Origin of the sequence: Flavobacterium sp. HJJ (assembly GCF_015351475.1) — a bacterium.
Taxonomy (GTDB): Bacteria; Bacteroidota; Bacteroidia; order Flavobacteriales; family Flavobacteriaceae; genus Flavobacterium; species Flavobacterium marginilacus.
The window spans coordinates 1-57,671 of record NZ_JADKPR010000022.1 but is presented as its reverse complement, the minus strand read 5'-3'; the positions used below and the strand labels follow the sequence as shown (position 1 = coordinate 57,671).

The following is a 57,671-nucleotide window of genomic DNA, read 5'->3' as shown; positions in this document are numbered from 1 at the left end:
TAGACATGTTTATCTCCAGACGCTCGTCATTTCTAATCCGCTCCAGATCCAGATAGTTTTGAATGCAGAGTATTTCGTTTGCTAATGTTTGTCTCTTCGTTTTTGTTTCATACAGCATATAACGCATTAATTCCGCAAGTTTAAGAACAATTTTTGGAGTTTTATTCGACTTTTCAACGGATAAAGAATAAATATTGTTAAGGGTATTGAAAAAAAAGTGCGGTGAAATTTGAGATTTTAAAAAAAGTAATTCAGTTTCTAATTGCGTTTTTTGAAGATCAGTGGCTCTTTTTTGTTCTTTTAATAAATCAAAAGTAATCTTAATAGCTGTAACAAATGTGATTACATATAATTCCCCCATCATCATGTCAATAGTATAATTGAGCGTTAGTTTATCTATTGTTTCAGGTCCTTCGGGCCAGACTTCATGAGTTATAAAAAGATAGGTCATATTAAACTTTACAATTACCATAATAAATATGGCAGATAAAATAGATATAACATACAAAGCATATTTTTTCTGATAAACCAAATAAGGCATAAGTATCAAAATATTCAGATAACATAATGTCATGTGAATGGGGAAGCCTAATAAATTTGTTTTTAAAGAATAAACATAATCATTGAAATAACTTCCCCAGCGAAAGGTGTTAAAGATGAAATAAGTTAACCAAAATATAATATGGTAGCGCAATGGTATTCTATATAATTTGCCTGTATTTAAAATCATGATATATATAGTGTTTTGTGACTTTTTTTGATGTTTATCTAAGTTTATGTGTTGTCCGTCTAAATTTGTTTTAATAAAAAGTAAATTTATTTAAATTTAAAATTAAATTAAGAATATTTATATGAGGAATTTTACTTTGTTTGTTTTATGTATAATTTTTGCTACAAGTTGCAAGATAAAATTAGAAAAAAATAACCGTAATAAAGCTTTTCTTGTCGATAATGTAAATCCTTTTATTGGTACTGGTGGTCACGGACATACCTACCCAGGGGCAACAGTTCCTTTTGGGATGCTTCAGATAAGTCCAGATAACGGAGTGTCAAACTGGGATTGGTGTTCAGGATATCATTATTCAGATTCTATTATTTCAGGGTTCAGTCATTTGCATTTAAGCGGCACCGGAATTGGTGATTTGGCAGATATACTAATTATGCCAATTAATAAAAAAGTAGATCTAACAACTAAAGGAACAACCAGAGATTTACTTCCTTATAAATCAGTTTACAGCCATCTTAACGAAAAATCAAAACCTGGCTATTATCAGGTTTATTTGAAAGATCCTAAAATTAACGTGGAGTTAACTGCGTCGCAACGCACCGCTTTTCATAAATATACTTACGCTGAAAGTGACAGGCAATCAGTAGTAATTGATCTTGGTTTTGCAATTAACTGGGACAAAGCCTTAAAAACTGCTATTACAATTGAAGATAAATACACGATAAGCGGTTATCGATATAGTACAGGCTGGGCAAAAAACCAGAAAGTTTTTTTTGTGGCTAAATTTTCAAAAGCAATTTCAGAATCAACGGTAACTGCTGATAAAAAAATAGTTTCAGGCAATAAGGCAGAAGGAGAAAATACGGCGGTACAATTGTTTTTTGATACAGAAAAAAGTGATGAACTTTACGTAAAAGTAGCATTATCATCTGTAAGTACAGAAAATGCAAAAGATAATCTGGATCCGGAAAGTTCTGATTTTGAAACAGCAAAATCTAAATCGGCTGCTGTTTGGAACGATGCTTTGAGTAAAATAACTGTCGAAACTCCCGTTGATTCTCTTAAAACAATATTTTATACTGCTTTGTATCATGCTCAATTAGCACCTGTTACGTACAATGATAAAAACGGACAGTTTCGAAAAGAGAATGACGAAATCAGTACTGCAAAAAACTACACTGCGTATTCCACTTTATCACTTTGGGATACTTTTAGAGCCGAAAATCCTTTATTGACATTATTGGCTCCAGGCAAAACTTCAGATATGGTAAACTCTATGTTAGCGTATTATGATACAAAAAAAATACTGCCAGTCTGGACACTATATGCCAACGAAACTAATACTATGACAGGTTATCATTCGATTCCTGTAATTGCAGATGCGTATCTAAAAGGCATTAAAGGTTTTGATGCTGAGAAGGCATTTCAAGCCATGAAAACCACGATGATGCAGGATGAACGCGGCTTGAATCTTTACAAGCAATTTGGCTACATTCCCTATAATTTATTGGATGAATCAGTTACTATTACTCTTGAGTATGCTTATGATGACTGGTGTGTGGCACAAATGGCAAAAGCATTAGGAAAAAATGAGGATTATCAATTTTTTATAAAACGTTCTAAAGCATATCAGTATCTATTTGATCCAGCAACCGGATTTATGAGAGGAAAATCGGAAGACGGGAAATCTTGGAATGAACCATTCGATCCTAAACATTCTAACCACAGAGAACATACTGATTATACTGAAGGAAATGCTTGGCAGCACAGCTGGTTTGTACCGCAAAATGTTGAAGATTTTATTTCGCTTCACGGTAGTAATGAAATTTTCACCAAACGTTTAGAGCAGTTATTTACGGAAAGTTCTGAGATTACTGGAAGTAATGTTTCTGCTGATATTTCGGGATTGATCGGCCAATATGCACATGGAAACGAGCCAAGTCATCATATTGCTTACATGTTCAATAAAGCCCATGAACCTTGGAGAACGCAATATTGGGTGCATCATATTTTAGATACACAATACAATACAACACCAAACGGATTGAGCGGTAATGAAGATTGTGGCCAGATGTCAGCTTGGTATGTTTTCAGCTCATTAGGGTTTTATCCAATGAATCCAGCTTCGGGCGAATATGAGATAGGAAGCCCAATATTCGAAAAAGCAGCACTTCATCTTCAAGGCGGAAAAAGTTTTATAATCGAAGCAGAAAATGTTTCCAATAAAAATTTTTACATCCAATCGGCAACCTTGAACGGTATTCCCTTCAATAAAACCTTTATCACACATCAGCAAATTTTACAAGGAGGTATTCTGCATTTTGTAATGGGAGCTGCCCCTAATAAAAACTGGGGATCAAAAGGGAAGAAGTAAGCAGTTTACAGTGGGCAGAAAGCAGTTTTCACTAAGCAGTAACAACTAGGGACTGAGGACTAATAACTAAGGACTAAACAAAAACTAACTAATAAAAACTAAAATTAATGGATATTATTGACGTATCAATCATCGTGATTTATATTCTGCTTTCGGTAGGAATAGGAATCTGGATTTCAAGAAAAGCATCAAAAGGGTTAGATGATTATTTCCTTGGCGGGAAAACAATCAAATGGTATTTCCTAGGTCTAAGTAACGGATCAGGAATGTTTGATGTTTCGGGAACTTCCTGGATGATTGGAGTACTGTTTTTGTATGGTGTAAAAAGTTTCATGTTTATGTGGCTTTGGCCCATTTGGAATCAGATTTTTGTGATGATGTTTCTGGCTGTCTGGATTAGAAGATCCAAAGTAATGACAGGCTCTGAATGGATTTTAACTCGTTTTGGGAGTGACAGAGCTGGGAAAGCATCCCATATTATAGTGGCTATTTTTGCCATCATTTCGACCATTGGTTTTATTGCTTACTTTTTTGAAGGAATCGGAAAATTTATAACCATAATTCTTCCTTGGGATTTATCGCTTCATTATGGCGATTTGCTGCTATTGACATCAGAACGTTCTTATGCTTTGATAATTATATTTTTAACTACAATTTATACGGTTAAAGGGGGGATGTTTTCAGTCGTTGCAACAGAAGTTGTGCAATATTTAATCATGATTATTGCTGGAGTTCTTATTGCCGGTTACGCTTTTATTAATTATTCGCAGCTTGAGATTAATTCGGTTATTACTGAGGAATGGAAAAATGTCTTTTTCGGATGGCAGTTCGAAACGCAGTGGAGTGATAAATTTCAAACCTTCAATCAGTTAATTGATTCTGAAGGCTACAAAATGTTTGGTGCTTTTATAGGGATGACTTTATTCAAAGGATTTTTTGCCAGTGTTGCGGGACCTACGCCAAGTTATGATTTACAGAGAATTCTTTCTACTAAATCGGTAAAAGAAGCGGCATATATGAGCGGGTTTACTAATTTAATATTGTTTATTCCCAGATATTTATTGATCACAGGAATTGTGGTAATTGCCTTGATGAATTTAGCACCAGAATTGAATGCCAATTCAGGTTTAACCGGCGCGGACTTAGAACTATTAATGCCAAAAGTAGTTAATTTATATATCCCAGTAGGAATCAAAGGAATTTTATTAGCAGGTTTATTAGCTGCATTTATGTCTGGATTCTCTGCTTTTGTAAATGCAGGCCCAGCCTATATTGTAAATGATATTTATAAAAAATACTTTAAACCTGCAGCAACAAATGCACATTATATCAAAGTAAGTCAGATCTCTTCTTTTATAGTTGTTGGTCTGGGTGTTTTTATGGGATTCTTTGCAGATTCTATCAACTCTTTAACGCTTTGGATTACGAGTGCATTATACGGAGGTTATGTGGCTGCCAATTTCTTAAAATGGATTTGGTGGCGTTTTAACGGATGGGGTTATTTTTGGGGAATGTTCGCCGGATTAATTGTGGCTTCCTTACAATTTGCTTTAGGTCAGGCCAAAGGAAGTTTACCTGAAGGATCTTTTTTATACGAATTAGCGCAAGTACAGGCAATTTATTTGTTTCCAATAATATTTGGTTTCTCTATTTTAGGTTGTCTTTTAGGAACTTTCTTTAGCAAACCAACAGATATTGAAGTCTTAAAATCTTTTTACACCAACGTGAGACCTTGGGGCTGGTGGAGTCCAGTATATAAAACATTAAAATTAGAAGATAATTCTTTTCAAAAAAATAATGATTTTTATAAAGATATGCTCAATTGTGTCATTGGAATTGTATGGCAGTCGAGTATGATCCTGCTTCCGATTTTCTTCATTATTAAAGATTATCCAAAAGCAATTGCTGCATTAATCGTGTTTTTGGCTACGACCGTTACTTTAAAATTTACTTGGTTGGACCGAGTCCGTAAAATAGAAGATTAAAAAATAAAAACATAAATTTAAAATAAAGTAAAATGAGTACTATTCCTTGGCAAGACAGACCCGAAAACAGTAATGATGTAATGTGGAGATATTCTGAAAATCCTATTATTGACAGATACGCAATTCCTTCATCAAACAGTATTTTTAATAGTGCTGTAGTACCTTTTGGAGATGGATTTGCAGGCGTTTTTAGATGTGATAACAAAGCAGTACAAATGAATATTTTTGCTGGTTTTAGTAAAAATGGTATCGATTGGGACATCAATCATGAGCCAATTGTAATGCAGTCTGGAAATACCGAAATGATTGAATCGGCTTATAAATACGATCCCCGTGTAGTATTTATTGAAGATCGTTATTGGATTACTTGGTGTAATGGGTACAACGGACCAACAATTGGTATTGGTTATACTTTTGACTTTAAAGAATTTTTTCAATGTGAAAATGCTTTTTTACCTTTCAACAGAAATGGAGTTTTATTTCCACAAAAAATAAACGGAAAATATGCCATGTTAAGCCGTCCTAGTGATAATGGACATACGCCTTTTGGAGATATCTGGATTAGTTACAGCCCGGACATGAAATATTGGGGAGAACACAGATTGGTAATGAAACCAAGCCCTTTTGAGCAAAGTGCCTGGCAGTGTACCAAAGTGGGTGCAGGACCAATTCCTATTTTAACGGAAGAAGGCTGGTTAATGATCTACCATGGTGTTATTAATACCTGCAACGGTTTCCGTTATGCAATGGGAGCAGCTTTATTAGAAACAGACGCACCAGATCAGGTAAAATACAGAACTCAGCCTTACTTATTAGGACCTGCAGAGACTTACGAAATGGTTGGGGATGTACCTAATGTAGTATTTCCTTGTGCTGCCTTGCACGATACAAAAGAAGATAAATTAGCCGTATATTACGGAGCTGCAGATACCGTCGTTGCAATGGCATTTGGTAAACTAAGCGAAGTAATACAATTTACAAAAGATAACAGTTTATAAAAACAGCATGCATTTAAAAATTCAATGGTTAGCAATTGCTTTAGGGCTTATTTCGATAATTGGTTATTCACAATCAAAGAACCGAATTACGCCTAAAACGTATACAGCATCTAAAACGGAGAATTCAATTGTAATTGATGGAGACGAGTCTGATGCGGCTTGGAACAAAGCGGCTTGGACAGCTCTTTTTACAGATATCGAGGGTGTTGAGAAACCCAAATATGGAACAAAAGTTAAAATGCTCTGGGATGATACCAATTTTTATGTACTAGCGAAACTTGATGAGCCTGATGTATGGGCAAATTTGAAACAACGGGATACAATTATCTTTTACAACAATGATTTTGAGGTTTTTATTGATCCGGACAGCGATACTTTTAACTATTATGAATTAGAAATAAATGCATTAAATACAGCTTGGGATCTTTTTTTATCAAAACCTTACCGTGAAAATGATAATGTTGTTTTGAATGACTGGAATATTCCAAGTCTAAAATCGGCAGTAAAAATCAATGGAACGCTTAATAACCCAAACGACAGAGATGAAGGCTGGGTATTAGAAATGGCGATTCCCTGGGCATCTTATAAAACTTCTTATTTTGACAAAAATGTACCTGTAGATAAATTCTGGAGAGTAAATTTTTCGAGAGTAAACTGGCAGCACACGGTAACAGACAAAGGTTACGAACGTAAGAAAGGTACTGATGGAAAATTTTTGCCGGAGTACAACTGGGTCTGGTCACCAATGGGAGTCATCAATATGCATGAACCCGAAAAATGGGGGTATGTTTATTTCTCTTCGAAAGAAGCTGATAATAGTTTTGTAATTCCACAGGATGAAAAAGTAAAATGGGAATTATACGCACTTTACAGATTGCAAAAAGAATATTATCAAAAGCATAAAGCATGGGCTAAGTCTATTGCAGATCTCACTAAAGAAGGGATTAGTATTGATAATAGAGTTTTAAAACCAATACTCGAAAATCATGCAGCAGGATATAATATTTCAGTAAAAAGTCCTTTTAGTAATACAAAGTACATTATTAAAGAAGATGGTAAAATTATAACGAATTAAAAAAAAGCAAAATGAAACTAACTAAACTATTCCTTTTTTTAGTAGCACTGAGTATTTTTTCATGTGCAGAAAAAGAAGAAAAAACCACTTTCAAATTTGGTGTATGGATTACAGCTGATGCGAAAAGAACCAATGAAGATTACGCAAAAGAATTTAAAAAATATAAAGATGGCGGTATTGATGAAGTTTTGATCAATACCAATACTGACCCAAAACTTTTAGAAAGATTAGTGCCAATTGCAAAAGAAAAAGGGTTAAAAGTACACGCTTGGATTATGGCTATGAACAGACCTGGAGATTCAGTAGCCTTACAGCATCCAGATTGGTATCAAGTAAGTAAAGAGGGAAAATCATGTTTTGATAATCGTCCATACGTAGATTATTACCAATGGCTGTGTCCTACAAAAAAAGAATCCAGAGATCACGTTTTAGGTTTGGTTGAAGGTCTGGCAAAAGTAGAAGGAATAGAAAGCGTTCATTTAGATTACATTCGTTTCCCAGATATCTTTTTGCCAATCAGTTTATTGCCAAAATACAATCTGGTTCAGGATGTAGAATTGCCACAATTCGATTTTTGTTATTGCGATGCGTGTGTAAGCAAGTTTGAAAGATTGCATCATAAAAATCCAAAAACAAGCCACAATACATCAATCGATATGGAGTGGAAAAACTTCCGGTTAAATGCCATAAAAGCGGTTGTTGACGATGCATATAAAATTGCCCACAAGTACAATAAAAAACTAACAGCAGCCGTATTCCCTTATCCTGAAATGGCAGATCACATGGTACGTCAGCGCTGGGACAAATGGAATATTGATGAAGTCTACCCGATGATTTATCACAGTTTTTATGATGAGGAAATTGACTGGGTTGGTTATGCTACCAAACAAGGTGTAACGGATTTAGAAGGAAAACAAACGAAGATAAATACAGGAATTTACATTCCAGGATTAAAATCAGACAAAGAACTAAAAGAAGCGATTCTATTGGCAAAAGAAAATGGTGCGCGAGGTGTTTCTTTTTATGATGGAAATGCTTTGACGGACAGTAATTTGAAAACAATCGCAGCAACAAAAGAAAGCTTAAAATAAATAATGAAAAAACAATATCTGATATATGTATTATTTGTATTGGTTTTGTCTAATTGCGGGCTGCATAAAAGTTATGCTCAATTAACTAAGTATGTAAATCCATTCATTGGTACAGCTGGTCCCGGGAATACGTATCCCGGAGTAGCTGTACCTTTTGGAATGGTACAATTAAGTCCTGATATTGGCATTCCGGGATGGGATAGAATTTCAGGATATTATTATAAAGATTCTATTATTTCTGGTTTTTCTCATACGCATTTATCGGGAACTGGTGCGGGCGATTTATACGATATTTTGGTGATGCCCACCAACAGCAGATTCTCAAAACGGATTAAAGACAATAATTTCATACCGTTCTCCAGATTTTCACATGATAAAGAAACAGCAGTTCCGGGGTATTATGCAGTAGATTTATTAGATTTTGGAATAAAAGCCGAACTTACAGCCACAGCTAGAACAGGTATTCATAAATATACATTTCCTAAAGATAATGCATCACAAATTCACATTGATTTAGGCTATGCATTAAATTGGGATGCACCTACAGATACCTATATTAATGTTGTGGATAAAACGACTATTGAAGGGTATAGGAAATCTACCGGCTGGGCCAAAGTGCAGCGCGTATATTTTGTAATAAAACTTTCAAAACCGTTTAAATCCTATCAGATTTTCAAAAATGATTCGCTTACAACCAATCCTTCAAAAGGAATTAAAACCAAAATTATTTTAAATTATGATACTGCTGCTGCTGAAGTAATAGTTTTAAAAACAGGTCTTTCTACAGCCGCTATTGAAGGAGCTTACAAATCCTTAGCAGTGGAAGCTCCCGATTTTAATTTTGAAGGTTATAAAACGAAAGCTTCGGCTCTTTGGGAAAAAGAACTGAATAAAATTCAAATTGAAACGCCAGACGATACCAAAAAGAAAATTTTCTATACAATGATGTATCAATCGATGCTGGCACCTACATTGTTAAGTGATTGTAATGGGAACTATAAAGGGGCAAATGATAGTATTATAAATGCTAAAGACTTTGATCGATACGATACGTTTTCGTTATGGGATACCTATCGTGCGGCTCATCCTTTGTACACTATTTTACATCCAAAACGAGTGTCGGATATGATTAATTCATTATTGGCACATTATAAAGAAACGGGTTTGCTGCCTGTATGGTCATTACAGGGAAATGAAACCAATATGATGATTGGTAATCATGCCATCCCCGTTATTGTTGATGCTTATTTTAAAGGAATAAAAAACTTTGATACTGATTTAGCTTATCGAGCATGTAAAGAAAGCTCAATGGTTAATTCAAGACAGTTAGATACTTATAAAACTTTAGGATATGTTCCTGCAGATGATTCCAATGAAAATTGGTCAGTTTCAAAAACACTGGAGTATGCTTATGATGATTGGTGTCTGGCGCAGTTTGCAAAAGCATTACATAAATTAAGCGATTACGAATATTTCTTGAATCGTTCTGAAAACTGGAGAAATCTGTATGACGCCAAAAGTAAATTCATGCGTCCTAAATTAGAAAACGGCAATTTTATCAATAATTTTATACCAAAAGAATATACGCCCTATTTCTGCGAAAGCAATGCATGGCAGTATTTTTGGTCTGTTCCTCAAAATATTGAAGGATTGATTAATGTGCTTGGAGGCAATGATGCATTTGAAAAAAAATTAGATACCATGTTTTCTTTAAAGCCAGTTAAAGGAGATAAACTGCCCATATTCAGTACAGGAATGATAGGACAATATGCGCATGGAAATGAACCCAGTCATCATGTAGCTTACTTATATAATTATATTGGTAAACCATGGAAAACACAAAAATTAGTCAGGGATATTTTAACGACACAATATAAAAATGCTCCAAATGGGCACTGCGGAAACGAAGATTGCGGACAAATGTCTTCATGGTATGTGCTGAGTTCTTTGGGTTTTTATCCAGTAAATCCTGCGCAGGGTGTGTATAGTTTTGGGTCGCCTTTATTTAGTACTGCAACAATCAATTTAGAGAACGGTAAAAAGTTTATTATAAAAGCATTCAATAACAATACTAAAAATAGCTACATACAATCTATTGAGTTGAATGGACAAAAAATAGAGAGAAACTATATAACACAAAAAGAAATTAACGAAGGCGGCATTTTAGTATTTAATATGGGATTATTACCAAATAAAAACACTAAAAATAATATGGCATTATCTTCTAAAATATTTAACTAAAAACTAAAACTTATGTCAAACAGAAGAGATTTTATAAAAAAAACTACTTTAGGCACGTTGGCCGTAAGTTCATTTTTTGGTCATAGCGGACTTGCTGCTACAGAGAATAAAACGGAAGGCATTGAAAAAAAGCAAAAAAAGCCTGTTGTTATTTCAACATGGAATCATGGTTTACCTGCTAATGAAGAAACATGGAAACAATTAAAAGCAGGAAAACCAGCCTTAGATGCGCTTGAAGCCGGAATGAAAATTCCTGAAGCTGATCCAAAGGTTCGAAGCGTTGGTTATGGTGGCTATCCTGACCGCGATGGAAAAGTAACTTTAGATGCCTGCATTATGGATCACAATAGCAATTGTGGTTCGGTTTGTTTTCTGCAAGGTATTATGCATCCTATTTCGGTAGCCAAAAGAGTATTGCAAAACACACCGCACGTGATGCTGGCGGGTCAGGGAGCACTTCAATTTGCACTTTCTGAGGGGTTCAAAGAAGAAAACCTGTTAACGCCAGAATCTGAAAAAGACTGGAAAAAATGGCTCGAAGATTCTAAATATAAGCCAGTAATCAATATAGAAAATCATGATACCATAAGCATGCTAATGTTAGATCAAGATGGAAATCTTACCGGTGGCTGTACTACTAGCGGCGCCGCCTGGAAAATGCACGGTCGCGTCGGTGATTCCCCCATAATCGGCGCGGGTCTTTTCCTGGATAACGAAGTTGGTGCAGCTGCAGCAACTGGTCTAGGTGAAGCTGTGATTAGAACTGCAGGAAGTGCCATGGTGGTCGAATTAATGCGTCAGGGAAAATCGCCTTTTGATGCCTGCAAAGAAATCACAGAACGGATTTACAACAAGCATAAAAACCATAAAGACATGGAATATCTGCAAGTTGGTTTTATAGCATTGAATAAAGATGGCGAGCATGCAGGGTACAGCCTAAGATCAGGTTTTAATTATGCAGTTTCTGATGATGAAAAAGGACATAGAATGGAAGATGCTAAATTTAAAATGCCCTGGAAATAATTATAAAATTAATTTGATGAAAATCAGTCTCTCAGCTATACTATTATTTTTAACAGTCTCGTTACCTTGTTTAGCGCAAGATGCTACTCCTTTTTGGCTGAATGAAAAAATCAATGAAGAGAACAGAGAACCAATGCATGCCTCTTATTTTGTTTTTGAAAATGAAGCGGTGGCTCAAAACGACTGGAGGCAATCTAAAAATTATCTGGATTTAAATGGAACTTGGAAATTTAAATACGTAGACAGTCCAAATGATTTACCAATCGGATTTGAGAGCAACACTTTTGATGATAAAAACTGGGACAACTTTAAAATCCCTGCCAGCTGGGATGTAAATGGTTACGGATATCCTATTTATACCAATACCACCTATGATTTTGCTAAATATATTGCAATAAAACCACCTTTTGTTCCAACAGCCTATAATCCGACTGGAGTGTATAGAAGAGAAATTACGGTTGATAAAAGCTGGGAGGGAAAAGATATTTTTCTGCATGTTGGCGCTGCAAAATCAAATCTTACGGTTTGGATAAATGGCATTTATGTTGGTTATGGCGAAGATGGTAAGTTACCGTCTGAATTCAATTTAAATAAATATTTAAAAACCGGTAAAAACACCATCACATTAAAAGTAATGAAATGGAGTGACGGTTCCTATTTAGAATGTCAGGATTTCTGGAGAATGAGCGGTATTACACGAGATACGTATCTGATCGCCAGAAATAAAGTGCATTTGAAAGATTATGAAATCATTCCAGATCTGGACGCTTCGTATGTAAACGGGAGTTTGAAAATCTCCACGGAGTTTTCAGGTTTAAATAAAAATGACAGCTACACATTAGAAGTAAAACTAAAAGACGGCGAAACGATTATTGCTTCAAAAAATATCACAGTATCTGAATTATCTAAAAAAGGAACATTTGAATTTGCTGTAAATAATCCAAAAAAATGGAGTGCAGAAATTCCAAATTTATATCAGGTAGATTTTATTTTAAAAGATAAAAAAGGAAAAGTTGTAGAAGTTATCCATCAAAAAGTCGGCTTTAGAAAAGTAGAAATAAAAGGGGGACAGCTGTTAGTAAACGGAAAACCAGTTTACATAAAAGGAGTTAACCGTCACGAAACGGATCCCGTTACTGGACAAACCGTTTCCCGAGAACGAATGGAAGAAGATATTAAATTGATGAAAGAATTTAACATCAATGCGGTGAGAACATCACATTATCCAAATGATGAATATTTTTATGACTTATGTGATAAATACGGAATTTATGTAGTGGATGAAGCCAATTTAGAATCCCACGGTATGGGTTATGATATTACCAAAACACTAGGAAATAAACCAGATTGGGAATTGGCACATCTACAGCGGATGCAGCGTATGGTAGAAAGAGACAAAAACCATACTTCTGTAATTATCTGGAGTATGGGCAATGAAGCAGGTAACGGCTACAACTTTTACAGAGGATATTTGTGGATAAAAAACCGTGATAAATCAAGACCAATTCAGTACGAGAGAGCAACTGCTGGAGCTTGGGACGGAAAAGATTTAAAATACGATTGGGATTCTGATATTATCGACCCAATGTACAGTTCCCCAAATAAAATGGAAGAATACATTCAGGCAAATCCACATCCCGATCGTCCGTATATTCAATGTGAATATGCGCATGCAATGGGGAATTCGATGGGTAATTTTAAAGACTATTGGGATGTTATTAGAGCGCATCCTAATTTTCAGGGAGGATTTATCTGGGATATGATCGATCAATCGGTTTATAAAACACAGCCAGACGGAACAGTTGTTTTTGCTTACGGCGGCGATTTTGGCCCTAAAGATGTACCAAGTGATAATAATTTTCTAAACAATGGCGTTTTCAGCCCGGATAGAAAACCAAATCCGCATGCTTTTGAAATGCGAAATGTATATCAGGACATTCATACTTCTTGGGATAATGCAGCAACGACAACAATTAAAGTTTACAATGAATTTTTCTTTAAAAACTTAAACAATGTGAGTTTGCATTGGAAATTAATTTTAGACGGAAAAGAAGTCGCGAACGGTGTTATCGATAATTTAGACATTAGCTCTCATGAAACAAAATCGTTTACCTTACCAATTAATCTAGATGGAAAGCAGTTTCGTGAAGCATTTATCAATGTTTCCTATCACATCAAACAAGATGAACCCTTTTTGCCAAAAGGTTTTGAGATAGCAACAGAACAGCTTGCATACAAAGGAAGCTGGAAAAACGATATAAAAATTGAAGGCACTGGAAAAATTGCTGTAGAGAAAAAAGAGAACAGTACCGTATTTAAAAGTGATAAAGCTGAAATAGTTTTTGATAAAAAATCAGGATTTATAAATGCTTATTCATTCAACAATCAGCCCATTTTAAAAGAGGGTTATCAATTGCGTCCTAATTTTTGGAGAGCACCAAACGATAATGATTTTGGAGCTAATTTTCAAAGGAATCTTGCAGCTTGGAAAGAAGCAACCGATAATCAAACACTTGTAAGCTGGACTTACACGATTACAAAAGACAATAAAGTGCAGGTAAAAGCAACGTACAGTCTTCCTCAGGTTTCTTCACAATTAGAACTTACTTATGAAATAAACAGCAACGGTGAACTAAATGTAAAAGAGCAGCTGTATATTGATAAAACGAAAGAAGTGCCAATGCTGCCAAGATTTGGAATGGAAATTATTCTTCCGAAGGATTTTAGCACTATGAGCTACTACGGAAGAGGTCCTCATGAAAATTATATCGACAGAAATTACAGTTCTCAAGTCGGAATTTACAACCAAACCGTTTCAGAACAATTTTATCCGTATATCCGGCCACAGGAAACAGGAAATAAAACAGATGTTAGGTGGCTGGAAGTATCAAATACTGATTTAAAAATAAAGTTTACTTCGGATGAATTTCTGAGTGTTACAGCTTTACACTTTTTAAATGAAGATTTAGACGATGGATTAGAGAAAAATCAAAGACATTCTGAGGAACTTAAAGAAAGAGATTTGACGAGTTTAAAGATAGATTACAAACAAATGGGAGTAGGAGGAATCGACAGCTGGCAGGCTTGGCCAATGGAAAAATACCTGCTGAGAGACAAAATGTATCAGTATCAATTTAAAATAACACCATCATTAAATAAATAACATGAAGAAGTTATCCTCTATCATACTTGTGATTACAGCATTTGTATGTAATTTTTGTTTTGCACAAAAAGTATTTACAGATAAAGATATTCAGATCATTCCGAAACCTGCCTCGTTAAAAATTGTAGCAGGAGTATTTGAATTTTCAGAAAAAACAAAATTGGTAATTACTGATAAATCTCAAAAGGAAAGTGCAAATTCATTTATCTCTAAATTCGAAAAAGCGGCGGGATTCAAATTACAAATTACGTCTAAAGCTCCAAAAAGCAATTATGTGCAATTTGTTGTCAATACTAGTTTTGAGAACGAAGCCTACGAATTAAAAGCATCCAAAAACAATGTAATTATTACGGCAAAAAACAGTGCTGGTTTTATGTACGCGCTAGAAACGTTGCGTCAATTACTTCCTGTGGCTATAGAAAGCAAAACAGTTATTGCTAATACAGAATGGATAATTCCTGCGATAGAAATAAAAGACAAGCCCCGCTTTGAACAAAGAGGTTTAATGCTGGATTTATCCCGTCATTTTTTTGGAAAGGAGTACATCCTAAAGACGATAGACCGTTTAGCAATGCACAAAATGAATGTTTTGCGTTTGCACATGGTCGATGATCAAGGCTGGAGAATGGAAATTAAAAAATACCCTAAGCTGACTGAAGTTGGTGCATGGAGAGTCGATCAGGAAGATAAAGCATGGAACGCAAGAGCCGTTAATGATCCGAACCAAAAAGGAACATATGGAGGCTTCCTGACACAGAAAGAACTGAAAGAAATTGTGGCTTATGCAGTAATTAAAAATGTTGAGATCATTCCCGAAATCGAAATGCCGGCACACGTAAGTTCGGCAATTGCAGCTTATCCGTTTTTATCTTGTGTCGAAAAACCAATCGCAGTGCCTTCTGGCGGTGTTTGGCCTATTACCGATATTTTCTGCGCAGGAAAGGAAAGTACTTTTGAATTTTTAGAAAATGTTATAGACGAAGTTATTGCTGTTTTTCCATCAAAATACATTCATATTGGCGGAGATGAAGCAACCAAAGATCATTGGAAAACGTGTCCCTATTGTCAAAAAAGAATTCAGGCTGAAGGTTTAAAAGATGTAAATGAACTGCAAAGCTATTTTGTAAAAAGAATAGAAAAATACATCAATTCGAAAGGTAAAAAAATGATTGGCTGGGATGAAATCCTGGAAGGGGGTCTGGCTCCGGAAGCAACTGTAATGAGCTGGAGAGGAACAAAAGGCGGAATAGAAGCTGCGGAACAAAAACACGATGTTATTATGACACCGGAATCTCACTGCTATTTTAATTTTTACCAAGGGCCACAAAATGATGAACCTACAGCTTTCAATGCATTTTTGCCTTTGCATACCGTATATGAATTCGACCCAATTGCCGATGCGATGAGTTCAGAAACTGCAAAACACATATTAGGAGGCCACGCTAATTTATGGGCAGAATTTATTAATACTGATGCACTTTCAGAATACATGCTTTTTCCAAGATTAGCCGCTTTTTCAGAAACGTTATGGAGTACAAAAGAGTCTCGTAACTGGGATGATTTCTCATCTCGAATTAATCCTTTGTTTCAGCGTTATGATTATTTAGGAATCAATTATGCGAAAAGTGCCTACTTAATAGCGGCTTCAAGCAAAGTAGATATTGCAAGCAAAAAAGTATCAATAAGCCTGCAGAATGAATTCTCCAAACCAGATATTCGATATGTGTTGGGAGATCAGGAGATTACTCAAAGTGCAGTAAAATACCAAGGAGCTATTCAAATAGACAAAACTACGGTTATAAAAGCCTCATTGTTCAAAGACAATCAGCCGATAGGTAAAACTTTTACAGATACTATTACGTTTCATAAAGCATCAGGAAGTGCAATACAATTTAAAACTCCATTTAATGAAAATTATAAAGGAGATGGTGATTTAAGTCTCGTTAATATCATCAGAGGAACAAAAAACTTTCATGACGGACAATGGCAGGCTTGGCTTAATAACGATATGGAAGCAGTGATAGATTTAGGAATTAAGCAGGACATAGAACACGTTATCTTGGGCAGTTTAGAGAGTCAGGGTTCGGGTATTTATTTCCCGACAGCCGTTACAGTGTATGTTTCTGATGATGGGATTAATTATAAAGAAACCGCAAAAACAGAACGAGCATTTGCTTCAAATATAAATACAGAATTGAAAGATTTTAAAGTGAGTTTTGACACAAAAAAGGCAAGGTTTATAAAAGTAATTGCCACAAATTTAGGAAAAGCGCCAAGCGGAGGCGGTACTTGGTTATTTGTTGATGAAATCGTAGTGAATTAACAATTACACTTATGAAAAAAATTAAAATAGCAGTAGTCTTATTTTTTTTGGCAGTAATTCAAACGATTGGACAAGAAAAAAAGGGGACAAATGAAGATCGGATGGAGTGGTTTAAAGATGCTAAATTAGGTGTTTTTATTCATTGGGGTATTTACTCCGTCAATGGTATAGATGAGTCATGGTCTTTTTATAATAAATACATTTCCTATACTGATTATATGAAGCAGTTAGATGGATTTACAGCAAAGAATTACGATCCCGAGCAATGGGCACAGCTTATTAAAGAAAGTGGTGCTAAATACACTGTAATTACGACAAAACATCATGATGGTGTTGCACTTTGGGACACTAAACAAAGCGATTTAAATGTTGTAAAAAAAACGAAAGCAAAGAGAGATTTAATTACGCCGTTTGTAAATGTAGCTCGTAAGCAAAATTTAAAGATTGGACTTTATTATTCATTGCTTGATTGGTCAAATCCAGATTATCCTAATTTTTTGAGAGACCAAAAACGCTATACTAATGACGATACCAAGTGGAATGCATTTACTAAATTCAATTTTGGACAATTAGAAGAGTTAACAAAATTCAATCCCGATTTATATTGGTTTGACGGCGATTGGGAACAATCTGCTGAGAAGTGGAAAGCTAAAGAAATCCGAGAATTGTTGTTGCAAAAAACACCTAATACCATAATCAATTCTAGATTGCAGGGTTATGGCGATTATGCCACTCCCGAGCAAGGTGTTCCCATAGTTAAACCAGATAATAATTATTGGGAATTATGTATGACAATGAACAATTCTTGGGGATATCAGCCCAATGATAAAAATTACAAAAGTGTTAATCAGCTTATTCGAATTTTTGTTGATTGTATTAGTATGGGAGGCAATTTACTTCTGGATATTGGACCTAAACCAGATGGCACTATTCCAGAGGAACAAGTGGCTGTTTTAAAAGGAATTGGCAGATGGACAAATAAACATGCAGAAGCTGTATATGGCACTAGAGCAGGAATCCCTTTTGGATATTTTAATGGTTATACCGCACTATCTAAAGATAAAACTATATTGTATTTATACGTTGATAATAAACCTAATGGACCTCTTTTAATAAAAGGATTGAAAAATAAAGTCAACAGAGCCTGGGTGGTTGGTAATGGCACAAAATTAACGACAAATGTAGTAGGAAAACAATATTGGAGCGAAGTGCCAGGCTTATTGTATATTGATTTACCTGAGGAAGTTCAAGATACAGAGGTTACCGTAATCGCATTACAGCTAGAGGGCGAAGTGGCGCTTTATGGAGATAAAGGACAAGTAATAGAGAATAATTAAAAAATCATCATGATGAAAACAATTAAATTTCTTCTTTTTTTTCTTATGCTAGGATGTGTTTCATTCAGTCAAATTAAGCAAAAAGGTAAGAATGAAAATAGTTTCGAAACTAATAATCTAGTTGATTTAGTCAATCCTTTAATGGGAACTGATTCTGACTTTTCTTTATCTAATGGGAATACGTATCCTGTTATCGCAGCTCCTTGGGGTATGAATTTCTGGACACCAATGACTTCAAAAATGGGTGATGGCTGGACATATAATTATAATGCAAAAAAAATTAGAGGAATTAAACAAACACATCAGCCAAGTCCTTGGATTAATGATTATGCAGCATTTTCATTAATGGCTGTAACGGGTAAATTAAAGTTTAAGGAAGACGAGCGGGAATCTTGGTTTTCTCATAAAGCTGAAATTGTACATCCGTATTATTATGCTGTTTATTTAGCAGATTATGATGTTACAGTCGAAGTTGCTCCTACAGAGAGAGCGGCACAATTTAAGTTTACATTTCCAGAATCCGAAACTTCATATATAATGCTTGATGCTTTTTTTAAAGGTTCGATGGTAAAAATTATACCCGAAGAACGTAAAATTATTGGCTATTGCAGAAATAATAGTGGTGGTGTTCCAGATAATTTTCATAATTATTTTGTTGCCGAATTTGATAAAGATTTTGAAATAAATCACACTTGGAATGACGGTTGGCAATTAATAAAAAATTCCGTTTCCAGTGAAGGAAAACATGTTGGGGCTATAATTGGTTTTAAAACCAAAAAAGGAGAAGCAGTTCATGTAAAAGTTGCGTCTTCCTTTATAAGTCCTGAACAGGCAGCACTAAATTTAGCAGCGGAAATTGGCACAGATACTTTTGAGCAGACTAAAGAAAAAGCCAAGCAGATTTGGGAAAAAGAATTATGCAAAATAAAAATAGAAGATGATAATATAGATAATATCAGAACATTTTATTCCTGCTTATACAGAGTTTTACTTTTTCCAAGAAAATTTTATGAGTTTGATAAGCATAATGAAGTGGTACATTATAGTCCTTACAATGGGAAGACTGTTCCGGGTTATATGTTTACCGATAATGGTTTTTGGGACACTTTCAGAGCCGTTTATCCATTTTTTAATATGATGTATCCCGAATTGAACAGCCATATTATGGAAGGTCTCGCCAATACGTATAAAGAATCCGGCTGGCTGCCAGAATGGGCTAGTCCTGGACATAGAGATTGTATGGTCGGTTCTAATTCGGCTCCAATTATTGCAGATGCTTTTTTAAAAGGCGGAGAAAATAAGGATACAAAGGTATTATTTGAAGCTGTTCTAAAAAATGCGACTGTTCAAGAAGGCAGGCCTGTAAGTTCTGTTGGCCGTGAAGGGCTTAATTATTATAATAGTTTAGGTTATGTTCCTTATAATGTTGGTGTTAATGAAAATGTGGCAAGAACATTAGAATATGCTTACGCCGATTTTACGATAGCCAAAATGGCCGAGAAATTAGGTGATAAAGAAATCGCTGCAGCGTATTTTAAAAAATCAATGAATTATAAAAATGTATTTGATTCCTCAACGCATTTTATGAGAGGAAAAAATAAGGAAGGTGATTTTCAAACGCCTTTTAATCCTTTAAAATGGGGCGATGCATTTACTGAGGGGAATAGTTTACACTACACTTGGTCTGTTTTTCATGATGTTCAAGGGCTAATCGATTTGATGGGAGGAAAAGAAAAATTTGCTTCAAAATTGGATGAAGTATTCCTAATGCCACCAAATTTTGATGATTCGTATTATGGTCAGACTATTCATGAAATTAGAGAAATGCAGGTAGCAGACATGGGGAATTATGCCCATGGAAATCAACCCATACAACACATGATTTATTTGTATAATTATGCCAATAAGTCTTATAAAGCACAAGAGAAAATAAGGGAAGTGTTAACAAAATTGTATAAGCCAACGCCAGATGGTTATTGTGGCGATGAAGATAATGGACAAACTTCCGCTTGGTATGTTTTTAGTGCTTTAGGGTTTTATCCTGTTACTCCGGGTGTTAATCAATATGTTATTGGAAGCCCTTTATTTAAGAAAGCAACAATACATTTAGAAAACGGAAATGTGTTTGAAATAAATTCGAAGGACAATTCAAAAAGCAATTTCTACATACAGTCGGCAAGCCTTAATAAAAAAGCATATTCTAATAGTTTTATCACTTTTGAAACCATTCAAAATGGAGGAAAATTAGAATTTCAATTGGGAGACAAACCAAATAGAGACTGGGCTGGTAAGCCAGAAAATGTTCCTTATTCTTTGAGTAATGAAATGAATAGAAATAAGTAAAAGAATTTAAATATAAAGGAGAGAGAACAATGAAAAAAAGAATAGCAATTTTAGCCCTGTTATTTTCGGTGCAGTTATTTTCACAAGCGATTTATGAAGACGAAAGATATGTGTCGGAAACGGATCCGTTAGTATTAAAAAATTTGGATGTATGGCAAGGCGAAAAATTTGGACTGCTGATGCACTGGGGAACTTACAGCCAATGGGGAATTGTTGAATCCTGGTCTATCTGCCCGGAAGATTATGGATGGTGCGAACGAAAAAAAGGAAGCAATCCAGCTAATTATAATCAGTATGTAAAGGATTATGAAGGATTGATAAAAACATTTAATCCAGTAAAATTTGATCCTGCAAAATGGGCAAAAGCGGCGAAATATGCAGGAATGAAATACATGGTTTTTACCACCAAACATCATGATGGTTTCAACATGTTTGATACCAAATATTCGGATTATAAAGTAACTAATAAAGATGTTCCTTTTAGTACTAATCCAAAAGCGAATATTGCCAAAGAAGTTTTTAATGCTTTTAGAAATGAAAATTTATCCGTTGGAGCTTATTTCTCTAAACCAGATTGGCATAATGAAAATTATTGGGATCCTTATTTTCCGGCTTTTGATAGAAATGTAAATTACGATCCAGCACTTTATCCAGAAAAATGGCAGAAATATGTTGATTTTACACACAATCAAATTTTAGAATTATTATCAGATTACGGTAAAATTGATATTTTATGGTTAGATGGTGGATGGGTTAAAAAAAGAGACCAACAAAATATCAAAGAAAACTATGATGAAAAGTTTGCCGAAAACGAAGCGAAAAATGGCTTTATCAAACACAGAGTTGTAAATCAAGATCCAAAAATGGATGAGCTGGTTGTAAAAGCCCGTCAGAAACAGCCAGGATTAATTGTTGTTGACAGAGCAGTTCACGGTAAAAATCAAAACTACTTAACACCCGAAAACAGAGTGCCAGAAAAAACGCTGCCTTATCCTTGGGAATCTTGTATTACTTCTGGCGGAGGATGGTCTTATACTCCGGATGCTACTTATTTAACTGGCAGACAAGGAATCCATATGCTTATTGATGTTGTTGCAAAAGGCGGCAATTTATTGCTGAATGTAGCGCCAAGTCCAGAAGGGGATTGGCAGCAGGGAGCGTACGATCTATTAAAGGCTTATGGCGATTGGATGAAAGTAAACAGTACAGCAATTTATAACACAGCACCCATTGCACCGTACAAAGAAAACAACATTTGCATGACCCAAAATAAAGCTGGAAATGTGTTCTTGTTTTATATGGCTAAAGATGGAGAAGATAAAATACCAGCAGAACTTACGGTAAAATCTATCAGTCCCAAAAAAGGAACTAAGATTACGATGCTAGGTTCTACAACGGCATTAAAATGGACAAAAGAAGCTGAAGGATTTAAAGTCATAATTCCAGAAAGCTTAAGAAATAACCTGCCGGCAAAAGAAGCTTGGACATTAAAAATTGAAGCTGTAAACAGATAAAAGTAAAGGTATGGTTTTAAATAAAAGGATTATAATACAAACAGCATGTATAGCCATGCTGTTTTTTAGTAATGCAGCTATTTATGCGCAACAGCCTGCAGATTACGTAAACCCATTTATTGGAACTTCAAATTATGGTGCAGCTTTTCCCGGTCCAATTGCTCCAAGAGGAATGGCGAGTATTAGTCCGTTTAATGTAGCTGGCTCTAAAAATTTACCATTAGAGAAAGACAGCCGCTGGCTCTCCAACCCGTATGTAAATGAGAATACCTTTTTAACTGGTTTTTCTCAGGTAAATTTAAGCGGGGTAGGCTGTCCAGAATTAGGTGTTATATTATTAATGCCTACAACCGGTAATGTTGAAACGGATCATTTAAAATATGGTTCGGCTTATTCTGAGGAAGTGGCAAAAACGGCTTATTACAGTTCAAAAATTGATAAATACAATGTTAAAGCTGAATTTACCGCTTCGAAAAGAGTGGGTGTAAGCAGATTTACGTTTCCAAAAGGGCAGTCTAATATTTTATTAAATCTTGGTTTGGGTTTAACAAATGAAGAAGGCGCGATGGTACAAATAGTTTCATCAACTGAAGTTGAAGGAATGCGCAGCGTTGGTTCTTTCTGTTACAACAGCCCGGAAGCTGCTTATCCGGTATATTTTGCTGCCAAGTTTTCTAAACCCGCAGCAAAGTTTGGAGTATGGAAAAAACATTCAAAATACAATGGAGTCGAGGCACAATGGATGACCTATAACGGGAAAACCAGATTGATGGAAAATAATACCAAAATGGTCGTTGGCGACAGCATTGGGACTTATTTTACGTATCATTTTGATAAAGAAGAAACTGTCGAAGTTAAAATTGGCGTTTCGTATGTAAGTATCGAAAATGCCAGAGAAAATTTAGAAAAAGAGACTGGAAACAAATCATTTGATACCGTTTATAAAGATACCTATAACGAATGGAATCAGGAACTTTCGAAGATTTTAGTCGAAGGAGGTTCAAAAGAAGAAAAGACAGTTTTTTACACGGCATTGTATCATACGTTAATTCATCCAAATACTTTAAATGATAGTAATGGTGAATATCCTGAAATAAAAACGGGAAAAATAGGTAAAACAGCAGGAACCCGCTACACTGTTTTTTCACTTTGGGATACGTATAGAAATTTACATCAGCTCATGTCTTTGGTGTATCCAAAACAGCAGTCAGATATGGTAAAAAGCATGCTTCAGATGTATGATGAAAATGGCTGGCTCCCCAAGTGGGAATTAAATTCGACAGAAACATTTACGATGGTCGGCGACCCTGCAAGTATTGTCATTGCAGATACTTATCTAAAAGGAATTAGGGATTTTGATGTGCAAAAAGCTTACCAAGCCATGCTGAAAGGAGCTGACCAGATTGGAAATAATCCTCTGCGTCCCGGACTTCAGGATTACATTCAAAAAGGGTTTGTAACGACCAAAGACAGAGGTTCTGTTTCTACAACTCAGGAATATAATGCTTCGGATTATTCGATTTCACTTTTAGCGAAAGCATTAGGAAAAAAAGAAGACGAAGAACGATTTAAAAACCGCTCATTATCATACAGAAAATTATATGATAAAGAATTGAAAATGCTCCATCCAAGAACCGAAAACGGCAGTTTTTATGAGCCGTTTGATCCTTTGTCCGGAGCTAATTTCGAAGAAAATATTGGCTTTATCGAAGGTAATGCATGGCAATATTCTTTCATGATGCCCCACGATATCAAAGGACTTATAAAATTGATGGGAGGAGAAAAAAACTTTACCAGTCAATTGCAAAAACTTTTTGATGTAAAACAATTTGATATGGCAAATGAACCTGATATTGCGTACCCTTATTTGTTTAATTACATAAAAGGTGAGGAATGGAGAAGTCAGGAATTGGTAAAAAAATTAGTGAAAGAATATTTTCAGAATAAACCAAAAGGATTACCTGGAAATGACGATACTGGAACAATGTCTGCATGGCTGGTATACTCAATGATGGGAATTTACCCAATCGCTCCTGGTAATCCAATATACACGATTACAACACCAATGTTTGATAAAATAACCATTCAATTAGATTCAAGGTATTATAAAAATAAAAGTATCGTAATTGAACGTGAAATCAATAATGGCGGGAAAATTAAAAAGATCCAATTAGAAGGGAAAGACCATAACAGTTTTTTTATCACTCATGATGATTTTGTAAATGGAACTGCGCTAAAAGTGATTCAAAATTAAAAAACAACCACAACTTATGTTACGATTAATATTAAAAAAGAAAGCGATTGTTTTAGCTGTTTTCCTAGGGTTTTTTAACCCGATTTCGGCACAGAATAAATATCCCTATCAAAATGCTGGATTACCAGTCGAAGAGCGTTTGAAAGATTTATTAAGCCGAATGACTCTTGAGGAAAAAGTACGCCAGATGGATATGTATAAAGGCGAATTTTTTAAGGAAGGCGAAGATTTTTCAAAGACCAAAACCAAAACTAAAGCCGGTAATCTAGGAATAGGAGCCATTCACGATATTTATCCAAGATCGGCTAAAATGATTAATGATCTTCAAAAAGAGGTAATTAAAAGCAATAAATGGGGGATTCCAGCTCTTATTATGTGCGAGATGCTTCATGGTTATCTAGATGACGGAAGTACGGCTTTTCCAATGAACATTGGTTTAGGTGCAACCTGGGACACTAACGTGATGGATAGGGTTGGGAGAGTAATTGCTACCGAAGCCAGAGCACACGGGGTACATTTTGGTTTAGGCCCAAATTTAGATTTAGGCCGTGAACCACGCTGGGGAAGAGTTGCTGAAACTTTTGGGGAAGATGCGTATTTAAACAGTGAAATTGGTTTGGCATTTATAAAAGGGATGCAGGGCGATGATTTAAAATCAGACCGATCTATAATTGCAGAACCAAAACACTTTGCAGTTCACGGTATTCCACAGGCTGGAGGAAATTCTTCGCCAATTTTGGTGGGAGAACGTTCGGCTCGTGAAGATCATCTTCCATCGTTTCAAAAAGCATTTACAAAAGGCGGTGCTTTAGGAACAATGTGTGCGTATTCAGAATTAGACGGCATTCCTTGTGCTGCAAATCGCTGGTTATTGACAGATGTTTTGAGAGAAGAATGGGGTTTTAAAGGAATTGTAGTCTCCGATTTAGGGGCTATTAAATACCTTCAAACCACGCATCATGTAACAGATTCTCCAAAAGAAAGTATCAGACAAGCCGTTTTGGCTGGTGTCGATATGCAGTTTTATGATTTTACAAATGAGTTTTGGCAAAAAACAGTTATCGAATTAGTGAATGAAAAGAAATTATCAATGGAAGATATTGACCGTGCAGCTGGTGGTGTGCTGCGTCTTAAATTTTTATTGGGACTATTCGAAAACCCGTATACGGCAGACCATTTAATCAAAGAGCGTTTTCATACCAAAGAAAATCAGGATATTGCTTTGGAAGCTGGTCTTAAATCTATTGTTTTATTAAAAAACGACAATAGTATTTTACCTTTAAAAAAAGACATTCAAACAATTGCCGTTATCGGACCCAATGCTGATGTGTCAAGATTGGGAGGATATTCAGTTCATAACAAAGTGGGGAAAACCGTTCTAGAAGGAATTAAAGAAGTGGTTGGCACTAAAACAAATGTGCTTTATGAAGAAGGAGTTCCCTTAATTGTAAAAGGACAAATTATTCCGTCGAAATTTTTATTTACACCAGACGAATCACAAAATGGTTTAAAAGGGGAATATTTCAACAACAGAAATGTTGAAGGAGTTCCAGCATTAACCCGCACCGATAAGCAATTAGAATTTGACTGGCCTTGGTCTCCGGGTGATGGGGTTACAGATGATGATTTCTCTATTCGCTGGACAGGTTATATAAAATCGGAAAAGTCGTTTGACGGCTGGTTAGGCCTAAGTTCTGATGATGGAATCAGAATGTGGATCGATGATCAGCTAGTTATTGATAATTGGACAAAAGGAGCAACTAGTATAGTTACGACTCCAAAGAATATCGAAGCAGGAAAAAAATACAAAGTCCGCATCGAAATGTGGGAAGGTGGCTGGGGAGCCAGAGCTCACTTGCGCTGGAATTTAGAAAAAGTAAATTTTCAGCCAGCGATAGATATTGCTAAAAAAGCGGATGTTGCTATTGTGGTGTTAGGTGAATCTAATGAATTGGTAGAAGAAAACAGAGATGTTGCATCTTTAGATTTACACGGAATGCAGCAAGAACTTATTGAGGCAATTCAGAAAACAGGAACTCCTGTAGTTTGTGTACTGTTAAATGGCCGTCCGCTTTCGGTAAACTGGATCAACGACAATATTCCTGCAATTGTTGAAGGCTGGTTTCCTGGTGAAGCAGGAGGAAAGGCAGTAGCCGATGTTTTATTTGGAAATTACAATCCAGGAGGAAGACTGCCAATTACCTTTCCTAAATCTGTCGGACAGCTTCCTATTTATTACAATCAGAAACGATCTGCTATTCATAGATATGTCAGCGAAAGTGAAAATCCTTTATATACTTTTGGATATGGTTTGAGTTATACAAAGTTCGAATATTCGAATTTAGCTATCAGTTCGGCTGAAATAAAGACAAACGAAGAATTGAAGGTAAGTATTGATGTGAAAAACGTCGGAAATTTTGATGGTGATGAGGTTGTTCAGTTGTATATTAATGATGTTTACAGTAGTGTAACAACTCCAGAAAAAACATTAAAAGGTTTCAAAAGATTATTTATAAAGAAAGGTGAAACTAAACATGTCGATTTTACTATTACTCCCAATGAGCTGTCTCTTTGGAACCGCGAAATGAAAGAGGTTGTCGAACCTGGAAACTTTGTTGTAATGGTAGGAGGAAATTCGACAGATTTACAAAAGTTAAGCTTCAGTGTCTTAAATAATTGATTTAGTTTGAATACTATTGATAATATTTAAATTAAATTTTAACAGTAAAACTAATCCTTGTGAATGAATATTTGATATCAATATTTTGATAGGATTTATAAAAATAAAAAGAGAGGCTGTATCACATAACCGGTGATAGAGCCTCTCTTTTTATTTGTTAATTTATATTTAACTCAAATAAAGACAAATTTTATTCTTTTAACATTTTGCTAAGTATAGTTTTTTTACTTAATCAGCGGTTATTATTGTGATTTATATGTCTTAAGAACAATTTGACTGATAATTATAGTTGAAATGAGTTTTTTTAGTGAAAAATTATAGCAAAATTAACGAACAGCGTGGTTGGTTAGTCATTGGTCGAAAATTTAGTTTTTCATTGGTTCAATGTTGTTAAATTTAACTAAATATTAACCAACAGTTAGTGTTGGCAGTTAACTTTTTTAACCCAAAAACTAAATTTATGATTCAAAAAGTATTAAAACTACTGTTTGTTTTTTGCATGCTCAGTTTCTATAGCGGTAATGCTCAAACAACAGTTACAGGTAAAATTACAGATGGTGCTGGTATGCCTTTGCCAGGAACCACTATCGTTGTTAAAGGATCTTCAACGGGTGCTTCTGCAGATTTTGATGGAGCCTATAGTCTTAAGGTGCCAAATTTGTCTGCGGTATTAGTAGTTTCTTACGTAGGATATGTAACAAAGGAAGTTACACTTACAGGTTCTGCTGTTCTTAATGTAAAATTGATATCATCTTCTCAAAATCTTAATGAGGTTGTTGTAACAGCACTTGGACAATCTAAAGCAAAGAAATCTTTAGGCTATGCTACCAGTGTAATTAAGTCTGAAGCAATCGTTAAGACAGGTTCACCTACTATTGCAAACTCTTTATATGGTAAAGCACCAGGAGTTCGTGTTAATTCTTCGCCAGGAGGTAATGGTGTAATCAATATCACTATTCGTGGGCTTAACTCTATTAAAGGTAAAACGAATCCACTTATCGTTCTGGATGGTGTGCCAATCCGTGATGGAGAAGCAAAAAATAATGACTATTGGGGGGATTCCCGCATGAGAAACAATGGACTTGCAGATATTAATCCAGAAGACATTGATAATATTTCTATCCTTAAAGGAGCTTCTGCTGCAGCATTATATGGTTCTGAGGCTGTAAATGGGGTTGTATTGATTACCTCTAAATCAGGTAAAGGAAAAAAAGGCTTAGGTGTAGATTTTAGTACTAGCTATTCAATGAATAAAATAGCATACTTGCCAAGATTTCAATATGAAAGAGGTCCTGGGTATTCAAATAATAATTATGCTTCGTCAGGATTTGTCCTTCCAGATGGTTTTGCTCATTATGATATTGATGGTGATGGTATCAAAGAAACGAGAGGTGTTTCGGGTGCAAGTCAATCTAATTTTGGCATGTGGTTTGATGGGCAGCCTATTATGTCTTGGGATGGTGTAGTTCGTCCTTATTCGGCTCAAAAGGACGGATACAAAAATATGTTCCAAAATTCTTGGGATGGTGCAACAAACATTGCTATTTCTAACAATACTGAAAATAGCAGTATCCGTTTATCTTATACTCACAATGAATCACAAGCCTTGACTATGGGTAATATGAATAAAAAAAATACACTTAACCTGAATGCATCATTTAATACTGGTAAATATTCGAAAACAGACGTGATTGTGAGTTATATGAATCAAAATACTCATAATCGTGCCATTCTTATGGATCGATTGGTAAATAACTTTGCAGGTATGATGAGCCCTTTTGATAATGGGGATTGGTACAAAGCTAAATACAAAACCAGTTTAGGATACAAATATGTTACTGGTTCAGGAGATAGTTCGACTCCAGATGAAAATATCAAGCGTAACGGTTTTAAAGCTGATATTGGTGATTATTTTTGGAATACAAATGAAAAATCAAATGATGAAATTACAAACCGTTTGATTGCGAGTATTACCGAAACACTTACGCTTTATAAAGATTTGAAATTGCGAGGACGTGTTTCTACTGATTTAACATCCATAAATGTTGAAGCTAAAGAACCTGTAGAAATACCTTTGATTTATGGAATTGCATCTGGTTCTTTTTCTATGAATTCAAATGATTATAATGTTCTATACGGTGATGTGATGTTAATTTACAATAAAAAAATCAATGAAGATTTTGAGGTTGGAGCTCAAGCAGGGTACAATGCAACTAAAGAAACTGGTTCTGCTTTGTCGAGATCAACAGATGGAGGTTTAAGTGTTGAAGGTTGGTATGATATAAATTCTTCAAATAAGCTTATTACAAGTACTTCTAGCAGATCTTTACTTTTAAAAGACGCTGTATTCGGAACTGTGAACGGTAGCTATAAAAATTACCTGTTCCTTGAAGGAACAATAAGAAAGGATCGTACTTCTACAATGCACCCTGATGATAATGCCTTTACTTATCCTTCAGTCAACTCCTCTTTTGTATTGTCTGAAGCGGTTAAATTGCCGGAAGTAATCAGTTATGCAAAATTACGTGCTTCCTGGGGAATTGTGGGTAACTATCCTGAAATTTATCAGTCTAATGTGGCTTTTAATCAAACTACATTAGGAACTCAGGGGACAAATGCTCCAGTACTGACTACTACTTCAAATGCGGCTTATGGAAACGAGGGTATTAAACCGGAGATGAAAAATGAGGTTGAGCTAGGTTTCGAAACTAAGTTCTTTGACAGAAGGTTAGGATTGGATTTATCTTATTACAATGCAAAAATTAAAGATCAAATTTTGCCAATGTCATTGGCACCTACCACAGGAGCCACTTCTATTTTTTCTAACGTGGGGGATTTAAGTAATCAAGGGATTGAAATCGCGTTAACAGGTTCTCCAATACTGACAAATGATTTTTCTTGGAATATTACTTTGAACTGGGCAAAGAATAATAATAAAATTAAAAAATTAGCTAACGGTGCAAGCGAATATTTACACACTGATTATGATGGGTCTGCCGCTCAATTGAAATCAGTAGTGGGTGACCCAATGGGAGGGATTTATGCGCATCCTGTTATGACAGATGCTAATGGTAATAAAATGGTTGATAGTGACGGATTTTATATGATTGATGGTAATAAATGGGAGAAATATGGTACTGCCACACCTAAAGGTGTAGGAGGATTATTGAACTCGTTTACGTATAAAGATTTTACTTTGGATGTCAATATTGATTATTCTTACGGAGGTTATTTAATGCCGACAGGTCTTAATTGGATGTCTGCTAGAGGTTTAACCGAGGAGAGTTTGAATTATAGTACTAATGACCGTGGAGGTTTAACTTATTATATGGATGCTAATGGTCAAGGAGTTCAAGTTCCTAATAGTGCAACTGCAGGACCAGGCGGGCAAACATTATACCGTGATGGTATGTTGATGGATGGTGTTACAGCTGATGGCGCAGTAAATACTAATGTGATTTCTCAGGCAGGTTATTATAATATGACGTACAACTGGGGTGGTCCTCAATACAGTAGCTCACGTTATGAATTGTATATCGTGAAAAACGATTATATCAAAATGAGAGAAATATCATTTGCTTATAATATGCCAATTGCTTGGGCTAATAAGATTGGTGCTACTAAATTAACTTTTTCAGCTTTTGGACGTAATTTATTTTATATCTACAGAACAATTAAAGACATGGATGCCGAGGGAACTGTTGCGGGAACTAGATGGGATCAAAACGTAAACAATGCTGGATTGACTCCATCTGCTAGAAGTTTTGGATTAATGATGAGAGCATCTTTCTAATTTGATGAAACACAATTTTAAAAAAAATAACATGAAAAAATTATTATATATATCACTGGCAAGCATAGCTGTTTTCTTTGGTTCTTGTTCGCAAGACGAGTTTGCGGATGCTTATAGAGATCCTTCTAAGGTTACAACAACAACTGTTCCTAAACAGTTTGCTGGTTTCATGAAGATCAACTATGAGGATGTAATTCCGTCCTATTGGAACTATTTTACCGTTTTAAGAACGACTTCTCTAACCTTTACTCAGGGGCATGGATTTACAAATATAACTGGGCGTTATATTCCAGGTGCAGCTACAGTTTATAGATGGGATAGATATTACAGGTTCATTACCCAATATAGGGAGCTGGAAAAAGTGATGGCTTCTTTGCCTGCTGCAGAACAGACTGATAACAGAATCTTTACGATTGCTTCCACTATTTATTTATTCGATCATACTCAAAAAATGATTGATAACTTTGGAGATATTCCTTTCTCCGAAGCGGGTAAAATTAGTTTAACAGGTGGTGATTACGCTAGTGCATTGGCTAAGTATGATAATCAGACTGAGCTTTATACCATGATGTTGGATCAATTGAAAGCTTTTTCTACCGAATTGAATTCAATTACTTTGTCTCTTAAAGTAGATGCAGAATTCAAAAATCAAGATCTGATCAATAAAGGAAACTTGACAAGTTGGAAAAACTATTGCAATTCTTTGCGATTGAAAATGTTGAACAGAGTTTCTGCCGTTCCTGCTTTTACAGCAAGAGCAAATACTGAAATGGCTGCAATTATTGCTGAAGGAAAACTAGTTGATGAAAATTCAGAAAATATTGCATTCAGAGTCTATAATCAAAATTCTGATACAGGATTGAATACTTCTGGATTTATTTCTGCTTTAGAAGATAGGAATAATAATATTGCTCCAAAGCCTATGATTGATCACATGAATGCGAATCTAGACCCTCGTGAGCCTTGGCTGTTTGAAAAGGGAACACATATAGAAAATAATGTAGTGATAGTGGCTCCTACTTATGAAGGACTTGATCCAGCGGTGGCTTCATCAGCAGATCAAGATCTATCAATAACTGAGGGTAAAATTGCAATCTATAATCGTTCTGTAATCAGTAGAAATAAATGGTTGCCTGGGACATTGATTAATGCTGCTGAAGTAAACCTGATTCTTGCTGAGTATTATTCAAGAAGTGGTAATGCTGCTACTGCAAAAAATTATTTCGAAAAAGCGATCAGACAATCTGTTGAATATTATGTAAGATTAGGTGATACAGCTGATGCTCTTACGTGGAAACCGACTCAAGCACCTACATCTGCAGAAATTGAAGCTTATATTACTAAAATCAACTTTGGTGGAGCTACAACACCTGCAGCTCAATTGCAGTTGATTGCTTTTCAAAAGTATATTCATTACAATATAATGCAAGCCGATGAATCTTGGGCAGAACAAAGAAGATTAAAGCTTCCAGCTTTAACATTCCGAGAGGATGAAACAAGCAGTGTGAGAAAAACACCGCCAACACGCTGGACATATCCGACTTCAGAGAGTGTTAATAATACGGTTAATTATAATGCTGTTAAAGCAAATGATAATTTAAGTACAAAAATATTCTGGGATATTAAGTAAAAATCAATAATTAAGAAAGTGCTGTAAAGTTCACATTTCTATTAGTTAAAACAGAGGTAAGATGTAATTCTTACCTTTGTTTTTTTAAATTTTTTCCAATTTAGTTTTTGTTAAAAAAAAAATATTTATAAACAAATGATGAAATTTTTTAATGCCATATTGTTGTTTTTTTCTCTAATACTAGCTGCTCAAACCAAATCTGAGGTGTATAAAATTAAGTATGATAAATTTGAAAACGGAAAAAAAACAGGCGGAAACACCGAAATCTATGTGTATAACCAAATGGTTTTTTTATCAAAACCAACTGATAATATACAGCAATACATTGATTTAAAAAATAATTATAATGTCAGTACCATTAAGGATGGAAATACTGTTTTCAAGAAAATAATTCCATTTGACAGTCTGCCAAAACCTAAATTTGATAATGATAACCAAATAATACTGGGTTATAAATGTAAACACGCTAGATTTTCTTATTTTTCAAATACTATAGATGTTTGGTTTACTGAGCAGAGTTCTGTAAAAGGAACTCCAAACAGCAGTTATTTACCAAACAAGAATGCTCTTGTGCTGCAACTGGTTTTTAACGGAAATTATGCCCTTACTGCAAGTGCCGTCAATAAAGAAAACAAATATATTCCGCAGCTTAATTATGATGATAAAACGCAAGAGGTTAGTGCATCAGAATTTGAAGAAATTGCAATAAATTCAAGGTATAAAGTCGTAAAAATTTTCGATAACGAAATTTTAAATTTTGATCCCAATCGTATTATTCCTAAGGAATCAGAGCTTGAAACCGGTAAAGTCTATCATTTTTCGAAAGGAAGTGTGGTGTTGAAAAAAATTAAAATCACTCCCGAATTAAAAAACAGTGCTGCTGTATTTGCAAAATTAAGATGCATGTCTAATGGTGATGCTTATGACAGAACAGGTTCTGTTTTTATTATTCCTTCAAAGAAGCAGGGAGAAACAACTTCTTTGTTAGATGCTTATTTATACGGTATTGAAAAACTTCCAGTGTATAGAGATAAAAAAAACAGCCAATATCAAGGAATTGTAAAGGAAAATGAATATAGTCCACCAATTGAAATACTTAGTTTTTTTACGCCATTTGGAGTTAATTATTTTAATGATAAACGAAAAATAAATAATTATAACTGGGCAAAAGATGTAGTTTATAAAGAAGAAGTCAGTTCTCTTATTCCTACTGATGAAGATGAAATCTGGATTGGTGTTTTTATTGGTAATTATGATAGTGGAGGTCACAAAATAAGTCTGGAACTCGATTGTTATCCGGAGATGTCTAAAAACGATATTATTCCAAAAAATAACTATATAGCACCTTTGTTTTCTACAGTCAATACTTTAGAAATGTCGGGACAAAACTACGGCAGCCTTTTTGCCAATGATACGCTAAAGGTTAATTTTGAAATTACTGCTGATGTCAGCAATTTACAGCTTTTATATACCACAACAGGTCATGGAGGCTGGGATGGCGGTGATGAATTTGTACCTCGAATGAATAAAATACTGATTGATGGAAAAGAAATGTTTAAAATTATTCCTTGGAGGACCGATTGTGCTACCTATCGATTATCAAACCCAGCATCGGGTAATTTTCCTGATGGTTTGTCATCGAGTGATTTAAGCCGTTCTAACTGGTGTCCAGGAACATTAACTCCACCCTACATTATTCCGCTTCCAACATTGTCAAAAGGGAAACATCTTTTAGAAGTTGTTATAGAACAAGGACCAGACTATGGTTCAAGCTCAAACCATTGGAATATTTCAGGAGTTCTTGTGGGACAGTCCAAGGGTAAATAATCTGTAAGCCTAACTAGTAGTTTTTATTTCAAATATTGATTCGTATTAGGAATGAAAACCTATTGTTTTAAAAAATAAATTTCAATAATAGTAATGAAAACAAGTATAGTAAGAAATTCTTTTTTAATGATTACACTAGCTTTTAGTGTTGTTGTAAATTCTCAAAATACGATTAACAGCAGCACATTTTATAAGCATGATAAATTTTTGTCATCGGATAAATTGGAAGGCCGTTTTCCAGGAACCAAAGGAAACAATGCAGCAGCAGCTTATATTCAAAAATATTTTAAGAAATATGGTCTTAAAAAATTCGGTGGCAGTTACTTTCAATCTTTTAAATTATTTGTGAAAGAAGGCATAAATAAGATAAAATCGGATAGTGTTACGACACAGAATGTAGTTGGTTATCTAGAGGGAACTGACAAAGAACTGAAAAATGAATTTATAGTAATAGGAGCGCATTATGATCATTGGGGATGGGGAGGAAAAGGATCAGGCAGTAAAAAGAAAGACACCATCGCAATTCATAATGGTGCAGATGACAATGCTTCGGGAGTTGCAGCTTTACTTTGTATTTTAGAAGAATTGTCTAAGTCAAATAACAAGCCCAAGAGGAGTATCATTTTTATTTCTTTTAGCGGAGAAGAGGAAGGACTATTTGGATCGAGATATTTTGTTAATCATTTGCCTGTTGACAAAAAAGACGTAAAAGTAATGCTGAATATGGATATGGTAGGAAGACTAAATAGTGAAAAACAACTCTATATGGGTGGTGCAGGAACTTTTCCAGAAGGGGTTGATTTAATGAAGAGTTTAGGTGTAAACAGCGGACTAAATCCTGTTGTTCACGCTGGAGATGTAGGAGGGTCAGATCATGTTTCTTTTTACAAATCTTCAATATCTGCTGTAGGATTTCATACTGGAGGACACCCGCAATATCATACACCCGAAGACGATATAGAATTAATTAATAGTAAGGGAGGAGAATTGGCAGTTAAATATATTTATAATGCTTTGACAGCTATAGCTAATTATAGCCAGCCACTTTATTTTATTAGTCAAGATTAATATTTTGATATTCCTTAATTGTAATCTGTAAAGGAAGATATAAAATACGATCCTCATTTTTTAAGCAAACAGCAAAAGCATTAACCTTAAAATAAAGATTAATGCTTTTTGTTTAAAGGATATTCCAAATCGTTATGGAATAATTGCTATTTATATTTTTCATTAGTACTAATTTGTTAAATAGAATTTTTTTGGTTTGAAAAAATAGTGAAAACAAACTAACACCTTTTTAAATTTGTTATTGGTCGAAATTATAAAACGATAACAAATTATAGTTTTAAGTTTAACAAACAAAATGCTGTTATAGATGGAATCATAAAAGAGGAGTAACTCAATCAGGCAGAACTATACTTTACTTAATACAAATAAATAAGTTGTATTAAGTAAAGATAAAGAGATTCCTTGCTTGTAAATTCGTAAAAACAAGATCTTCTTTTTGTTTTTTATGGATATTTTTTATCACAAATAAAGCAGAATTTTAATTAGAACTGGTTGTGCAGATTTTTCAAATCATAATCTATCTTAAATATATAGTTTAACAATTAAATCACTAAATATGACTATCCTTAACTAATACCAAACAGATCGAATCAGCCACAGATTAAAAACATTTACACAGATTTTTTTAAAAAAAGTAATGAAATCTGTGAGAATTTGTGTAATCAGTGGCGAAAAAAATACATGGTATTATTTACGGAGTCATATCACTAAATATTAATTTTGCGATAAATGAGGGTTCCAAAATCAAACTTTTCGATAGTTTTATTAGTTCTGGTATGTGTATCTTGTGCATCGATAAAGAAGATGCCAAATGCAGATAATATTAGCAGCGAATTTATAACAGATCAGCCAGTTACCAACAATAGCCACGCGGCAACATTGGCAGAGATTAAACCTAATGTACTTATGGCCGCATGGTTTGGAGGAAAACATGAAGGTGCTGCAGATGTAGGTATTTATTATTCGACTTATAAAGAAAAAAAATGGTCTCCGCCTCAAAATATTATTAAACCGTCCATAATTCAAGGGGATACGTTACCATGCTGGAATCCTGTATTATTCAAAAGTAAAAGCGAATGTCTATACTTGTTCTATAAAATTGGAAAAAATCCGAGAGAATGGTTTGGAGCCATGATATTATCTCATGATAATGGAGTTACTTGGAGCGATCCTAAATATTTGCCGGATAATTTTTTAGGACCTATTAGAAATAAACCTATTGAGATAACTCCTGGAGTAATTCTGTGCGGCAGTAGTACAGAAAGTACGGAAAACAATAAGTGGAGAGCACATATAGAAAAATATACTGAATCAACGGGCAGGTGGTCTAAAATTGAGATTGAGAATAACAAGAATTTCGAGATTATTCAGCCAGCATTTTTAGTCCATTCTAATAAAAGTATTCAGGTTTTATTTAGAAGCAGGCATAATAAACTGATTACAAGCTGGTCTAAAGATAAAGGTGAAAAATGGATTCATACTGACAGTCTGGATGTTGTAAATTCAAACTCAGGCATTGATGCTTTGACAGTGTCTAAAAAAGGTTTTTTATTGGTAAATAATCCATTAAAGCAGGGAAAAGACTGGTTTAATGGGCGAAATGTATTAGATGTCGAATATTCAACAGATGGGATGCATTGGAGAAAATTATTTGATCTAGAAAACCAAAAAGAAGGAGAATTCAGTTATCCAGCAATTATCCAGACCGCTGACAGAAATATTCATATTTTATATACTTACAATCGAAAGTATATTAAACATGTCGTATTTGAATTAAATTAAATTGTAATCAAAAAGAAGTTGTTTCGAATCATAAAAAAACCTCCAAAATTAAAAGACTTTGGAGATTTGTATTTTGTAGATTACCAGTTTTACAATCGAAAACTTTTACCTGTTGTGGTATCTTTGATAAATTAAATCAAGTTAACTTAAATCTGAATCCCTTATACATGGTGAATATAAATATTGTCTGCTATTTTCAGACAATTATGTTTAATTCTTAAAACATCAGGTAAATGAAACACTAAATTAAAGGAAAAGCAGCATCGGAAATACACTCCTCCCTAAAAAAAAGGACTATTTATAATCCAGCTCAATATAAAGGGGCAAGTGATCTGATGGATATTTTAGATCTTTTGAGTCACTTAAAACAGCAAATTTTTTCACTTTTAATTTGCTGTCATCGGATATAAAAATATAATCCAGTAAAACGATTACTGGTTCATTGTGCTTAAAACCATTAAATGTGCCAGAAGGTCCAAAAGCTTTTACCTCGGAAAGATCGCGGGTGTCTTTCATCTCCTGTTTTAAAATTGAAATTACTTCAGATGCGGGTTCAGAATTAAGATCTCCCATAAAAACTACCGGATATATTTTTTTGTTTAACTCTTTTATTTTTGAAAGAATAAGCTTTATTCCATTTGTTTTCGCCTGAACTCCAATATGATCTAAGTGAGTATTAAAGACCCAAAAAAGCTGTTTAGTTTTCAATTCCTTAAATAAAGCATAGGTACACACTCTTGCATAAGCAGCATCCCAGCCTTTTGAAATTTCGTTGGGCGTTTCCGAGAGCCAAAAAGTATTGCTCGATAGCATTTTAAAACGCTCATGCTTGTAAAAAATATTTGATGACTCCCCTTTTTCCACACCATCTCTTCCTATACCGGCAAAATTATATTGACGAAGAGCTGCTGCAATATCATTTACCTGATTTGGTAACGCTTCCTGAACCCCAAAAATATCTGGGTCATAAAACTGAATCTGGGCAGTAAAAAAATCCTTTCGGTGTGTCCAGTCATTCTCCCTATCACTTGCTAAATCCAAACGAACATTATATGTCATCATCTTTATGTTCTGAGCATTAATCTGAAATACCCAAATGAGTAATACCAGCCATTTTATTTTTTTCATGTTCTTAGTTTTATTGTTACTTCGGTTGATTTTCAATATTTTAAAATTATTTTTCCTTTAAACAATCTCAATAGGCACTTCCAAAAAATGCTCATTAAAAAATTCCTCTTTAATCTTTAAAAAAACGCTGCTCCAAATAAATAGAACAGCGTCAAAAAAAAAAACTAACTAATTGATTTAAAAAACTTATTGCTAATTAGCTAACAGCCACATCATTTTATTAATTTCGTCATAACCACCATACTGTCTGTTCAAAGCTTCAGTTAAATTTTGACTATTATAATTCAACTCCGAAGATGGATATAAATATCTTACTGGTAAATCAGCAGGACTCTTAACATTTAGATTGGTAACTGGATCAATTTCAAAGTCAGGATATTTTGTTCTTCTATATTCAAAATAAGCCGTTTCAGCATCAACTAAAAAATTAAGGAGGTAACGCTGCAGCCAGATTTGTTTGAGCTGGCTGTCTTTATCCGAAGCAAATGATGCTTTTCCTGCAAAATAGTTATCAATATCACTTTGCATAATTGGATTTCCGTGGGCAAAAGAAGCATCTGTGCTCATAACATTTGTTAGAGCTGCTCTAACTCCATTTTCATAATACTGCTGTGCACTGCCGGTACTTATCCATCCCTTAATACGTGCTTCTGCCAAAATAAGTTCTTGCTCGGCATAAGTGAGCATTCTTCTCGGCTCACTATTCTGTTTTGTCTGATACCTTAAATTTATTTTAGAATAATTCCCTTTGCTATAATTGGCATTCATCAGTCCATAGTCTAATGATGTTTTCACGCCTGCGTATGCTTCCATATCATTAGAGGCATATCCGGCAATTAATTGAGAAGCAGAAGGTTCTCCAAAATAAAAAAGTCGCTTGTCTTTCAATTCTTTAAGGTTTTTAACAACTGTTGTACTCAAAAGAGTTCTTCCTGTAAACATATCGTTAGTACTATATAAAGGATGTGAATTTATGCTGCCGTACTCCAGGCCAAAATAATCAGAAGCTTTTTCCAGCAAAACATTGTCATTAACAATAGCTAAAAATCTTTGTTTAATTTTTAAATCAGCATCGTTTTCTTTAGCACTTAGACTCATTAGGACCTTAAGTTCAAATGCATTGCAGGCTCTTTTCCATTTAGTTGGATCTCCTTGAAAGACAGTTGGATCTCCTTGAAAAGAAGCTCCTTTCGAAAAATCTGCATTTGCCAATTCTAATTCATTAAGAATGCCAATGAATACATCTTTCTGCAGATCGTACTTCGGTTTATAATTGCCCTGACTTCCTTGGTTAGCCTGACTGTATGGAATATCTCCCATTTTCATGGTGAGCAGGTAAAAAGTATATGCCCGTATAAAACGGCCTACTCCTTTATACGAATTTTCTGCCGGATCCCCTTTCGCAAATTCCAGCATTTTATCAATATCCGGCAAAATTGTCATCTTATTGAAACTTGAATTTGTTATAAAATTATACTGGGTTCCCAATTGTCCTTCATTCGCATAACCAACATATTTTGGCAAGGCATTTTCAGAAATATATTCTTTCGAATCAGCACCCTGATATTTAGCAATGCTCAGGATAATGTTTGTGCATAACAAAGAAGCACTTACTTGAGTTGGAGTATTGGGGTTTGTATTAATTTCATCAAAATTACTGCAGCCTGCCAATATAAGTATCCCTGCAATAGCGGTGATAATTTTTTTCATATCTATAGTTTTAAATTATTTGTTGCTTTTAATCAATTTAAAATTCAAGTTTAACATTACAGCCTACAAATCGTTGAGATGGATCGCTAAAATTATCAGAGCCTCCGTCAGGGTCTGAATATTTGAAATCTTTGGCCCAAAGAAATAAGTTTTGCCCCACAGCAGATATAGAAGCATTCTTAGCTCTAATAAAATGGCATGTCGCCTGCGGAATATTATAAGTTAAAGAAAGTTCTCTTAGTTTCAGGAAGGTTGTACTGTATGTATCGTAAGGAGAAGGTGTCCCACCCCAAGCATTCCCTTTATGGACTCTTTTAACATAGTTTTCATAAGTTACATATACATCGTTGGCAGCATATTGACGAGTATCACTTGTTATCTCTCCATAAGAATTATAAACTACATTCCCAGAAACCACTTTCACTCCATCGCCCAAATAATTACTTGTACCCGTAGTAGCGTCCTTATATCGAATATCGTTTACCGAATCAGGATGGTTGCCAGATTGCCACATATACATTTCGGTAGTTGTTTGGGCTAAACCGCCAACTCTGCCGTCCATAGAAATATTTAATGTAAAGTCTTTATATCGAAGTGATGATGTTAAACCCCATATCCAATCTGGATCAGCGTATCCATGTACTGATTCATACGATGAGTATACAGGCAGTCCGTTTTCATAAATCATGTTACCTTTTCCATCTTTCAGGAACTCATTCAAAACAAATGCATCTGCTCTCTTGCCTACTTTTACCCAAGGCTTATCAGCAGAAAACTGCGGATCTAATTTTGTATAATAACGTGCGTATTTAGACCAATTGGCCGTTAGATCCCATTGCCAGTCTGTAGTTTTTACAGGTGTGACACTTAGTGTAAGTTCAAAACCTTTTCGGGTAATTTCTTCGTTTATGTTAGTATAATTGGAGCTAAAACCAGATGCACTGCTTACACTTGTTGCTTTCAAAAAGTCAAACATTCTTTTGGAGTAAAAGGTAAAATCTAAGGAAGCCCGCTTTTTGAACAGATTTGCAACTGTACCCACTTCCCAAGTACTTGAAGACTCTGGTGCTACTTCATTTCCTCTTACTGTATCTGGATATGAGGCAGAATTAGAACTACCCCAGGCATTTGTTGTTATGTTGTATACCGAATTGGAATCGTAAACACCTGCTGGTGTCTTTGACGATGTCCAAGAACCACGAAATTTCCAAAGAGACAACCAATCGTATTTTGGTAAAATTTCAGAAACCATAAAACTGCTGGATATAGACGGGTATAGGTATGAACGTGTAGATTTTGGCAAAGTTGAACTCCAGTCGTTTCTTAAAGTACCTTCAAGAAACAGTATACTTTTCCATGATCCCGCAAGTCTTCCGTACAAACTATTAACTTGTCTTTTATAAATTGTCGAGTTTACAACTGCACTAGTAACTGACGATTTTAATGAATAAAAACCTGGGATAGTAAGACCACCTTGGGTTCTGGCTTCAATACCCTGATCTTCGGTATAATAAATAGTCCCTCCAAAGAGGCTCTCAATATCAAAGTCCTTAATTTTTTTATTCCCGGTCAAAATAAAATCGGTGTTTGAACTATAACCACTTCCCATACCTTCATTGTACGAACCTTTTAGAGATTCTCCCCAAATCTCAGAACCGTTTAAAATAACAGTAGAATTACCAGCTCCTTGAAGTGATCCTCTAGATATACGTATAACCTGCTTATTATTGTAAGTATCAAAACCTGTTCTTAAAACAGCATTCAATCCTGGTGCCAATTCATAAGTTCCCGAAACAAAACCGTTGAAAACCTGACGATCAATACTATGCAGTCTTTCATATCTGTCAAAATAAGGATTGTTATTTGTACCTGTATAACTATTATTTTGGGTTTCATTTTTCACAAGCCAATAATCTTTGTAATCTCTTAAATCATAATCTGGAGAAGACCAAATCAGTATGCTGTACATTGGGTCATAACCTTTGTAACCATTAAATCCAATATTAGGTGAAGTCTGCTTGTTTATGGATACTGAAGATGATAATTTGAACTTATCCATATCTATATCACCGCCCAAAGTATAAGTGTATTTATCATATTGAGAATTAGGATACTGTCCTTTATTGGATACCCAAGTAGCAGAAGATCGTATACTGCCATGTTCGCCTTGCTGGGTTAAGCTAAAATTATTATTAAGAATATAGCCCTGTTCTAAGAAATTCTTAAAATTATCCTTTCCGGTCGCAAGATAAGGCATCTGCTTATTTGCTTTACTAATGGGATCCCACTGGATAACATTCTGCCCCTCCATTGGCACACCCCAGGAGCCAGTTCCTTTATAAATATTAGTAACTGCATCTATCTGTCTTCCAAAAACAGTTTGCGTTTTAGGAATAGCTAAGTAACCAGCAGTGAACATTGTACTGCTGTTTACAGAAACTGCAAGTCCCTTCTTATCTCTGCCTTTTTTTGTTGTTACTACAATTGCTCCACTTGCGCCTCTATAACCATATAGAGCCGAGGCGGTTGCTCCCTTAAGCACGTTCAAACTTTCTATATCATCAGCAGGAATATCTCTAAGCGTCATATTTCCATACGGCACACCGTCTATAACCAATAATGCATTTTCTCCACGCAGCTCTACTGTTGGAGCTTCGGCAAATTCAGTGCTGTTTTTTACCAGTAAACCAGCAACCCTTCCTGTTAAAGAAGTCGCAACGTCAATCCCTTTGACCGTTTGAACAGAAGAACCCTGTACTTTTTGCATAGCATAACCAAGTGCTTTTTCTTCTCTTTTGATACCTAATGCCGTTATTACCAATTCCTTTAGCATTTCTGCTTCTTCGGTAAGAATTACATTGATTTTATTTTCCTGTCCAACCGTTTTTTTAATTGTTTTAAATCCTATACAAGAAAAAACGAGAACTTGTCCTTCTTCTGCCTCAATAATATAACTGCCATCAAAATCAGTTTGAACTCCAAACGATGTTCCTTCAACAAGGATTGAAGCTCCTGGGATTGGCTTGCCCGAATTATCGGTAACCTTACCTGAAATTTTTATCTGTTTTGCTAAAACAGGCATTGTTTTATCTCTAATGGAAGTATTTGGCTTAAAAGTAATTAAACCATCATTTATTTGATAAACAACTTTGAACTTAGCCGCTGCCTCTTTAAGCAATACTGCTAATGTGTGTGTCCCAGAATTTACAGGAGTCTGCGTTTTTAGTTCTGCTACTTCATCTGTATATAGAAGAGAATAATCAGTTTGACTTTCAATAGCCTTAAACAATGATTTAAGCTCATAAACATTTTTTGAAACTGATACTGGGGTAGATTCTGTACTTTGCGATTTAATTGCTTCCGCAAATGTCAGCTGTGTCAATAAAGCAGCCAATAAAAAGAATAAGACCTTCTTTTTATTGTTATTTTTTTTTGTTACAAGATACATAATTTGAATATATTTGTTTTATGTTAATTATTTTCAATTAATACAACCCGATAATTGGTGGCCGCCATGTTCGGGTTTTTTGTCTTTACATAGTTAAGTAATATTTCATCTTTTCATAGGCATCAGTTTTTACAGGGTTTAAGTCTTATATTTATAGTGTCCTTTTTGGTTATAACAAAATCCATATCGTTAATGAAACGAATAGCATTTAAGATTTTTTCTATATTATTTCCAGAGAAATTACCACTAATGGTATTGCACTGATAAAGAGGTGAATCTAGTTTTAAAACAACATTGTACTTTCTTTGAAGTGTCAGCAGTACTTGATCTATATTGGCATGATCAAAAAAGACCCTGCCGTCTTTCCATGCCAAATAATCTGAAGATTCTATAGTATTGTATCTAACTAAAGAACCTGTCTTATCATCATAAATAACCCTTTGATTTTTAGTAATAATCTCTGAATTTGAAGAATGCAGATCTGTAACCTGAACCTTTCCAGACACTACCGTTACCGAAGGAATCCCTTTTTCGTAATTTGTTACGATAAATCGAGTTCCTAAAACCTGAGTTTTAAAATGATTAGATGAAATTATAAAGGGATGTTTTTCTTTATGCATTACCTCAAAGTACGCTTCTCCCTTCAAGCTGACAGCTCTCGAATTTTCTCCGAAATGTTCAGGATAGATAATACTGCTCCCAGAATTTAAGTAAACAATTGACGAATCGGGCAGCATCATTTTTTTTTGTTCACCAAATTTGGCAGCAACAGTAATGTAGTGGTTTGTATTAAAAACAGAATTGAAAGTAAACCACAAAGTTCCCAAAAGAATAATAGCAGCTACAGATGCAATCATTCTGTAAAAATTGGTCATCTTTTTTTGTCCTAATTTTTTTTCAATTCTAAATAGGATAAGCTGTCCCACAGCATCAGTATCAATATTGGATTCCTTAATACCATACTCTTGTATTTTGGAAAAATAAGTATTTACCGCTCTTGCTTCTTTTTCTGAAGATTTGCCTTCGCTGTATCTTTTAAAAAGATGCCTGTATTGTTTACCCATGTGTACTATTTTAAAATAAGTTCTTTATTAGTATAGTACACGAAAAGGGGCTAGCACCTATAAAATATAATAAGGATTACAATTTGTTAACATTCTTAACAAAAAACAGCAAAAGAGACTACAGCGAAGAACAGACAATAAGCAGGCCTAATAATTTAATGCGGTAATTATCCCCAGCCTTCAATAACTTAAGAGCTTTATTTATCTGATTTTCAACAGTACTGATCGATAAATTCTTTTGTTCCGCAATTTCTTTAATGGTCATATTATCATAAAATCTAAGCGTAAAAATATCAAGGCATTTTTTAGGTAAAATTTCACAAGCCTTTTGTTTCACTTCCTCGATTAATAGTTCTTTTGAAAGTTCAATGGCTGGTTCTTCTTCAATTAACTGTAACACTTCTTCAAAAATCTCTAGCTCAAAAGCTGTTAACTTTTTGGACTTAAGCTTTTTTGCACACTGATTTCTAACAGCCTGAAATAAATAAGCGGTAAAATTTTGTATATCAGTTTCATTCATCCGCAGCCAAAAATCGATAAATATTTCTTGAATAATATCTTCAGCCGATTGTTTATCCTTCATAATATTAAAAGCAAAAACATACAGCGCTTTCCAATTTTGTTCATAAACTTTATTGAAAACAAGTTTTTTATTTATGAAAGTATTGTGTGCCATATTCAAAAGATAAATTTAAAATTACTGCAAAGCTATAAGTCACTTTGCAAATCTCTCCTGTATGAATATGATGTTTTGATTAAATTTTTTATGCCTCGCAGAATCTTATTAAAAAAAGGTGAGCCTCCTTCATTCTAGTACAAATCAAACAGTATAAAATTGAAACCAATAGATTCACTGCAAACTGAATCAGTCTTCTGCTAACTAATAACCTTTTCTTCTAATTCTAAATTAGAAATTGGTTGATACACAATTGGAATTTCCTCAATAACCTCATCAATTTTATCAAGCCCCGTAAGTAAATAGGTTGAGATTTTAGTTTTTAGTAACAATCCCATAAAATGATTCTCTGTTTAATTCTCTAAAATTGTATTTACTTAATGCAACAGCTAATACGTTATTTTTTAAATCCTCAAAAATAAAATTGTAAACTATGATTTTACATGTTACATGTTTTTGGAAAAAAACATCTATATCACTTCTTATACTTTTTTTTGTTGTTAATGCTCAAAGTCAAAACAAATTAAACGGACTCCAGATTGCCTTTTTATCAGATGTACATTTGCAAGATTTGAAAGGCAGTTTTAGTGACTCCGAATACAAAGGAATACTAAATCCAAAAACAGGTAAATACACATTAATGAGAACTATGGCTTCTCAACTGCATTCTACACGACTATTTAATGAAAATTATTTCGCTTTTATTGCTGCTTTGGAAGATATTGCCAGACGAAAAATAAAATTTGTAGCACTTCCTGGGGATTATACCGATGATGGTCAGCCGATTCATGTTAGAGGTTTAACAAAAATTTTAGATCAATACAGAAGAAAATATGGAATAAATTTTTTTATAACCACTGGTAATCATGATCCGGCCGGACCTTTTGCACAAGATTCAGGTAAAGAAGATTTTTTAGGAGAAAATGGTAAAAGCCAGCCTATTTATAGCAAAGAAGGAATGTATAATTCTAATTTAAAAATAGAACAGCCAGTAGTGATTTCTAAAGATATTGCCAAAATGGGATATTTAGGAATAACTGATGAATTGAGGAATTTCGGATTTTATCCAAATAAAAAATACAAGTTTTGGGGAACTCCATTTACAGCTTATAACAGTCAAAATTACACCTATACAAAGGCTTCACAAGGCGCACAGCTAGATAACAGAGTATATGAAACTGCTCCGGGATATGAAGTTCCAGACGTAAGTTATGTTGTAGAGCCAATTGATGGACTTTGGTTAATGGCAATAGATGGTAACGTTTATATACCGAAAAAAAGTGCGACTGCAGATACTAAAGATTCTAAAAATTATTCAGATGCGAGTACAGGCTACAACAATGTACTTTCGAATAAAAAACATTTAATAAAATGGGTTGAATCAATTTCGCTTGAAGCAAAAAAACAAGGAAAAATATTGATTGCTTTTAGTCATTTTCCGATGATTGATTTTAATGACGGCGCTTCGGATGAGATTAAAGAATTACTAGGTCCTGATAAATGGCAGCTAAACAGGGTGCCGAGAGAAGAAGTGGCTCAGGCTTTTGCAGATGCGGGACTGAGAATTCACTTTGCTGGTCACATGCATATCAATGATACAGGTATACGAACTACGGCAAAAGGGAATGTTTTGGTTAATATTCAAACACCATCATTAGCTGCTTATATTCCAGCTTATAAATTATTGACGATGAAAGATAATATTGCGGATATTCAGACTATAACCGTCGATGATGTTCCAGATTATGACGAACTTTTTGATTTATATAAAATGGAATATAAATTTTTAGAAAGTGATGGGAACGCTGCAATTTGGAATATCGATATTTTAAAAACTAAAAACTATCATGAATTTACTGATTTTCATCTAAAAGAATTAGTGCGTTTACGATTTTTAAAAGAGGATTGGCCAGCTCCTTTTAAGAATTTTATATTATCCGCCACTGGAGAACAATTGTTAGTTTTAGCAAGCCAGCAGTCTAATGAAGATTTTGATATTCTTTTGAAGAATAAAGAAAATTTTAAAATGAAATCAACAAAATCTATCGATGAAATTTTAGCTAAAAATAATTTAAATCGAGAAGATTTTAAAACTTGGACAGGTTTTGATTTTTTGGTAGATTTTTACCGTTTAAGAAGCGCCGATGAATTGGCAATTACCGACATAGGTTTAAATAGAATAAAAGAATACAAAGTACTATCTGAATTGTTTTTTGAAAATTATAAAGGAAATAATTCCAATTTAGAAAAACCAATACAAGAAAAAATGAGGCTTTTTCTGCTTATATTTAATAGATTTCTACATGAAGTTCCTGCAGATCATTTTAGTTACGACTTAAAATCAGGAGAAATTAAAAACCTTAAGTAAATTTTCAGCCACAGTTTAAACTGCGGCTGAAAACTAAATTTTACTTCTTCACGCCATTTACAGGATTTGGTCTGACATAAGTATTGTCATCATACTTAATTTGGTAAGGTGAATTAAAAAGAGTACTTGGCAGATAATAATCAGTTGTAATAATTTGTGCTCCTGATTTTTTGGCAGCTTCAAAATGTGTGTAATCATTAGCTCTCGCTTCTTTCGTGTCAGAATCGGCTCTCGTACGAATGATATATCCTTTTGTTACTAACGACGGTATTTCTGGATCTTCAGAGTTATTTCGGAATAAAGCTGCAGCTTCTGGTTTTCCTGGTTCAGCATTTATAAAAACAGCGCGTCCTTTTAACGATGGATGATTTAAAGCATACATATCTCTTTTTGCTCCATTATTATCCAAAAGAAATAAAAATCTTCCCTTTGCTTTTTTTAGTGTTGGCCAGTTTTGATGCAGAACAGCTTCTTCGAGCGTACTATATTTTCCACGTACCATATCTGGTGTGATTAATTTATCGTTTCCTAATTCTTTACGGATAATTTTATCTAATGCATCGAATAATTCAGGAGTAAAATCTTCTGGTTTGGTTCCGAAAAAATTAGCGTCACCATCTTTAGGTTCCAAAGTAATAAAAACAGGAATGTGGTCTGGATTCGCTTCAGACCATTTTTTTAATTCTTGAAGACAGATTTCTAAAGTATAACAAGAAGTTCTAAAATCGATATCCGGCATATGAAAAACCTTAAAACCAGGTTTGTTCATTAATCCTTTTGGATCATAATCTTGCTCAGATTTTGCAATATCTAAGCCTTTTGGATGTGCATATTTACCGCCTTTAGTATCGGCATAAATATCGATTTCCAGGTTTCGCAGCCCTTTATTTAATTGTTCTTTAATTTCGATATGTGTGTATTGTAAGCCTTTTAGAGAACGTGATGTATCTTTTGCTTGGATAGTATTGTATAAATCAGTTTCAATATTTTGTCTGTAACTGTTGTGGGAGCCAATTACTTGAATTTGATTTATTTTAAGATTTTCGTCTTGTGCTTTTACACTGAATGGTATAGTGCCGGCAAGAAATAATGTAAACAGAATTTGTTTCATAATTTGAAGTTGAAATTAATAATTAGAAGATAAGAGGAAGAAGAGCTGAGAATACTGCCGCTTTTTGAGATTACTAAATTAAAATCAAGCTTTGATTTAAGTGTTATTAAAATAAAAAGAAAACGGAAAGGGATTGTCATTTCTGCTTAAAAATAGTAGTAATAGTAAAATAAACGCTTTCAATATTTAATTAAAAGTTAACCTTCATGCAGAAAATAATGGGTTTTCGTTTCATTATTTTGTACCTAATAATACCACACATGTTACTTATGAAGAATCCTCAAATCTTTAATCAAATGTATACTTCTTATTGGAAAAAGCTTAATGCCTTTTCGTATACAATGACACAGGATAAAGAGTTGGCACAGAATATTGTTCAGGATGTTTTTGTTGATTTATGGGAACGAAAAGAGGAGCTGCATATAAATGCAATTGAGCCGTATTTATTTCGTGCAGTAAAAAATCAGGTCTTTAAACATTATCAAAATAATAGATTTGATAAGACGGTTTTAGAAGATAAATTCGAAGACTACATTATTGATAATTTTTCGGCTATAGATCCTGAATTAATGGATTTACTTTATAGTTTATTAGAAAAACTTCCAGAGAAACGTAAAGAGGTTTTATTGATGTATAAATTTCAAGATATGTCTATCGATCAAATTGCAGACGAACTTGGAATATCCAAACAAACAGTAAAAAATCAAATTTCATCTGCTTTAAAACAACTGCGCGAAGGCCTAAAAGACTTGACTTGGATGTTTCCGCTTGCAATTTTTTATAAAAACTTTTAAGATAACTTTCTGTTGATGTTTTCATAATATTTCCAGATAGTACGATTTTGCTTTTCTTGTACTTATAGGTAACAATAAGTATTATGGTAAAAAGAATTAAGCATAGTTTAGAATATCTTATAGATAAAAGTTTACAGAAAAATACTTCTGAGGCGGAAGAAAATTTATTGAATGATTTTGTATCAAACGAATATAAAAACGCCAATTGGGATGAAACCGCTATGGGAAGTTCTGATGAAGCTTCCATAAATATATTTGAAAATATTCAATTTCGAATAGAAAAGAAAAAAATATTCAATCCATTTTTAAAATATATGGCAGCTGCCAGTATTCTTTTTCTTATCGGCTTAGGGGTTCTCTTTAAACCCAGTATTTCTTCAGCAAAGCAATTAACATTTAAAACGTTAGATACCCCCAAATCTATCCAATTAAGTGACGGTTCGAAAATTTATCTGGCAGCAAATTCATTATTCAAATATCCTGAAAAATTTGATGCTGATGAAAGAAAAGTATCGCTTTTAAAAGGTAACGCTTTTTTTGAAGTAGCCAAGGATAGAAAACATCCATTTATTATTCAGTCAGGTGATCTGAAAACAAGAGTTGTCGGGACATCATTTCATATTCAATTGTCAAAATCTAAATGCGAAGTGATTGTTGTAACTGGAAAAGTAAATGTTGCAGCAAAAGGACAAAACGTGGATTTGGTTCCAAATGAAGAAGCGTTGTTTACAGAAAATAAACTGACCAAACAAATGGCTGAGAAGGCGTATCTGGTAAATTGGTACAATACCGATATTACATTAAATCAAACTACTCTTAAGCAGGTTATTGCCATTCTGCAATATAAATATGGTATTTCATTCGAGTATAAAAATGATAAAGTTTTGGATATGCGATTAACGGTATTCATTAAAAAAGAGGCATCACTAGAAAGTGTTTTAGAACAAATAAATTATATAACAAACCTAAAATTTAAAGTTTATGACGAAATAGTAAAAGAGAATTAAAAAACAAAAAAGCAGTTGCTGAGAACAACTGCCATCAATAATTAAGTATCGTAAAAAAACCAATAACTTAAATCATGTATTTTAAACTTTCCTATTTAAATCTAAAGAGAATTATCTTTTTAGTACTCACATTACTGTCATTTCATAATGGACACAGTAATACTAATTTTCTTGAAAATTCAAATTTAAAAAATAAAACAGAAAAAGCGACTCTTGTTTCCATTTTTTCAAAACTTAGTCAGCAAACGGACTATAAATTTAGTTACGGTCAGGCTGTTATTGCTGATAACACTATTTATACAGTAGATTATAGCAACGAATCTGTTGCAGTAATTTTGAATGAACTTTCTAAGAAAGCTGATTTCAATTACAATATCAATGGTAAATTAGTTTTGATTCAAAAAACTAAAAAAAGAGTTCTTAAAACGGTTCAAACTATTGATAAACTAAAAGGAAAGATTTTGGATGAAAATGGAGTGCCAATTCCTGGAGCAACGATTTTAGAAGCGGCTACCAAAAATGCAGTAGTAACAGACTTTGATGGAGGCTTTGAAATTACAGTAGAGGAGGGCAGGACTCTTGAGATTTCATATTTAGGATATAAAACTAAAACGGTAATTGCCCAAAAAAGTTTTATGACAATTCAATTAGAACCTAATGCTTCTGTGCTGAATGAGGTTTTAGTTGTTGGATATGGTAAGCAATCAAAAAAAGATGTTACGGGGGCAGTAACACAGCTTACGGCAGAAAATTTTAAACAAGGTGTAAGCATTTCGCCAGACAATTTAATACAAGGAAAAGTGGCTGGAGTTCGTGTTGTAAGCACAAGCGGTGAGCCGGGAGCTGGTGTAAATGTTACTATTAGAGGTGTTGGGTCTATTCGTAGCGGAAGCACACCTTTGTTTGTTGTTGATGGTGTGCCATTGTCTAATGATGATGTTAGTCCATCTGGTACCAATGTAGGTTTTGGTGCTTCTGCAGCTAAAAATCCATTAAATTTTTTAAATAATAACGATATTGAGTCGATTACAGTTTTAAAAGATGCTTCTGCTGCGGCAATTTATGGGGCAAGAGGATCTAATGGAGTTGTTTTGGTAACTACAAAAAAAGGAGCAAAGGGAGAGGGTACAATGACTTTTGACACATCTCTAGGGATTTCTGCTGTAGCAAATAAATTAGATGTTTTAAATGCTGATCAATACAAATCGGCTATTAAAGATCCTGCTTTTAATCATGGTGGAAATACAGATTGGCAAGATGTCATTTTTAGAGAGGCAATTACGACTAGTAATGCTTTATCTTTTGCTAAACAAACAGAATCAGGGAATTATTATGCTTCTATATCGCAGTTGGATCAGGAAGGTATCATTCATAATAGTAGTTTCAACCGCATGACTGGCAGAATTAACGCAGCTGAATCATTTTTAGATAATAAACGTTTAAAATTAAAAATGAATCTTACTGCCAGCGAAACAAAAGATAACGGTGTGCCTACAAGTGATGACGGTGGTTCTAACGGACAGTTATTAGTACATACTTTGATGGCAAATCCAACACGTTCTGTGTATGATGCCAACGGAAAATATACGAACTTCAATATGAATGCGCATTATAATCCAGCCTATTTATTGAGTATTTATGAAGACCAAACACGTACGCTGAGAGTTTTAGGGAACTTTGAAGCTTCATTGAGAATAGTTAACGGATTAGAATATAAAATTAATTTTGGAATTGATCGTTCTGTGGCGGAAAGAAATACAACAATTTTTCCAAACTTGACAGATTTAAATCCAAAGGGAAAATACGTTCAGAATAATCTCGATTCTAAAAATACTTTAACTGACAATTACTTGACTTATAATGGTTTATTTGGTAAACATAAAATCGAAGTTTTAGGCGGATTCTCCTATCAAAAGTTTGAAAGATCCGGAACTAGTTTCAGTGTAGACGGAGTTGCAGCCGAAGGAACCGGTGTTAAACCGTCAATAAATCCAGGTTTTACAGGAACACAGTCAGGAACTACTGGTTATGCTCAGGAAAACGAATTGCAATCTTACTTTGGAAGATTAAATTACACTTTTAATGAGAAGTATCTTTTGACAGCTTCTATGAGAGCAGACGGTTCTACTCGTTTTGGAGAAAATAATAAATATGGATACTTCCCTTCTTTTGCAATAGGATGGAATATTAATAAAGAAAGTTTTTTAAAAAATGTTGAGGCACTTAGTAATTTAAAAGTAAGAGGAAGCTGGGGACAAACTGGAAATCAGGAAGTAGAAAATAAAATTACAAAAGCAAGTTATTCTTTAGCTGGTGCTGATGGTTATTATTTATATGATGATTTGAATTTAGTAAATGGTGTTTCTGTAAACAGAACTCCAAATCCTGATTTAAAATGGGAAGTAGTAACACAATACAATGTAGGTTTAGATTTTAGTTTTTGGAATGATAAATTCTACGGAACACTTGATTATTTTAATAAAACAACTACAGATGCAATTTTAAAAATTCCTTCACAGGCTTTGAGTCCAACACCAACAGTTTGGACCAATATTTATGGAGAAATTATAAACAAAGGGTTAGAGTTTATGATTGGTTCAAAATTAATCGATACAAAAGATTTCAGTTGGAATATCGATATGAACGGAGCTACTTTAAATAACAAAATTGAGAATTTACCAGTTTCCGAAATTTTAACAGGTACTATTTCGGGCCCAGGCCAGTCAGGCGTTAATGCTAATATTTACAAAAGTGGTTATGCCGCAGGGTCTTTCTATTTATTAGATCATATTGGTTTTGATGCTAATGGTGCTAACATTTTTAGAGACACTAATGGAGATGGTAAAATTGATAACAGCGACAGAGTTATTATCGAAGGAGCTTTGCCAACTTTCTATTATGGATTTAATAGTGATATGAATTATAAAAACTTTAGTTTTTCCTTCTCTATCATCGGTCAAACAGGAGGTTATCTGTTGAATAATACAGGATTGAATGCATTAAACATAAACAATTTGGCTTCGGACCGAAATGTTGCTACAGGGTATTATGAGTCGGGTGCAAATCCAGCAAATTCACCAATTTTATCCACTTTATTCTTAGAGAAATCTGATTTTATTAGATTAAATACAGCCCGTATTGGATATAATTTTAATCTAAAAGGAGTGAATTGGTTAAACGGATTAACACTTTTTGTTACAGGTCAAAATTTGCTTACGATTACGAATTATACAGGATATGATCCTTTAATTAACAGTCCTAAATCAAACGAAGGAAACCAATCTATTGGTATTGATTATGCTAGTTACCCAACTTCTAGAACTTTTAGTTTAGGAGCAACTTTAAAATTATAAATTTATTATGAACACAAAGACAATTTTTAGTACAAAGACATTAATTCTATTCTCTTTTGCAGTGCTTTTTAGTAACTGTACTAATCTGGATGAAGTTGTTTTAGACGAGGTTTCAAGTGGTAGTACTTCTAATCCTGCTGGCGCACTTGCTGCAGCTTATGATAGATTAGGAGACGGAACTTTTACAGATCATGGAGCTGTTTTTTCTATGCAGGAATATAGTACAGATGAAGCTATTTTACCAACACGGGGAAGTGATTGGGGCGACGGCGGAAAATGGAGAGCAATGCATGAGTTCACCTGGGCTTCTGATAATGCAGTTATTGGAAACAACTGGAATTTATTGACAAATGGAATCACGCGTTCTCTTACCGCAATTCAATCTGCTGAAGAAAGTACCATTCCTGAAAAGAAATTATTTTTGGCAGAGGCAAAAGGTCTGTTAGCGTATTATTTATACACAACATTAGATTTATTTGGACAAGCGCCCTATAGAGATCCAATGAATCCAAATGCACCTTTACAGATTTTAAAAGCAGATACACAAATCGATAAATTGATTACAGATGTTGAAGCATTACTTCCTGATTTAGCCGATATGGGTTCTCAGCAGACACATCACGGCAGATTTACAAAACAAGCTGCTTATGGTTTTCTAAGCACCATGTATTTGAACCGTGCAGTATTTAAAGATCGTTACAATGCATCTTCTAGTTTTAATTTTAATGAAGCAGCAGTAACTGGAAGTGGAACAGATATGGATAGAGTTATTTATTATACATCATTACTTATTGATTCGGGAAAATACAGTTTAGAAAGTAATTATTTTAAAAATTTTGCAATAGACAATACAAAAGGGACTGAGCTTATTTTCGCTATTTCTCAGAAAATAGATTATATCAGAAATGGTTCCAACAGTTTCGCTTATGTATCTATGGAGCGTAACCAAAGGACTTCTGCTGCAAACAGAGGTACAAATGCAGCTTGTATAACTCCAGAATTTTATGCAACATGGGATAATAATCATGAGGATCCTAGATTCAACCAAGCCTACCAATATTCTGACGGGACATGGTTTACAAATGATGGTACAACTCCAAGTGTTCCTGCAACAGATATTGTTCCTAAGAGTGCTGGTTTACCATGGTTTCACTTTACAAGAGGTATTATAGCCGGCCCTCAATATGGACCAATATTGTTGTCATCAGGTTCTTTAGAAATGGTAGGGAATCGTATAAAAGTTTCTCCATTGTATATGGAAAAAAGTTCGACTACCAGAATGGATTTTACACCATCATTAACTTTCAAAAATCCTACTCAAGCTGTTTTTGCTCAAAATGAAATCAACCAAGGAGCACGCGTTTTTAAGTATGAATTTGATCCTGAAGAAGGAAATGGTTCAAGTAATGTTGATATTCCTTTGTATCGTCTTGGAGGTATTTATACCATGAGAGCAGAAGCTTATTTTAGAAAAGGAAATACAGCAGCTGCGCTTCAGGATTTAAATAAATTACGCACTAGCAGAAAAAGGGAATCATTGTATGCCAGTGCTCCAGGAAAAGAACTTACTGCTGTGGATGCGACAGTACTATATAATGAAATAGGTTTTGAATTATACTGGGAATTATACAGAAGACCACAGATGATACGTTTTGGAAAATTTGATTTAGCAGGAACTGCAAAACCTGTATCACAGCCATTCAGAAGAATATTCCCAATACCTCAGTCAACAATTGATGTGACTAAACAATTTAAACAAAATCAAGGTTACAAGTAAGTTTGTGTTAGTTAATTTTTTTTTTTCTTCAAAAGTCTATTTTAAAAAATAGACTTTTGTTTTTTTAAGATATTTTAATGAAAACTGTCTTGAAAACAATCATTTATAATTTATTTTCGACATCTGTTTTTCAATATGAATACGAATAAAAATTAAAAAAAAACAGCTATTACACAATTTATATAATTGCCTCAAACTTGTAAAATTTAGATTGTTTTATATGACTGTCCGCAAATAGTACCTTGTATTTTTTTTCGCCGCTGATTAAAAAGATTCTCACAGATTTCATTACTTTTTTTTTAAAATCTGTGTAAATCTTTTTAATCAGTGGCTAATTCGATCTGTTTGGTAGTAGTTAAGGATAGTCATATTGTTTTAAGGTATTTTACTCAAAAGAAATTTAGCGAATAACAGGCAAAAGTTATTTTCATTTCAATAGTTTTCTAGTTTTACAAAACTGATAATTTATCTAAATTTGTTTTAGATGTTTTAAAATCGGGATTTTGTTTATGCAGGAAAACAAGTGTATATTACTTTCTTTATTAATTGTGTGTTTTCAAGCATAGGAAATAGAAAAAAAGGATTGGTTACTAAATTAAACAAAGGAACTGAATTCTAATTTTATAAAATAATTATTTGTCACATGAAGAAGATTACCATTTTAAAATATATTTTTTTATGTCTGATGGTTTCCCACTCATTATTGTCGCAAATCACAAAATCAAAAAAATATAAATATAATTTTATTGTAGCACAAGACGGAAGCGGTGATTATAAAACGGTACAGGAAGCATTTAATGCTGTTTCAAAATTAAATCCTGAACGCACTGTTATTTTTGTGAAAAAAGGGACATATAAAGAGGTTATAACTTTGGAAGCAGATAAAAATAATGTAGTGCTAATTGGGGAAGAGGCAGACAAAGTTATTCTGACCTATGACAATTATTCCAGTAAAATAAATCCGCTGACAGGCAAAGGTTATGGAACAAGCAATTCTTCCAGCTGTTTTATTATTGGGACAGGTTTTTATGCAAAGAATATAACATTCGAAAATTCTTCTGGGCCGGTAGGGCAGGCGTTGGCAATTAATATTCAGGGTGATAAAGCGGTTTTCGTTAATTGTAAATTTTTAGGTTTTCAGGATACATTGTATGGAGCAGACTGCAGGCAGTATTTCAAGGACTGCTATATAGAAGGCTCTACAGATTTTATATTTGGCAGTTCTACAGCATTTTTTGATCATTGTACCTTACATACCAAGGGAGGCAGCGCTATTACCGCAGCTTCTACCAAGGAGCATGTAAATTTTGGCTATGTATTCAATAATTGTAAAATTACAGGCACAGGAGCAGATATAACCACTTTGGGCAGACCTTGGAGACCTTATGCAGCTGTTGCTTTTATAAATACTGAAATGTCAGATGCAGTAAAACCTTCAGGATGGAATAACTGGGGGAAAACAGAAAATGAATCTACAGCGCGATACAGCGAATATAAGTCTTCGGGCAGGGGTGCCAATGCTGATGAAAGAGTAAAATGGATGAAAATTTTAACCTTAGATGACGTAAAACTTTATTCTATAGCAAATGTTTTAAAAACAGTTAACGCAAATCCTCCAGTGGCTGATAATTGGAATCCGAATGTGGTCATTGAGACATATAAATGATTGTTTTAAAAGGAAACTTCTCCAAAAATAACGGGACATAGCTGCCTCAAAAGAAACTCTCTATTTTTGAGAGCAGTCATGGCTGATTAGTTAATTAAAATTATAAAAAGAAACTTATTGGAAATTTAGCATCTGATTTTAGAATTATTTTTTATATGTTTGTAAAAACAATCGGTTGCGTAATTTTGTTTTCGCTGATTGTTCAAAGATTTTAAATCGTTTAGAAACCGCCGATACCGTTATTAAAAAAATTAACACCATAAATTATGAACCAAAAAATTGACAATTTAGCTGCCGACAACATAAGAGCGCTGGCTATTTCTATGGTAGAAAAAGCAAAC

At 34.2% G+C, this 57,671-nt stretch carries 32 protein-coding genes (1 of these 32 running past the window's edge); 25 read left to right on the top strand and 7 right to left on the bottom strand.

What is annotated here, in order from left to right; translation table 11 throughout:
* A protein-coding gene (locus tag IRZ80_RS16215; RefSeq protein ID WP_194642624.1) for a sensor histidine kinase crosses the window boundary here: on the bottom strand, positions 1–730 show its 5' portion. 329 nt of this gene lie to the left of the window's left edge; 730 of the gene's 1,059 nt are visible here — the first part of the coding sequence; its start codon is at positions 728–730; its stop codon lies off the left edge, out of view.
* 121 nt (positions 731–851) lie between these two features.
* On the opposite strand from IRZ80_RS16215, the gene IRZ80_RS16210 reads away from it, so the two are divergent.
* The 19 genes from IRZ80_RS16210 (at position 852) to IRZ80_RS16120 (ending at position 37,228) form a co-directional block, all read left to right on the top strand.
* Positions 852–3,101 carry a GH92 family glycosyl hydrolase gene (locus IRZ80_RS16210; RefSeq protein ID WP_194642623.1) on the top strand — a complete coding sequence of 750 codons (2,250 nt, stop codon included), beginning with the start codon at positions 852–854 and terminating at the stop codon, positions 3,099–3,101.
* Between the two features lie 107 nt (positions 3,102–3,208).
* Complete coding sequence (locus IRZ80_RS16205; RefSeq protein WP_194642622.1) at positions 3,209–5,086, top strand: sodium:solute symporter family protein; 1,878 nt, start codon at positions 3,209–3,211, stop codon at positions 5,084–5,086.
* A gap of 32 nt (positions 5,087–5,118) precedes the next feature.
* Positions 5,119–6,084 (top strand): glycoside hydrolase family 130 protein, encoded by a 966-nt coding sequence (locus IRZ80_RS16200; RefSeq protein WP_194642621.1) that lies wholly within the window; start codon positions 5,119–5,121, stop codon positions 6,082–6,084.
* Between the two features lie 7 nt (positions 6,085–6,091).
* The gene (locus IRZ80_RS16195) at positions 6,092–7,159 is read left to right on the top strand and encodes a carbohydrate-binding family 9-like protein (RefSeq protein ID WP_194642620.1); all 1,068 of its coding nucleotides are present in this window, start codon (positions 6,092–6,094) and stop codon (positions 7,157–7,159) included.
* Between the two features lie 11 nt (positions 7,160–7,170).
* The gene (locus IRZ80_RS16190) at positions 7,171–8,250 is read left to right on the top strand and encodes a putative glycoside hydrolase (RefSeq protein ID WP_194642619.1); all 1,080 of its coding nucleotides are present in this window, start codon (positions 7,171–7,173) and stop codon (positions 8,248–8,250) included.
* Positions 8,251–8,253: 3 nt separating this feature from the next.
* Positions 8,254–10,491 (top strand): GH92 family glycosyl hydrolase, encoded by a 2,238-nt coding sequence (locus tag IRZ80_RS16185; RefSeq protein WP_194642618.1) that lies wholly within the window; start codon positions 8,254–8,256, stop codon positions 10,489–10,491.
* A 12-nt stretch (positions 10,492–10,503) separates the two neighbouring features.
* Entirely contained in the window at positions 10,504–11,514 is a 1,011-nt protein-coding gene (locus IRZ80_RS16180) for an isoaspartyl peptidase/L-asparaginase family protein (protein ID WP_194642617.1), read from the top strand.
* A 16-nt stretch (positions 11,515–11,530) separates the two neighbouring features.
* Positions 11,531–14,677 (top strand): glycoside hydrolase family 2 TIM barrel-domain containing protein, encoded by a 3,147-nt coding sequence (locus IRZ80_RS16175; protein WP_194642616.1) that lies wholly within the window; start codon positions 11,531–11,533, stop codon positions 14,675–14,677.
* Position 14,678: 1 nt separating this feature from the next.
* Positions 14,679–17,000, top strand: coding sequence for a family 20 glycosylhydrolase (locus IRZ80_RS16170; protein WP_194642615.1), 2,322 nt, complete (start codon positions 14,679–14,681; stop codon positions 16,998–17,000).
* 11 nt (positions 17,001–17,011) lie between these two features.
* A complete protein-coding gene (locus IRZ80_RS16165; RefSeq protein WP_194642614.1) occupies positions 17,012–18,337 on the top strand; it encodes an alpha-L-fucosidase in 1,326 nt (441 codons plus the stop codon).
* A 9-nt stretch (positions 18,338–18,346) separates the two neighbouring features.
* Positions 18,347–20,680, top strand: a complete 2,334-nt coding sequence (locus tag IRZ80_RS16160) for a GH92 family glycosyl hydrolase (RefSeq protein WP_194642613.1) — start codon at positions 18,347–18,349, stop codon at positions 20,678–20,680.
* Positions 20,681–20,709: 29 nt separating this feature from the next.
* Positions 20,710–22,194, top strand: coding sequence for an alpha-L-fucosidase (locus tag IRZ80_RS16155; RefSeq protein WP_194642612.1), 1,485 nt, complete (start codon positions 20,710–20,712; stop codon positions 22,192–22,194).
* A gap of 10 nt (positions 22,195–22,204) precedes the next feature.
* Positions 22,205–24,448, top strand: coding sequence for a GH92 family glycosyl hydrolase (locus IRZ80_RS16150; protein WP_194642611.1), 2,244 nt, complete (start codon positions 22,205–22,207; stop codon positions 24,446–24,448).
* A 16-nt stretch (positions 24,449–24,464) separates the two neighbouring features.
* Entirely contained in the window at positions 24,465–27,128 is a 2,664-nt protein-coding gene (locus IRZ80_RS16145) for a glycoside hydrolase family 3 N-terminal domain-containing protein (RefSeq protein ID WP_194642610.1), read from the top strand.
* Positions 27,129–27,588: 460 nt separating this feature from the next.
* Positions 27,589–30,921: a SusC/RagA family TonB-linked outer membrane protein gene (locus tag IRZ80_RS16140; protein WP_194642609.1), complete on the top strand. Its 3,333-nt coding sequence runs from the start codon at positions 27,589–27,591 to the stop codon at positions 30,919–30,921.
* A 31-nt stretch (positions 30,922–30,952) separates the two neighbouring features.
* A complete protein-coding gene (locus IRZ80_RS16135) occupies positions 30,953–32,551 on the top strand; it encodes a SusD/RagB family nutrient-binding outer membrane lipoprotein (protein ID WP_194642608.1) in 1,599 nt (532 codons plus the stop codon).
* A gap of 135 nt (positions 32,552–32,686) precedes the next feature.
* Complete coding sequence (locus IRZ80_RS16130; RefSeq protein ID WP_194642607.1) at positions 32,687–34,378, top strand: PNGase F N-terminal domain-containing protein; 1,692 nt, start codon at positions 32,687–32,689, stop codon at positions 34,376–34,378.
* Positions 34,379–34,471: 93 nt separating this feature from the next.
* Positions 34,472–35,446, top strand: coding sequence for a M20/M25/M40 family metallo-hydrolase (locus IRZ80_RS16125; RefSeq protein WP_194642606.1), 975 nt, complete (start codon positions 34,472–34,474; stop codon positions 35,444–35,446).
* A gap of 729 nt (positions 35,447–36,175) precedes the next feature.
* Positions 36,176–37,228 (top strand): sialidase family protein, encoded by a 1,053-nt coding sequence (locus tag IRZ80_RS16120; protein ID WP_194642605.1) that lies wholly within the window; start codon positions 36,176–36,178, stop codon positions 37,226–37,228.
* Positions 37,229–37,522: 294 nt separating this feature from the next.
* Here IRZ80_RS16120 and IRZ80_RS16115 read toward each other — a convergent pair whose 3' ends face one another.
* The 5 genes from IRZ80_RS16115 to IRZ80_RS16095 all read right to left on the bottom strand — a co-directional run bounded on the left by IRZ80_RS16115 (position 37,523) and on the right by IRZ80_RS16095 (position 45,254).
* Complete coding sequence (locus IRZ80_RS16115) at positions 37,523–38,356, bottom strand: endonuclease/exonuclease/phosphatase family protein (protein ID WP_194642604.1); 834 nt, start codon at positions 38,354–38,356, stop codon at positions 37,523–37,525.
* Positions 38,357–38,548: 192 nt separating this feature from the next.
* A complete protein-coding gene (locus IRZ80_RS16110) occupies positions 38,549–40,066 on the bottom strand; it encodes a SusD/RagB family nutrient-binding outer membrane lipoprotein (RefSeq protein WP_194642603.1) in 1,518 nt (505 codons plus the stop codon).
* 37 nt (positions 40,067–40,103) lie between these two features.
* Positions 40,104–43,514: a SusC/RagA family TonB-linked outer membrane protein gene (locus tag IRZ80_RS16105; RefSeq protein ID WP_194642602.1), complete on the bottom strand. Its 3,411-nt coding sequence runs from the start codon at positions 43,512–43,514 to the stop codon at positions 40,104–40,106.
* Positions 43,515–43,636: 122 nt separating this feature from the next.
* Positions 43,637–44,578 (bottom strand): FecR family protein, encoded by a 942-nt coding sequence (locus IRZ80_RS16100; protein ID WP_194642601.1) that lies wholly within the window; start codon positions 44,576–44,578, stop codon positions 43,637–43,639.
* Between the two features lie 118 nt (positions 44,579–44,696).
* Positions 44,697–45,254 (bottom strand): RNA polymerase sigma factor, encoded by a 558-nt coding sequence (locus IRZ80_RS16095; protein ID WP_194642600.1) that lies wholly within the window; start codon positions 45,252–45,254, stop codon positions 44,697–44,699.
* A 433-nt stretch (positions 45,255–45,687) separates the two neighbouring features.
* On the opposite strand from IRZ80_RS16095, the gene IRZ80_RS16090 reads away from it, so the two are divergent.
* A complete protein-coding gene (locus IRZ80_RS16090; protein ID WP_194642599.1) occupies positions 45,688–47,622 on the top strand; it encodes a metallophosphoesterase family protein in 1,935 nt (644 codons plus the stop codon).
* Positions 47,623–47,662: 40 nt separating this feature from the next.
* Here the strand turns inward: IRZ80_RS16090 and IRZ80_RS16085 are convergent, their stop codons facing one another.
* Complete coding sequence (locus IRZ80_RS16085; protein WP_194642598.1) at positions 47,663–48,733, bottom strand: phosphatidylinositol-specific phospholipase C1-like protein; 1,071 nt, start codon at positions 48,731–48,733, stop codon at positions 47,663–47,665.
* 269 nt (positions 48,734–49,002) lie between these two features.
* Between IRZ80_RS16085 and IRZ80_RS16080 the strand changes: the two genes are divergently transcribed.
* The 5 genes from IRZ80_RS16080 (at position 49,003) to IRZ80_RS16060 (ending at position 57,330) form a co-directional block, all read left to right on the top strand.
* Entirely contained in the window at positions 49,003–49,527 is a 525-nt protein-coding gene (locus tag IRZ80_RS16080; RefSeq protein ID WP_194642597.1) for an RNA polymerase sigma-70 factor, read from the top strand.
* Positions 49,528–49,610: 83 nt separating this feature from the next.
* Entirely contained in the window at positions 49,611–50,534 is a 924-nt protein-coding gene (locus IRZ80_RS16075; protein WP_194642596.1) for a FecR family protein, read from the top strand.
* 74 nt (positions 50,535–50,608) lie between these two features.
* Positions 50,609–53,887 carry a SusC/RagA family TonB-linked outer membrane protein gene (locus tag IRZ80_RS16070; protein ID WP_194642595.1) on the top strand — a complete coding sequence of 1,093 codons (3,279 nt, stop codon included), beginning with the start codon at positions 50,609–50,611 and terminating at the stop codon, positions 53,885–53,887.
* A 7-nt stretch (positions 53,888–53,894) separates the two neighbouring features.
* Complete coding sequence (locus IRZ80_RS16065; protein ID WP_194642594.1) at positions 53,895–55,664, top strand: RagB/SusD family nutrient uptake outer membrane protein; 1,770 nt, start codon at positions 53,895–53,897, stop codon at positions 55,662–55,664.
* Positions 55,665–56,307: 643 nt separating this feature from the next.
* A complete protein-coding gene (locus tag IRZ80_RS16060) occupies positions 56,308–57,330 on the top strand; it encodes a pectinesterase family protein (protein WP_228520932.1) in 1,023 nt (340 codons plus the stop codon).
* Positions 57,331–57,671 lie beyond the last annotated feature (341 nt).

What these genes read in the sequence shown, in the direction of transcription:
- IRZ80_RS16135 (WP_194642608.1), top strand. Translation starts at nt 30,953, where the DNA reads ATGAAAAAATTATTATATATATCACTGGCAAGCATAGCTGTTTTCTTT.
- IRZ80_RS16120 (WP_194642605.1), top strand. Translation starts at nt 36,176, where the DNA reads ATGAGGGTTCCAAAATCAAACTTTTCGATAGTTTTATTAGTTCTGGTA.
- IRZ80_RS16085 (WP_194642598.1), bottom strand. Translation starts at nt 48,733, where the DNA reads ATGAAACAAATTCTGTTTACATTATTTCTTGCCGGCACTATACCATTC.
- IRZ80_RS16115 (WP_194642604.1), bottom strand. Translation starts at nt 38,356, where the DNA reads ATGAAAAAAATAAAATGGCTGGTATTACTCATTTGGGTATTTCAGATT.
- IRZ80_RS16160 (WP_194642613.1), top strand. Translation starts at nt 18,347, where the DNA reads ATGATGAAAACAATTAAATTTCTTCTTTTTTTTCTTATGCTAGGATGT.
- IRZ80_RS16110 (WP_194642603.1), bottom strand. Translation starts at nt 40,066, where the DNA reads ATGAAAAAAATTATCACCGCTATTGCAGGGATACTTATATTGGCAGGC.
- IRZ80_RS16090 (WP_194642599.1), top strand. Translation starts at nt 45,688, where the DNA reads ATGATTTTACATGTTACATGTTTTTGGAAAAAAACATCTATATCACTT.
- IRZ80_RS16130 (WP_194642607.1), top strand. Translation starts at nt 32,687, where the DNA reads ATGATGAAATTTTTTAATGCCATATTGTTGTTTTTTTCTCTAATACTA.
- IRZ80_RS16095 (WP_194642600.1), bottom strand. Translation starts at nt 45,254, where the DNA reads ATGGCACACAATACTTTCATAAATAAAAAACTTGTTTTCAATAAAGTT.
- IRZ80_RS16170 (WP_194642615.1), top strand. Translation starts at nt 14,679, where the DNA reads ATGAAGAAGTTATCCTCTATCATACTTGTGATTACAGCATTTGTATGT.
- IRZ80_RS16150 (WP_194642611.1), top strand. Translation starts at nt 22,205, where the DNA reads ATGGTTTTAAATAAAAGGATTATAATACAAACAGCATGTATAGCCATG.
- IRZ80_RS16065 (WP_194642594.1), top strand. Translation starts at nt 53,895, where the DNA reads ATGAACACAAAGACAATTTTTAGTACAAAGACATTAATTCTATTCTCT.
- IRZ80_RS16100 (WP_194642601.1), bottom strand. Translation starts at nt 44,578, where the DNA reads ATGGGTAAACAATACAGGCATCTTTTTAAAAGATACAGCGAAGGCAAA.
- IRZ80_RS16205 (WP_194642622.1), top strand. Translation starts at nt 3,209, where the DNA reads ATGGATATTATTGACGTATCAATCATCGTGATTTATATTCTGCTTTCG.
- IRZ80_RS16060 (WP_228520932.1), top strand. Translation starts at nt 56,308, where the DNA reads ATGAAGAAGATTACCATTTTAAAATATATTTTTTTATGTCTGATGGTT.
- IRZ80_RS16145 (WP_194642610.1), top strand. Translation starts at nt 24,465, where the DNA reads ATGTTACGATTAATATTAAAAAAGAAAGCGATTGTTTTAGCTGTTTTC.
- IRZ80_RS16105 (WP_194642602.1), bottom strand. Translation starts at nt 43,514, where the DNA reads ATGTATCTTGTAACAAAAAAAAATAACAATAAAAAGAAGGTCTTATTC.
- IRZ80_RS16195 (WP_194642620.1), top strand. Translation starts at nt 6,092, where the DNA reads ATGCATTTAAAAATTCAATGGTTAGCAATTGCTTTAGGGCTTATTTCG.
- IRZ80_RS16070 (WP_194642595.1), top strand. Translation starts at nt 50,609, where the DNA reads ATGTATTTTAAACTTTCCTATTTAAATCTAAAGAGAATTATCTTTTTA.
- IRZ80_RS16175 (WP_194642616.1), top strand. Translation starts at nt 11,531, where the DNA reads ATGAAAATCAGTCTCTCAGCTATACTATTATTTTTAACAGTCTCGTTA.
- IRZ80_RS16125 (WP_194642606.1), top strand. Translation starts at nt 34,472, where the DNA reads ATGAAAACAAGTATAGTAAGAAATTCTTTTTTAATGATTACACTAGCT.
- IRZ80_RS16075 (WP_194642596.1), top strand. Translation starts at nt 49,611, where the DNA reads ATGGTAAAAAGAATTAAGCATAGTTTAGAATATCTTATAGATAAAAGT.
- IRZ80_RS16200 (WP_194642621.1), top strand. Translation starts at nt 5,119, where the DNA reads ATGAGTACTATTCCTTGGCAAGACAGACCCGAAAACAGTAATGATGTA.
- IRZ80_RS16210 (WP_194642623.1), top strand. Translation starts at nt 852, where the DNA reads ATGAGGAATTTTACTTTGTTTGTTTTATGTATAATTTTTGCTACAAGT.
- IRZ80_RS16140 (WP_194642609.1), top strand. Translation starts at nt 27,589, where the DNA reads ATGATTCAAAAAGTATTAAAACTACTGTTTGTTTTTTGCATGCTCAGT.
- IRZ80_RS16155 (WP_194642612.1), top strand. Translation starts at nt 20,710, where the DNA reads ATGAAAAAAAGAATAGCAATTTTAGCCCTGTTATTTTCGGTGCAGTTA.
- IRZ80_RS16080 (WP_194642597.1), top strand. Translation starts at nt 49,003, where the DNA reads ATGAAGAATCCTCAAATCTTTAATCAAATGTATACTTCTTATTGGAAA.
- IRZ80_RS16190 (WP_194642619.1), top strand. Translation starts at nt 7,171, where the DNA reads ATGAAACTAACTAAACTATTCCTTTTTTTAGTAGCACTGAGTATTTTT.
- IRZ80_RS16185 (WP_194642618.1), top strand. Translation starts at nt 8,254, where the DNA reads ATGAAAAAACAATATCTGATATATGTATTATTTGTATTGGTTTTGTCT.
- IRZ80_RS16180 (WP_194642617.1), top strand. Translation starts at nt 10,504, where the DNA reads ATGTCAAACAGAAGAGATTTTATAAAAAAAACTACTTTAGGCACGTTG.
- IRZ80_RS16165 (WP_194642614.1), top strand. Translation starts at nt 17,012, where the DNA reads ATGAAAAAAATTAAAATAGCAGTAGTCTTATTTTTTTTGGCAGTAATT.